At 63.7% G+C, this 54633-nt stretch carries 59 protein-coding genes and 2 tRNA genes (1 of these 61 cut by a window edge); 31 read left to right on the top strand and 30 right to left on the bottom strand.

The features are described from left to right. Nucleotides 1–759 carry the 3' portion of a threonine aldolase family protein gene (locus EP867_RS05020; protein WP_128487107.1) on the top strand. Its footprint begins 258 nt before the window's first position, so 759 of the gene's 1017 nt are visible here — the last part of the coding sequence; its start codon lies off the left edge, out of view; it ends in the stop codon at nucleotides 757–759. A 90-nt stretch (nucleotides 760–849) separates the two neighbouring features. On the opposite strand, the gene EP867_RS05015 is transcribed toward EP867_RS05020, so the two are convergent. The 6 genes from EP867_RS05015 to miaB all read right to left on the bottom strand — a co-directional run bounded on the left by EP867_RS05015 (nucleotide 850) and on the right by miaB (nucleotide 5910). Next, nucleotides 850–1716 carry a CBS domain-containing protein gene (locus tag EP867_RS05015; protein WP_128487106.1) on the bottom strand — a complete coding sequence of 289 codons (867 nt, stop codon included), beginning with the start codon at nucleotides 1714–1716 and terminating at the stop codon, nucleotides 850–852. A gap of 48 nt (nucleotides 1717–1764) precedes the next feature. After that, a complete protein-coding gene (gene ybeY / locus EP867_RS05010) occupies nucleotides 1765–2271 on the bottom strand; it encodes an rRNA maturation RNase YbeY (RefSeq protein WP_241656816.1) in 507 nt (168 codons plus the stop codon). Next, nucleotides 2252–3244 (bottom strand): PhoH family protein, encoded by a 993-nt coding sequence (locus tag EP867_RS05005; RefSeq protein ID WP_128487104.1) that lies wholly within the window; start codon nucleotides 3242–3244, stop codon nucleotides 2252–2254. The genes ybeY and EP867_RS05005 overlap by 20 nt, the downstream gene beginning before the upstream one ends. A gap of 200 nt (nucleotides 3245–3444) precedes the next feature. Further along, nucleotides 3445–3810, bottom strand: coding sequence for a hypothetical protein (locus tag EP867_RS05000; RefSeq protein WP_128487103.1), 366 nt, complete (start codon nucleotides 3808–3810; stop codon nucleotides 3445–3447). A 2-nt stretch (nucleotides 3811–3812) separates the two neighbouring features. Next, nucleotides 3813–4382: an OmpA family protein gene (locus EP867_RS04995; protein ID WP_241656815.1), complete on the bottom strand. Its 570-nt coding sequence runs from the start codon at nucleotides 4380–4382 to the stop codon at nucleotides 3813–3815. Between the two features lie 169 nt (nucleotides 4383–4551). Continuing rightward, on the bottom strand, nucleotides 4552–5910 hold the full coding sequence (gene miaB, locus EP867_RS04990) for a tRNA (N6-isopentenyl adenosine(37)-C2)-methylthiotransferase MiaB (protein ID WP_380049766.1): 1359 nt from the start codon (nucleotides 5908–5910) through the stop codon (nucleotides 4552–4554). Nucleotides 5911–6028: 118 nt separating this feature from the next. Between miaB and EP867_RS04985 the strand changes: the two genes are divergently transcribed. Then, complete coding sequence (locus EP867_RS04985) at nucleotides 6029–6898, top strand: hypothetical protein (protein ID WP_128487102.1); 870 nt, start codon at nucleotides 6029–6031, stop codon at nucleotides 6896–6898. A gap of 14 nt (nucleotides 6899–6912) precedes the next feature. Here the strand turns inward: EP867_RS04985 and EP867_RS04980 are convergent, their stop codons facing one another. The 3 genes from EP867_RS04980 to EP867_RS04970 form a co-directional block, all read right to left on the bottom strand. Continuing rightward, nucleotides 6913–7866: an MYG1 family protein gene (locus EP867_RS04980; protein WP_128487101.1), complete on the bottom strand. Its 954-nt coding sequence runs from the start codon at nucleotides 7864–7866 to the stop codon at nucleotides 6913–6915. 78 nt (nucleotides 7867–7944) lie between these two features. After that, a complete protein-coding gene (gene ybgC, locus EP867_RS04975) occupies nucleotides 7945–8340 on the bottom strand; it encodes a tol-pal system-associated acyl-CoA thioesterase (RefSeq protein ID WP_128487100.1) in 396 nt (131 codons plus the stop codon). Then, complete coding sequence (locus EP867_RS04970; protein WP_128487099.1) at nucleotides 8327–8971, bottom strand: hypothetical protein; 645 nt, start codon at nucleotides 8969–8971, stop codon at nucleotides 8327–8329. The genes ybgC and EP867_RS04970 overlap by 14 nt, the downstream gene beginning before the upstream one ends. 105 nt (nucleotides 8972–9076) lie before the next feature. Between EP867_RS04970 and EP867_RS04965 the strand changes: the two genes are divergently transcribed. Further along, a complete protein-coding gene (locus tag EP867_RS04965; RefSeq protein WP_128487098.1) occupies nucleotides 9077–9772 on the top strand; it encodes a M48 family metallopeptidase in 696 nt (231 codons plus the stop codon). Between the two features lie 3 nt (nucleotides 9773–9775). Here the strand turns inward: EP867_RS04965 and EP867_RS04960 are convergent, their stop codons facing one another. Beyond that, nucleotides 9776–10426, bottom strand: a complete 651-nt coding sequence (locus EP867_RS04960) for a GntR family transcriptional regulator (RefSeq protein ID WP_128487097.1) — start codon at nucleotides 10424–10426, stop codon at nucleotides 9776–9778. A gap of 30 nt (nucleotides 10427–10456) precedes the next feature. Then, nucleotides 10457–11152, bottom strand: coding sequence for a M48 family metallopeptidase (locus EP867_RS04955; protein ID WP_128487096.1), 696 nt, complete (start codon nucleotides 11150–11152; stop codon nucleotides 10457–10459). Between the two features lie 103 nt (nucleotides 11153–11255). Between EP867_RS04955 and EP867_RS04950 the strand changes: the two genes are divergently transcribed. Both EP867_RS04950 and EP867_RS04945 read left to right on the top strand, forming a co-directional pair. Then, complete coding sequence (locus EP867_RS04950; protein WP_128487095.1) at nucleotides 11256–11576, top strand: TIGR02300 family protein; 321 nt, start codon at nucleotides 11256–11258, stop codon at nucleotides 11574–11576. A 98-nt stretch (nucleotides 11577–11674) separates the two neighbouring features. Further along, nucleotides 11675–11750, top strand: a tRNA-Ala gene (locus tag EP867_RS04945). Nucleotides 11751–11827: 77 nt separating this feature from the next. On the opposite strand, the gene EP867_RS04940 is transcribed toward EP867_RS04945, so the two are convergent. Continuing rightward, on the bottom strand, nucleotides 11828–12091 hold the full coding sequence (locus EP867_RS04940; RefSeq protein ID WP_128487094.1) for a hypothetical protein: 264 nt from the start codon (nucleotides 12089–12091) through the stop codon (nucleotides 11828–11830). Between the two features lie 288 nt (nucleotides 12092–12379). On the opposite strand from EP867_RS04940, the gene EP867_RS04935 reads away from it, so the two are divergent. Continuing rightward, nucleotides 12380–12455: transfer RNA gene (locus tag EP867_RS04935), tRNA-Ala, on the top strand. Between the two features lie 136 nt (nucleotides 12456–12591). Here EP867_RS04935 and EP867_RS04930 read toward each other — a convergent pair. Beyond that, the gene (locus tag EP867_RS04930; RefSeq protein WP_241656814.1) at nucleotides 12592–13179 is read right to left on the bottom strand and encodes an outer membrane protein; all 588 of its coding nucleotides are present in this window, start codon (nucleotides 13177–13179) and stop codon (nucleotides 12592–12594) included. 378 nt (nucleotides 13180–13557) lie between these two features. Continuing rightward, a complete protein-coding gene (truA, locus tag EP867_RS04925) occupies nucleotides 13558–14331 on the bottom strand; it encodes a tRNA pseudouridine(38-40) synthase TruA (RefSeq protein WP_128487092.1) in 774 nt (257 codons plus the stop codon). Between the two features lie 122 nt (nucleotides 14332–14453). On the opposite strand from truA, the gene EP867_RS04920 reads away from it, so the two are divergent. The 3 genes from EP867_RS04920 to EP867_RS04910 all read left to right on the top strand — a co-directional run bounded on the left by EP867_RS04920 (nucleotide 14454) and on the right by EP867_RS04910 (nucleotide 17355). Continuing rightward, on the top strand, nucleotides 14454–15902 hold the full coding sequence (locus EP867_RS04920) for a TrkH family potassium uptake protein (RefSeq protein ID WP_128487091.1): 1449 nt from the start codon (nucleotides 14454–14456) through the stop codon (nucleotides 15900–15902). 52 nt (nucleotides 15903–15954) lie between these two features. Continuing rightward, nucleotides 15955–16395, top strand: coding sequence for an iron response transcriptional regulator IrrA (irrA, locus tag EP867_RS04915; RefSeq protein WP_128487090.1), 441 nt, complete (start codon nucleotides 15955–15957; stop codon nucleotides 16393–16395). A gap of 105 nt (nucleotides 16396–16500) precedes the next feature. Next, nucleotides 16501–17355 carry an alpha/beta fold hydrolase gene (locus EP867_RS04910; RefSeq protein WP_128487089.1) on the top strand — a complete coding sequence of 285 codons (855 nt, stop codon included), beginning with the start codon at nucleotides 16501–16503 and terminating at the stop codon, nucleotides 17353–17355. Here the strand turns inward: EP867_RS04910 and EP867_RS04905 are convergent. Then, entirely contained in the window at nucleotides 17331–17693 is a 363-nt protein-coding gene (locus EP867_RS04905) for an ArsR/SmtB family transcription factor (protein ID WP_128487088.1), read from the bottom strand. The two genes, EP867_RS04910 and EP867_RS04905, sit on opposite strands and share 25 nt — an antisense overlap. A 297-nt stretch (nucleotides 17694–17990) precedes the next feature. Here EP867_RS04905 and EP867_RS04900 point away from each other — a divergent pair, with 297 nt between their 5' ends. From EP867_RS04900 to EP867_RS04880, 5 genes are all read left to right on the top strand, one after another. Then, entirely contained in the window at nucleotides 17991–18317 is a 327-nt protein-coding gene (locus tag EP867_RS04900) for an AtpZ/AtpI family protein (protein ID WP_128487087.1), read from the top strand. 35 nt (nucleotides 18318–18352) lie between these two features. Further along, nucleotides 18353–19063 (top strand): F0F1 ATP synthase subunit A, encoded by a 711-nt coding sequence (locus EP867_RS04895; RefSeq protein WP_128487180.1) that lies wholly within the window; start codon nucleotides 18353–18355, stop codon nucleotides 19061–19063. A 61-nt stretch (nucleotides 19064–19124) separates the two neighbouring features. Next, entirely contained in the window at nucleotides 19125–19361 is a 237-nt protein-coding gene (locus tag EP867_RS04890) for a F0F1 ATP synthase subunit C (RefSeq protein WP_124965168.1), read from the top strand. 83 nt (nucleotides 19362–19444) lie between these two features. Then, on the top strand, nucleotides 19445–19987 hold the full coding sequence (locus tag EP867_RS04885) for a F0F1 ATP synthase subunit B' (RefSeq protein ID WP_128487086.1): 543 nt from the start codon (nucleotides 19445–19447) through the stop codon (nucleotides 19985–19987). A 4-nt stretch (nucleotides 19988–19991) separates the two neighbouring features. Beyond that, nucleotides 19992–20546, top strand: a complete 555-nt coding sequence (locus tag EP867_RS04880; protein ID WP_128487085.1) for a F0F1 ATP synthase subunit B family protein — start codon at nucleotides 19992–19994, stop codon at nucleotides 20544–20546. Nucleotides 20547–20675: 129 nt separating this feature from the next. On the opposite strand, the gene EP867_RS04875 is transcribed toward EP867_RS04880, so the two are convergent. Further along, entirely contained in the window at nucleotides 20676–21242 is a 567-nt protein-coding gene (locus tag EP867_RS04875; RefSeq protein WP_241656813.1) for a TlpA family protein disulfide reductase, read from the bottom strand. Between EP867_RS04875 and argH the strand changes: the two genes are divergently transcribed. The 5 genes from argH to EP867_RS04855 all read left to right on the top strand — a co-directional run bounded on the left by argH (nucleotide 21241) and on the right by EP867_RS04855 (nucleotide 26892). Next, nucleotides 21241–22647: an argininosuccinate lyase gene (argH, locus tag EP867_RS04870; RefSeq protein ID WP_128487083.1), complete on the top strand. Its 1407-nt coding sequence runs from the start codon at nucleotides 21241–21243 to the stop codon at nucleotides 22645–22647. The two genes, EP867_RS04875 and argH, sit on opposite strands and share 2 nt — an antisense overlap. Further along, the gene (locus tag EP867_RS19770) at nucleotides 22644–22811 is read left to right on the top strand and encodes a hypothetical protein (RefSeq protein WP_164888765.1); all 168 of its coding nucleotides are present in this window, start codon (nucleotides 22644–22646) and stop codon (nucleotides 22809–22811) included. The genes argH and EP867_RS19770 overlap by 4 nt, the downstream gene beginning before the upstream one ends. Before the next feature lie 15 nt (nucleotides 22812–22826). Next, the gene (locus EP867_RS04865; protein ID WP_128487082.1) at nucleotides 22827–23000 is read left to right on the top strand and encodes an argininosuccinate lyase; all 174 of its coding nucleotides are present in this window, start codon (nucleotides 22827–22829) and stop codon (nucleotides 22998–23000) included. A gap of 78 nt (nucleotides 23001–23078) precedes the next feature. Further along, complete coding sequence (lysA, locus tag EP867_RS04860) at nucleotides 23079–24344, top strand: diaminopimelate decarboxylase (RefSeq protein WP_128487081.1); 1266 nt, start codon at nucleotides 23079–23081, stop codon at nucleotides 24342–24344. A gap of 25 nt (nucleotides 24345–24369) precedes the next feature. Further along, on the top strand, nucleotides 24370–26892 hold the full coding sequence (locus tag EP867_RS04855) for a TIGR02302 family protein (protein WP_128487080.1): 2523 nt from the start codon (nucleotides 24370–24372) through the stop codon (nucleotides 26890–26892). Between the two features lie 95 nt (nucleotides 26893–26987). Here EP867_RS04855 and xseA read toward each other — a convergent pair whose 3' ends face one another. Further along, nucleotides 26988–28571 (bottom strand): exodeoxyribonuclease VII large subunit, encoded by a 1584-nt coding sequence (gene xseA / locus EP867_RS04850; RefSeq protein WP_128487079.1) that lies wholly within the window; start codon nucleotides 28569–28571, stop codon nucleotides 26988–26990. A 70-nt stretch (nucleotides 28572–28641) separates the two neighbouring features. Between xseA and purD the strand changes: the two genes are divergently transcribed. Together purD and EP867_RS04840 are read left to right on the top strand one after the other, a co-directional pair. Next, nucleotides 28642–29904 carry a phosphoribosylamine--glycine ligase gene (purD, locus tag EP867_RS04845; RefSeq protein ID WP_128487078.1) on the top strand — a complete coding sequence of 421 codons (1263 nt, stop codon included), beginning with the start codon at nucleotides 28642–28644 and terminating at the stop codon, nucleotides 29902–29904. A gap of 69 nt (nucleotides 29905–29973) precedes the next feature. Next, nucleotides 29974–31146, top strand: a complete 1173-nt coding sequence (locus tag EP867_RS04840) for an aminotransferase class V-fold PLP-dependent enzyme (RefSeq protein ID WP_128487077.1) — start codon at nucleotides 29974–29976, stop codon at nucleotides 31144–31146. A gap of 83 nt (nucleotides 31147–31229) precedes the next feature. Here the strand turns inward: EP867_RS04840 and EP867_RS04835 are convergent, their stop codons facing one another. Both EP867_RS04835 and EP867_RS04830 read right to left on the bottom strand, forming a co-directional pair. Beyond that, the gene (locus EP867_RS04835; protein ID WP_128487076.1) at nucleotides 31230–32486 is read right to left on the bottom strand and encodes a glutamate-5-semialdehyde dehydrogenase; all 1257 of its coding nucleotides are present in this window, start codon (nucleotides 32484–32486) and stop codon (nucleotides 31230–31232) included. A gap of 76 nt (nucleotides 32487–32562) precedes the next feature. After that, entirely contained in the window at nucleotides 32563–32886 is a 324-nt protein-coding gene (locus tag EP867_RS04830; RefSeq protein ID WP_128487075.1) for a 2Fe-2S iron-sulfur cluster-binding protein, read from the bottom strand. 117 nt (nucleotides 32887–33003) lie between these two features. On the opposite strand from EP867_RS04830, the gene EP867_RS04825 reads away from it, so the two are divergent. Continuing rightward, nucleotides 33004–33486 (top strand): peptidoglycan-binding domain-containing protein, encoded by a 483-nt coding sequence (locus EP867_RS04825; protein WP_164888764.1) that lies wholly within the window; start codon nucleotides 33004–33006, stop codon nucleotides 33484–33486. A gap of 46 nt (nucleotides 33487–33532) precedes the next feature. Here EP867_RS04825 and EP867_RS04820 read toward each other — a convergent pair whose 3' ends face one another. From EP867_RS04820 to EP867_RS04780, 9 genes are all read right to left on the bottom strand, one after another. Then, a complete protein-coding gene (locus EP867_RS04820) occupies nucleotides 33533–34981 on the bottom strand; it encodes a DegQ family serine endoprotease (RefSeq protein ID WP_128487073.1) in 1449 nt (482 codons plus the stop codon). Between the two features lie 231 nt (nucleotides 34982–35212). Continuing rightward, nucleotides 35213–36097 (bottom strand): protease modulator HflC, encoded by an 885-nt coding sequence (hflC, locus tag EP867_RS04815; RefSeq protein ID WP_128487072.1) that lies wholly within the window; start codon nucleotides 36095–36097, stop codon nucleotides 35213–35215. Further along, nucleotides 36094–37290 carry an FtsH protease activity modulator HflK gene (gene hflK, locus EP867_RS04810; protein ID WP_128487071.1) on the bottom strand — a complete coding sequence of 399 codons (1197 nt, stop codon included), beginning with the start codon at nucleotides 37288–37290 and terminating at the stop codon, nucleotides 36094–36096. Before hflK ends, hflC begins: the two co-directional genes overlap by 4 nt. Before the next feature lie 58 nt (nucleotides 37291–37348). Next, nucleotides 37349–38728 (bottom strand): glutathione-disulfide reductase, encoded by a 1380-nt coding sequence (gene gor, locus EP867_RS04805; protein WP_128487070.1) that lies wholly within the window; start codon nucleotides 38726–38728, stop codon nucleotides 37349–37351. Next, nucleotides 38725–39207, bottom strand: coding sequence for a PH domain-containing protein (locus tag EP867_RS04800; RefSeq protein ID WP_164888763.1), 483 nt, complete (start codon nucleotides 39205–39207; stop codon nucleotides 38725–38727). The genes gor and EP867_RS04800 overlap by 4 nt, the downstream gene beginning before the upstream one ends. A gap of 4 nt (nucleotides 39208–39211) precedes the next feature. Next, nucleotides 39212–39988, bottom strand: coding sequence for a ribose-5-phosphate isomerase RpiA (gene rpiA / locus EP867_RS04795; RefSeq protein WP_128487068.1), 777 nt, complete (start codon nucleotides 39986–39988; stop codon nucleotides 39212–39214). Between the two features lie 155 nt (nucleotides 39989–40143). Beyond that, complete coding sequence (locus EP867_RS04790; RefSeq protein WP_128487067.1) at nucleotides 40144–40416, bottom strand: hypothetical protein; 273 nt, start codon at nucleotides 40414–40416, stop codon at nucleotides 40144–40146. A gap of 204 nt (nucleotides 40417–40620) precedes the next feature. Continuing rightward, a complete protein-coding gene (locus EP867_RS04785; protein ID WP_380049769.1) occupies nucleotides 40621–41253 on the bottom strand; it encodes an MlaC/ttg2D family ABC transporter substrate-binding protein in 633 nt (210 codons plus the stop codon). Then, the gene (locus tag EP867_RS04780) at nucleotides 41213–41965 is read right to left on the bottom strand and encodes an MlaA family lipoprotein (protein ID WP_241656812.1); all 753 of its coding nucleotides are present in this window, start codon (nucleotides 41963–41965) and stop codon (nucleotides 41213–41215) included. Before EP867_RS04780 ends, EP867_RS04785 begins: the two co-directional genes overlap by 41 nt. A gap of 159 nt (nucleotides 41966–42124) precedes the next feature. Here EP867_RS04780 and EP867_RS04775 point away from each other — a divergent pair, with 159 nt between their 5' ends. Genes EP867_RS04775 through EP867_RS04760 form a run of 4 tightly spaced genes read left to right on the top strand, consistent with a single transcriptional unit; the run spans nucleotide 42125 to nucleotide 46403 of the window. Then, the gene (locus tag EP867_RS04775; RefSeq protein ID WP_128487066.1) at nucleotides 42125–43858 is read left to right on the top strand and encodes a type I secretion system permease/ATPase; all 1734 of its coding nucleotides are present in this window, start codon (nucleotides 42125–42127) and stop codon (nucleotides 43856–43858) included. After that, entirely contained in the window at nucleotides 43855–45153 is a 1299-nt protein-coding gene (locus EP867_RS04770) for an HlyD family type I secretion periplasmic adaptor subunit (RefSeq protein WP_128487065.1), read from the top strand. Before EP867_RS04775 ends, EP867_RS04770 begins: the two co-directional genes overlap by 4 nt. Before the next feature lie 23 nt (nucleotides 45154–45176). Then, the gene (locus EP867_RS04765) at nucleotides 45177–45641 is read left to right on the top strand and encodes a RidA family protein (RefSeq protein WP_128487064.1); all 465 of its coding nucleotides are present in this window, start codon (nucleotides 45177–45179) and stop codon (nucleotides 45639–45641) included. Between the two features lie 3 nt (nucleotides 45642–45644). Beyond that, a complete protein-coding gene (locus EP867_RS04760; RefSeq protein ID WP_128487063.1) occupies nucleotides 45645–46403 on the top strand; it encodes a glycerophosphodiester phosphodiesterase family protein in 759 nt (252 codons plus the stop codon). A 42-nt stretch (nucleotides 46404–46445) separates the two neighbouring features. On the opposite strand, the gene lipA is transcribed toward EP867_RS04760, so the two are convergent. After that, nucleotides 46446–47396 carry a lipoyl synthase gene (gene lipA / locus EP867_RS04755; protein ID WP_128487062.1) on the bottom strand — a complete coding sequence of 317 codons (951 nt, stop codon included), beginning with the start codon at nucleotides 47394–47396 and terminating at the stop codon, nucleotides 46446–46448. Between the two features lie 141 nt (nucleotides 47397–47537). Here lipA and aqpZ point away from each other — a divergent pair, with 141 nt between their 5' ends. After that, complete coding sequence (gene aqpZ / locus EP867_RS04750; RefSeq protein ID WP_128487061.1) at nucleotides 47538–48227, top strand: aquaporin Z; 690 nt, start codon at nucleotides 47538–47540, stop codon at nucleotides 48225–48227. 5 nt (nucleotides 48228–48232) lie between these two features. Here the strand turns inward: aqpZ and EP867_RS04745 are convergent, their stop codons facing one another. Beyond that, on the bottom strand, nucleotides 48233–50017 hold the full coding sequence (locus tag EP867_RS04745; protein ID WP_164888762.1) for a peptidoglycan-binding protein: 1785 nt from the start codon (nucleotides 50015–50017) through the stop codon (nucleotides 48233–48235). 140 nt (nucleotides 50018–50157) lie between these two features. Between EP867_RS04745 and EP867_RS04740 the strand changes: the two genes are divergently transcribed. The 4 genes from EP867_RS04740 to EP867_RS04725 all read left to right on the top strand — a co-directional run bounded on the left by EP867_RS04740 (nucleotide 50158) and on the right by EP867_RS04725 (nucleotide 54627). After that, complete coding sequence (locus EP867_RS04740) at nucleotides 50158–51090, top strand: glycine--tRNA ligase subunit alpha (protein WP_128487059.1); 933 nt, start codon at nucleotides 50158–50160, stop codon at nucleotides 51088–51090. A gap of 36 nt (nucleotides 51091–51126) precedes the next feature. After that, nucleotides 51127–51588, top strand: a complete 462-nt coding sequence (locus EP867_RS04735) for a DUF6446 family protein (protein WP_241656811.1) — start codon at nucleotides 51127–51129, stop codon at nucleotides 51586–51588. A gap of 3 nt (nucleotides 51589–51591) precedes the next feature. Then, nucleotides 51592–53874, top strand: a complete 2283-nt coding sequence (gene glyS / locus EP867_RS04730) for a glycine--tRNA ligase subunit beta (protein ID WP_128487058.1) — start codon at nucleotides 51592–51594, stop codon at nucleotides 53872–53874. A gap of 120 nt (nucleotides 53875–53994) precedes the next feature. Then, on the top strand, nucleotides 53995–54627 hold the full coding sequence (locus EP867_RS04725) for a LysE family translocator (protein WP_128487057.1): 633 nt from the start codon (nucleotides 53995–53997) through the stop codon (nucleotides 54625–54627). Nucleotides 54628–54633: the final 6 nt, after the last annotated feature.

Below are 54633 nucleotides of genomic sequence, written 5' to 3'. Positions count from 1 at the left end.
CAGGAAGACGAATGCGGCGCACCGGAGGTTTTCACCGGCGGCAAGCTGCTGCTGGTGCCCGGTGAGCATGGCCGGATGTGCCCCGAGGCGCTCGACAAAGCGATTCGCGGCCAGAAGCCCGGCGTTGTGCATTCGGTGCAGCCCGGTGCGGTGACGCTGACCAATATCACCGAAGGCGGCACCCTCTATACGGTTGAGCAAACCCGCGCCATTGCTGCGGTTGCCAAAGCCCACGGCCTGCCGCTGCATCTCGACGGTGCGCGCTTTGCCAATGCTGTGGCCGCCTCGGGGGCCACGCCGGCAGAGCTGACCTGGAAGGCAGGCGTCGATATCGTCTCCTTCGGCGGCACCAAGGGCGGGCTGATGGGGGCGGAAGCGGTGATCTTCTTTAACCCGGAGAAAGCCTTTGAGTTTGAGCTGCGCCGCAAACGCTCGGGCCATCTGTTCTCGAAAACCCGCTATCTGGCGGCACAGTTTGAAGGCTGGATTGCGCAGGGCCAGTGGCTGACCCATGCTGCCCACGCCAATGCCATGGCTGCGCGTCTGGCGGAGGGTCTGGCGAAGATCCCGGGTGTGGCGGTTGCCCCTGAGGCGGCGGCAAACATCCTCTTCGTCAAGCTGCCCGAGGAAACGGTCGAAAAGCTGCGCGAGGCGGGGGCCGTTTTCTACCTGCGCGGCGATGACTACGCCCGTCTGGTGACCAGCTGGGCCACCACTGAGGACGATTGCGACCGCTTTATCGCACTGGCCGCCGCCTGAGGCTGAGGGCTGCGGCCTCTCTTTCTGTTACGGGACTGAAAAAGCCGCAGCAAAAGCTGCGGCTTTTTGATTTCACGCCCTGAGAGGGCCTCAGGCCGGGGCCGCTTCGGGAAGTCGCAGGCGCAGGGTGTTGATCCGACGCGCTTCAGCATCGACCACTTCGATCACCGCGCCGCTTTCATGGGTGATGATCTCCCCCGAAGCCGGGACCTGACCCGCGCGCAGATAGACGAGACCCCCAAGGGTATCAATCTCTTCATCTTCGGCTTCCACACGCAGCTTCTGCCCAGTCGCGGCCTCAAGCTCCTCCAGCGCGGCCGTGGCCTCGACGAGCCAGACCCCCGGAGCTTCCTCAACCCAGGCGGGGGTCTCGACCACATCATGCTCATCCATGATGTCGCCGACCACCGTCTCCAGAAGATCCTCGATGGTCACAACGCCGTCAACGCTGCCGTATTCGTCGATCATCAGCGCCATATGGGTCCGCTCCGCCTGCATCTTATGCAAAAGATCGGCCAGCGGCATCGAGGGCGGCGTATAGATTAGCGGACGCAGCAGGGCTCTGAGGTCAAAGTCACCCGTGCGGTCCTTCAGCGCGTAATTCAGCGCGAAATCTTTCAGCGTAACCACGCCCAGCGGCTCATCGGGCGAGCCGTCATAGACCGGCAGGCGCGAAAATCCGTGTTCGCGAAACACCTCCGTCAGCTCATCCCGGCTGATCGTCAGCGGGACGGAGACGATATCGGCCTTGGGGGCGGCGACATCTTCCACACGCAGTCGGCGAAGGTTGGAGATCCCGGCCGCAGCAGCGGTCTGCGCCTCGGCATTCTGGCCATGGGCCACGGGGGTGAGGGCCTTACGGAAGAGGCGGGACAAAAGTCCGCCCTGTCGTTCCTGCTCAGGCTCAGCTTCCGGCGCGCCATGCGCTGCCATCAAGCCATCGGTGCTACTGCCCATTGGTCCTTTCCGGTGTGAAAAGCGCCCCTGAAGGGGCGCAGGTAAAAATTAATATGGGTCGGCGATACCCAGTCTTGCAAGAGCGCGCGTCTCAATTCCTTCCATGAGAGCGGCGTCCTGCTCGGTCATATGGTCATAGCCGAGAAGGTGTAAGAATCCATGAAGAACCAGGTGCGTCACATGATCCTCAAAGCTCTTGCCCTGCTCCTTCGCCTCGGCGACGCAGACGTCATAGGCAATGGCAATATCGCCCAGTTCTTCGGGATCATCCTCATCACCCGGTTCCGGGAGGTCGGGGCTGTCCCCGGGCGTCTCAACACCGCGCTCTTCTGAGGGCCAGGAGAGCACATTGGTGGGTTTGGGCTTGCCGCGGAAATCGGCGTTCAGCTCGGCGATCCGGGCATCGTCGCAGCCCATGACGCAGACCAGAAACCCCTCAGGGGTCACACCCAGTTCCTCGAGCGCGGCTTTGCAGGCGCGCTCAGAGATGGCTTCAAGCCCCGCGGTTTCCCAGCGGGGCTCTTCGATCACAATATCAACCAGCGTGTTGTTCATCGTCGCGGTCATAAGCCTCGATGATGCGGGCGACAAGCGGGTGACGAACCACATCGGAGGCGGTGAAGTAGTTAAAGGAAATCCCCTTCACCCCGTCGAGGATCCGTTCCGCATCGCGCAGACCGCTTTGCACGCCGCGCGGCAGGTCGATCTGGGTGCGGTCGCCGGTGATCACCATGCGCGACCCCTCACCCAGGCGGGTCAGAAACATCTTCATCTGCATGGTGGTGGCGTTCTGCGCCTCATCCAGCACCACAAAGGCGTTGGACAGCGTACGGCCCCGCATGAAGGCCAGCGGCGCGATCTCAATCCGCTTGTCGAGCATCAGCTTTTCCACCTGTTTCGAGGGCAGAAAATCATTCAGCGCGTCATAAAGCGGCTGCATATAGGGATCGACTTTTTCCTTCATATCGCCGGGCAGAAAGCCCAGACGCTCGCCCGCTTCCACGGCGGGGCGCGACAGGATAATCCGCTCCACCTGACCACCGATCAGCATGGTGACGCCTGCGGCCACCGCCAGATAGGTCTTGCCGGTCCCCGCAGGGCCGATACCGAAGTTCAGCTCATGGCGGAAAAGGTTGGCCACATAGGCTTTCTGGGCGGCCGTGCGGGGGGCCACCGGCTTTTTGCGGGTCCGAAGCTCAAAGCCTTCGCCCGAGAACATCTCCATCTGATCGGCAGGCGCAGTGCCGGGGCCAAGGCGCAGCATGCCGTCAAGATCACCGGCGCTGACATCGCGGCCTTCTTCGAGGCGCGCATAGGCCGCGCGCAGAATCCCCGCCGCCTGTTCACGGCCGTCGGGCTCTCCGAGCACCGTCAGCTGATTGCCGCGGCGGCGGATATTGACCCCGGTGTCCTGCTCAATCTTCACAAGGTTGCGGTCATATTCCCCGCAAAGCGTGATCAAAAGGCGGTTGTCCGGAAATTCGAGAACCGTTTCCGGCACAGGCGCGGAACGGCGGGACGGGGTCATCGGGGTGCTGCCCAAACGGATCTCCCTGGCAGTTGGATGGAACGCAGCCAGTCTGCGCCCACATTCTCACCGGAGCAAGCCGCCTCCGGCCCTGCCCTTGTGCCACTGCCTGAAGTGAGACGCCATGCGCAAAAATCAGCCGAGACCATGAGAGAAGGCCGCAATCCCGGACTGCGGCCTTTCAGGGCATCTTTGCCGGATCAGTTCCGCGCCGCGCCGCGACGGCCGGGGATCCAGTCGCGCAGACCGCTGTTGGGCGACTGATAGTTGCCAATCACCGTGCCCGGCGGGAAGTGGTTGTTGCACACATTGGCCATACCGGTCGCCGGATCAAAGCGTGGCGAGGAATAGCCCTCAACACCGTCATCGATAATCCAGTTCTGGCAGCCATCGGGGTCATAGGCGATGGCTGCACGCTGGTTGATGATGGCGGTTTTATCCGAGCCACGGTCCTGAGCCACCGCGATATAGGCATCCGGATCCCCGCTGTAGGGGCCAAGGCCGCTGCAGCCGGAGACAAGGAAGGCCATCAGAAGCGAAGCGCCTGCGAAAGGTTTCATCATCATGGTCACCACCGATAGCAGACGATTTCGACGCGGCGGTTCTGCTGCATGCCCGCTGCGGTGCTGTTGGTTGCGCGGGGCTGCCGCTCTCCATGCCACTCCACGCGCTCAACATTCGCGCCGACGGCACGGGCCACATTGGCGACCGACTGCGCACGCCGCTTAGACAGATCCATGTTATAGGCATCCGAGGCGCGGCTGTCGGTATGGCCGTAAATGGCGTAGCCAAAGGCCCCCTGGTTGCGGAACAGGTTTTCCAGCCGGGCGCGGCCGCTGGCGGTCAGGCGGGCAGAATCGGTCGCAAAGAGGGTATCCGTGCCTTCAATCGCGCAGGTGTTGCGCTTCAGACAGACGGCTTTGCCCGTTTTAGGGTCTCGGCGCGGCACCATATAGCCTTCGAGCCCGCCATCGGCCCACCAATGCATACAACCATCCGGATCAATCCACAGACCCCAGTCGATCCGGCCGGTCACCCGGGGTTTGCCGTCGGGACCGAAGGTCTCGGCGGTGGCCGGATTATAAGCAGGTGCAGACTGCGCCAGCACCGGCGCGCCGAAGCCGATAACTCCCGCCAAAAGAAATGCTCCGGTCAAAAACCGCAGCCTCTCTGAAATACCGCGTTTCACCGAACATATCTCCCCGTGGAAAAATCACAGACTATAATAATCCTGCGATTTTGCCCCCGAAGTGTGAAAAGTCCAGTAATTTATACCCCACTTTCGCGCAGGGATTGTTATTCCCGGATCAGGAAACAATCCGCTCGCCGGTCAGAGAATTCTGCAGCGCCTCGGTGATGCGCACGCGCACGAGGTCACCGGCTTTGCCTTCCGGGTCGTGGACATGGACCGCGTGCAGATAATCCGATTTGCCCGCCATCTGCCCCTCAAGACGACCGGGCTTTTCGTAAAGCACGGTGACTTCGCGGCCGACCATGCTTTGCTGCACGGCGCGCTGCTGCACGGTCAGAAGCGCCTGGAGACGCTGCAGACGCTCATCCGCGACCTCGGCGGGAACCGGGGCTTTCTCGGCGGCAGGCGTGCCGGGACGGGCCGAATATTTGAAGCTGTAGGCCATGCCGTAACCGACCGCGCGCACCAGATCCATGGTCGCCTCAAAATCCTCATCGGTCTCGCCGGGGAAGCCGACGATGAAGTCAGAGGTCAGCACCATATCGGGGCGGGCCGCGCGGATCCGCTCAATGAGCCGCAGATATTGCTCAGCGGTATGCTTGCGGTTCATCGCCTTCAGAATGCGGTCCGAGCCGGACTGCACCGGCAGGTGCAGATAGGGCATCAGTTTCGCGCAATCGCCATGGGCCGCGATCAGATCGTCATCCATGTCATTGGGGTGGCTTGTGGTATAACGCAGCCGCTCAATCCCCTCAATCTGAGCCATCTCGCGCAGCAGACGGCCAAGGCCCCAGGACTCACCGTCAAAAGTGCCGTGATAGGCGTTGACGTTCTGCCCCAGCAGCGTGAGTTCGCGCACACCACGCGCCGCCAGATCGCGGGCTTCTCGCAACAGACGCTCCACCGGGCGCGAGACTTCCGCACCGCGGGTATAGGGCACCACACAGAAGGCGCAGAATTTATCGCAGCCCTCCTGCACGGTCAGAAACGCCGCCGGCGCCGAGCGGGTGCGGATCTTCGGCAGATGCTCAAACTTGTCCTCAGTGGGGAAATCGGTATCGAGTGCGCGATGCCCGGCATCGACCTGTTTCATCATCTCGGGCAGGCGGTGATAGGCCTGCGGGCCGACCACCAGATCGACCACCGGGGCGCGGCGCTGAATCTCAGCCCCCTCCGCCTGCGCCACGCAGCCCGCGACGCCGATCTTGAGATCAGGTTTCGCATTTTTCAGCTTGGTCAGACGACCAATGTCTGAGTAAACTTTTTCCGAAGCCTTCTCGCGGATGTGGCAGGTGTTGAGCAGCACCATATCGGCATCATCTGCCTTATCGGTCAGCACATAACCCTGCGCGCCCATGGTCTCAGCCATGCGCTCACTGTCATAGACGTTCATCTGACAGCCATAGGTCTTAATAAAAAGACGCTTCGGTGCAGAGATTTCCCCGGTGACGGGATCATTTTTAACGTCAGACATGGCATACCTCAGAGTTCAGGGGGCTTTTACACCACCCCTGCCACCAGCCGCAACGCTTGCATCCCGCAGAAGGCTGAGGGAATTTGTCCCGGGTTTCGCCACCAGGATTTGAGGCCGCATGATTTTCGACGGAATGGACCATTTTCTCGCCGCCCATGCCGCAGACTTCCGGTCTCGCCCCGCAGCGCTTGTCTTTGCGGAAGACGCGGTCGAACTGGCCTCAACGCTGCAGCATCTCTCCGCTCTGGGCTTTGGGCAGATCGCCGTGCTCTGCGATGATCTTCTGGTCTGGCCGGAAGAGGCGCCGTCGCAGGTCCACCGCATCCGCGGCAATATTTTTCAGGAAGACGCACTGAGCCTTGCGGTCAACCGCATGATCGCGGCTGCGCCGGGCGCCTGGCTGCACTACTGCTACAACGGCGAATATCTGCACTATCCCTTCTGCGAGACGCGCAGCGTGCTGGATGTCTGCACCTTCCAGTCCGAGGAAAGGCGCGACACCATCGTCACCCCGGTGGTCGATCTTTACGCCGCCGATACGCGCCGCCAACCCGACGGCGTGGACCGCGCAACTGCGATGCTTGACCGCATCGGCTATTATGCGCTGCAACGCGGCGATCCGCTGAAGAACTGGGAGCCGAAACCCCGTCAGTTTGATCTCTTTGGCGGGCTGCGCTGGCGTTTCGAGGAACATGTGCCCTGGACAAAGCGCCGAATCGACCGGGTGAGCCTCTTTCGCGCGGTGCCGGGGCTGATCTTCCGCCAGGATCACAGCTTTAACATTGAGGAATATAACACCCTCAACTGCCCCTGGCACCACAACCTCTCCGGGGCGGTCTGCTCCTTCCGCACGGCCAAGGCGCTCAGGATCAACCCGGGCTCGCGCGAGGCCATTCACTCCTTCGCCTGGGCGCATTCGGTGCCCTTTGAGTGGTCTTCGCGCCAGCTGATGGAACTGGGACTGATGGAGCCCGGTCAGTGGTTCTGACCGGGCCGCAAGCCTCAGATCCCCTGGGCTTCCGCTTCTGCCACCGCAAGTTCCGCCATACGGATCGCCGCTTCGCGCGACGAGGCCACGGCAATGAAGCGGCCGTTGTGGCAGAATTTCGCGCCCGGAACGCCAGAGGCGGCTTCAAGATCCGCATCGGTCAGCCCGGCCCAGGCCAGCGGCAGATCGGCGCGTTGGGCGAAATCATCGTTGTTTTTGCGAATACCGCCGATGGTCCATTCTGCAGGACCCCGGGGGGTGACAACAAAGAGCAGATGATCAGCGCCAGCCTTCAGCACGGCCGGACGGAAGGGCATGCCGCGCGGCAGCTCCAGAACGCGGCTGGGGCCAGCGGCTTCGATCGCCGCCATAACCTGCGATTCGGCGCGGGCCTTCGCCGCTTTGCGGGCGATGGAGGCTTCGACAAAAGCGCGGGCAACTGAGAGCGCGTTTTGGAAAGCGCGGTCTTCGGCGCCTTCGGCATCGTCATCAAAGACCGGCTTCAGGCTTTCCAGAAGCAGCGGCAGCGTCAGATCGCCCAGCTGCGGGCAGGCCGCCGAAGGGCTGAGCGCGCCGTTGTCGACCAGATCGACCGGCAGCACAAATCCCGTATCAAAAGAGCGCAGGATCGAGCCCTGATGCTCTTCCGGCACGCCAAAGGCGGTCAGATAGGCCGGGCCGAAATGCTTCCAGATGAGACCGAAGGAGGAATAGGGCTGGCCATCCTCGCGCAGCGGCGCGTCTTTCTGGTGGTGGTCGAAGATGCGGGCCTCAACGTCATAGCCCCGGCCCACATCATAAATGATGCGGTCGTCCGCCGGGGTGATCGCCTGGGCATCCCGGGTGCGCAGGATCTGCGCGTCAGGGAAAATCCGCGTCAGGATCACCGAGGAGAGCAGTTCATCCGCGTGAAAGCCGCCCGAATGGGTCACGAGGAATTGGGGCGCGCGCAGCAGATCAATGCTCATCAGAGGTCCTTTGGGATCAAACGGTCAGAAGGCCCGCCTTCTAAGCGGCGGGACCGGGATTGTCACAGCAAATCTGCCTCAGACGAGCGCGGCAAAGGCGTCGCGCAGAGGCTTTGGCAGCCGCGTCGGACCCCCTGCCGCATTCAGCGCGACCAGAGTGACCTTTGCCTCAAAGAGGCGCTCCTCACCGCGCAGCACCTGCTGCGCCAGCACCAGCCGCGCGGGCGTGACCGCTTCCGCGGTTGAAAGCACCGTCAAAGCATCGTCGAATTTCGCCGGCGCGATGTAATCGGCCTCCAGGCGGCGGACGGCAAAAACCGTGTCGGTCTCTTCCTTCAGCGCGCGCTGATCAAAGCCCAGTGCGCGCAGCCATTCGCTGCGGCCACGCTCGATGAACTTCAGGTAGTTGGCGTAATAGACGATCCCGGCGAGATCGGTATCCTCATAATAGACGCGCAGATCAAAGCGGTGCATCGCCCACTCCCATGGTTTGTGCCCGCGCGAAAAGGCGCAGCGCGTGGCTGGCGTCTTTCGCCACCGCAGGCAGCACCGGATCATAGGCCGCCCGGATCACCGCCGCGAGCGAGGGATCCAGCACCGTATGCGCGCCCGCCTTCACCAGAGTGCCTTTCGGGAAAGCGTTTTCGCCCCAAAGGCAGATGATCCGCACCGCCTGATCGAGGGCCAGATCCTCTGCCGGAACCTCTGCAAGGTCTTTGTCCACGCGGATAAAGACGAATGCCGCGCGGATCGCGCCCGCGTCATCGAAGCGGAACATGCGGTATTGATTGGCATCAGCGCCCTTCAGACGCGTCACCAGATCCGGCAGCCCGTCAATCAGCCGCTCAAGGTTCGGCACGCCGATCAGATCATCCCAGTCACGGATGAAGAAAAACATCAGATTGGCGCCCAACTCAGTGTCCTGCTCGGCCATCTTATGGCCCGCAAGCGCCACCACCGCTTCAATGGCGCCCTTCAGAATGGTGAGGGTGCTTTCCTCCACCCCGAAGACCACCGGAACGATCGGGCGGCCCCAGCGGACGAAGGTATAGTCACCGGCGCGGGTGAACAGAGCGGCAATCTCATCAGGGGTGGTCAGGGTCATGGCTCTCTCCATCGTCTCGGGATCTTCAAAACAGCGACAGGCGCGGGGATGCAAGAGTGAAGCGGGCGGTTTGACATCGCGCAGGCGCACTCCCAGATTGCAGTCATGATAAAACTGATCCCCCTTCTTCTGGCCATCGGCTGGGGCCTTGCGGCCTATATGTTCTCGGCCTGGCGCACGAAACAGATGCTTGATGCGCAATCCGTGCCCCTGAAAGACCCCGAGCTTGAGCGCCTGACACGGCGGATGGCCGCGGCGCTCGATCTGCCTGAGATCAGGGTCAATCTCTTCAACATTGAGCCGGTAAACGGGCTCGCGGCCCCTGACGGGCGGATCTTTCTGACGAAGGGGTTTTATGACCGCTTCCGGTCGGGATCGGTGACGGCAGAGGAGCTGGCTTCTGTCATTGCGCATGAACTGGCGCATGTGGCGCTTGGTCACACGCGGCGCAGGATGATCGATTTCTCAGGCCAGAACGCGGTCTTCGTCTCGCTTGTGGCTCTTTTCCTGCGCGCGATTCCCGTGGTCGGCCCGCTGATCGCGATGTTCATGGCCAATATGATCACCGGGGCGCTGGCCGCGCGGATGTCGCGTCGCGATGAGTTTGAGGCCGATGCCTGGGCCTCTGCGCTGCTGATCAAATCCGGGATCGGCACCGCGCCGCAGATCTCACTTTTTGAGAAGCTGGACCGTCTGACCGGCAATCGTGCAGCCTCTGCCCCCGCCTGGGCGCTGAGCCATCCGAAATCCGCCGAGCGCATCAAAGCCATCCGCGCCAATGAAGCCCGCTGGACGGCCTGAGCTTCAGGTCGCCAGATGCCGTAACCCCTGGGTCACATCGGTCCGCACCGCAAGGCGCAGGCCCGGCTCATCCCCGGCGCGCAGGGCGGCCAGAATCGTGCGGTGGTGCTGCGGCGGCTCATTGCGGCGCACGCGGCCGTAAAGCGCGGACATCGTGGGGCCAAGCTGCAGCCAGACCGTTTCGGTCATCGCCAGCATGGCCGGGGCCTGGGCGCGCAGATAAAGCGTGCGATGAAACTCAAGGTTCGCCCGGATATAGGCGATGGGATCCTTCATCAGCACAGCCTGGGCAATGAGATCATTGATCGCTGACAGCCGGTCAATCAGCGCAAAATGCGCCCGCGGCAGCGCACGCGCGGCCAGTTCCGGCTCCAGCATGGCGCGAATGGCGGCAAGCTCCTCAATGCGCTCATTGGTCAGCTCCGGCGTCGAGACCCGCCCCGAGGACGAGAGCGTAAGCGCGCCTTCCGCCACAAGGCGCTGCAATGCCTCGCGCACCGGGGTGACGGACATCCCGAATTCCTGCGCCAGCCCGCGCAGCGTCAGGGCCTGACCGGGCGGCAATTCGCCATGCATCACCCGTGAGCGCAGCACGCGGTAAAGCCGGTCATGGGCGGAGAGAGCGGAATCGGAGGGGCGTGCACGCAGAACCATAGCCTATTGTCGCCCCCTCTGATGCGGGCTTCAATCCTCAAAGCGCAAAGACTGCAGCCGGTTGCCATGCGCCTTCAGCCAGGACCGCTGCACCTGCCAGCCGGGATAAAGCCGCTCAACCACCGCCCAGAAGCGGGGGGAGTGATTCATCTCGGCCAGATGCGCCACCTCATGGGCTGCGACATAGGCAAGCACCTCCGGCGGGGCCATGGCCAGACGCCAGGAATAATTCAGCGCGCCCGTGGCCGTGCAGGAGCCCCAGCGGGAGCGCGTATCGCGCAGCGTGATCGAGGTATAGCCCCGCCCCAGAAGCGCCGCATAACGGTCGGTCGCCGCTATCAGCCGCTGCCGCGCGAGATGTTTCAGAAAGGCCTGAACCCGCACTGCCGGGGAAGAACCGGGCACAATCAGGCAGTCCCCCTCAACCCGCACGGCGCCGCGCATGCCGTCGGTGACAAGGGTTAACTCCCTGCCCTCAACGGGAATAACCGCACCTTCAGCCACCCGTTCGGCGGGGGCCACCTTCGCCATGGCGCTGACGATCCAATCTGCCCGCTCCCGCGCGAAGGCCAGCCCCTCGCCCGCAGGAACCCTGGGCGGCAGTGTCAGCGTCACCGCGCCATCGCGCCCCGAAACCCTGAGCGAGATCCGCTTTGCCCGTGCCGAGCGGCGCAAAGTAATCTCCAGTTCGTCGGGTCCGCCTGGCGGACCTTTGATGCGCGCCATTGACAGGTCTCCGCTGCTTACCCACTTAGGGATTTGACAGGAGCCGGAGCTTGTGACAAGGGACGTCGATCCGGCCCATCCAACACTTGCAGGGGAACACAAAATGCCCAAGGCAGAATGGGGCACGAAACGCATTTGCCCGACCACGGGTAAGCGTTTCTACGACCTGAACCGTAACCCGATCGTCAGCCCCTATACCGGCGAGATCGTTGACATTGAGACCGTGCGCCGCAAGGCCGCCGGTGCGATCATCGCACAGGAAGCGAAATCCTCGAACCTGCTCGATGATGAGCTGGACGCAGATGATCTGATCGAAGCCGATGCCGATGATGCGGACATCGATGAAGAACTGCTGGAAGATGATGATGAGACCGTCTCGCTCGACGATCTCGCGGATGTCGCCGGCGGCGAAGACGAAAACTGAGAATTTGCGCGAGGGGTGCACTTTTGCTCTTGCACCCCTCCGCGCCCTCAGGCAAATAGCCCGCACGAGGCCGGAACGCTTCGGCACCGTATAAAGGTGGGGCCATAGCTCAGCTGGGAGAGCGCTTGCATGGCATGCAAGAGGTCAGGAGTTCGATCCTCCTTGGCTCCACCAAACTTCCTCTTACAGACGATCCGACAGCCCTGCGTCACGCGGGGCTTTTTGCATTTTGCCACTGCGCTGCCTGCCCCTCAGCGGCGGTTCGGACCTTTTATCCAGCGCTTCAGCCCTGAAACCGCCAGAACACCGCTGGTCCTCAGGACCTGCACCAGGGCCATCAGCGGCACGACAGCGCCCGGCAGCATAAGTGCCCGGCCGGGAACCGCAGGCCATCCCAAAATCTCAGTGCCCCCTGCAGGCGTCAGCCGCCAGACCGGCAGCAGGGGAATGGCCGTGCGCAAAAGCAAAGCCGCCCCCCAGAGGAAGGCCGCGCCCCACCAGGCTGACCCCGCCACGACCGCCAGCGCGCCGGGGGTCAGAACGCGCAGAAACAGAAGCCAGAGCAGCAGAAACGGCAGGATCTGAAATACAGTCCAAAACGCGCGCGGTGATGACCCGTCCAGCCCGTCCGGCGCTCCATGCCCCCTCCGCCCGCCTGCCTTACAACCACCCCAGGCAACCGTCAGACGGTCCGCCCCAGGGCGCTGAAAGAAAATGATCTTTTCGCATAAATTCCCTCTTGCACCTGCGGCGGAGCGCCCGTAAATACTGCCTCACGAAGCGGGAAGCTGCTTCAAAAAGGTGGGGCCATAGCTCAGCTGGGAGAGCGCTTGCATGGCATGCAAGAGGTCAGGAGTTCGATCCTCCTTGGCTCCACCAAACTTCCTCTTACTGACGATCCGACAGCCCTGCATAAGCGGGGCTTTTTGCTGTTCCGCACCGCGCGTATTGTGGCGCAGGGATATGAAAAAAGGGCACCGCAAGCGGTGCCCTTTCTGATCCGAAGATCATAAACTCAGAAGCGGTAGTTCACGCCGAGTTTGATTTTCTGCATGTCGGCGTCAACGCCGAGCGCGTCGATGTTGCCAAAGTCAGTGTGCGAGATTTCGGCATAGCCAGCCCAGTTCGGGGTGAACTTACGCTCAACACCCAGACCGATGGTGTAGCCATCGACGTTCTCGTTAACGACAGGGCCTTCCATTTTCGCCCAGGTGTAGCCAAGCGATGCATAGGGCAGCCAGCCATTCGCGTCATAACCCAGGCGGGCAAAGACGGTACCGGCATTTTTCAGAGCCTGCTCACCACCAACGAAATCGGCTTTCTGCTTACCGAAGTCGTAGTCAGCGCCCAGACCGAAGACGGTGTTGCCGTTCTGCCAGTCATAACCACCACGCAGCGCAATACCGGCACCGTCAAGGTCGTCATAGCCGTCAATTCCGACTTTACCCCAAGAGAGGTTCGCACCGGCATAGCCGCCCTGCCATGCGCCAACCGGCGCCGCAGCGACGACGACGGGAGCAATCACGGGCTCCATGACCGGAGCAGCAACACCACCTGCCAGAGCGGCACCAGCGGTTGCGACGACAGCTGCAGTCGAAAGCAAAATCTTTTTCATTGCATCACCTATATGCTCAGGAGGGGTCAACCTCAGGGCATCCTCACTATCCAACATGCCCCTTCGCGCCTTTGCGACGACGAAAGGTTTTCGCGCTAGCCCTCCGGCCGGCTGCGATGACAACGATGTAGGCACCCGATCTGTTCCAGGGAAGATGCAGCACTGTCACTAAAATGTGTTCTTCATGTCACAGCTGTTTTTCGCCGTATTTGCGAAACTTTGTCGGCAAAAATTCGTTACTCTCCGCCATTTCCCGGAAACGTGATTATCTTTCACGAAATGGTGAGTTACTCTGCGTAATGCTCAGTTGCCGATTTGACACGGCAAATCAGGCACACCCGGACAGGGACCTGAGGGCGGCCCTGCTCAGCCTCCGAAGGGGTCTGACGGATAAACCGCCCGTGTCAGATAAAGCCCCTCCGGCGGGCAGACCGGCCCGCAGGCCGAGCGGTCGCGGGCTTCAAGCGCCGTTTTTACCTGATCGGGGGACCAGGCCCCCGCGCCCACCCGCTCAAGGGTACCGACGATCGAGCGGACCTGATTGTGCAGGAAGGACCGCGCGCGCAGGCGAAACTGCACTTCCATCCCCGCCGGCACGGGATGAGAGGTGACGCTGATGCTGTCGATCGACTTCACCGGCGACTTCGCCTGACACTGGGTGGCGCGGAAGGTGGTGAAATCATGCAGCCCGATCAGATGCTGCGCGCCCTCAGCCATGGCCGCGACGTCGAGTTGATGCGGCACCTGCCAGACCAGACCGCGATCATGGGTGGCGGGGGCACGGCGGCAAAGGAGCCGGAACAGATATTGCCGCTCAACGGCCGAGAAGCGGGCGTGAAAGTCCTCCTCCACCCGCGCAGCCGCCAGGATCGAAACCGGATGGGGGCGCAGGTGAAAATTCAACGCCCCGGCCAGCTTAAAGGGATCCCAGTCACGGCTCAAATCCGCATGGGCCACCTGGCCTGCGGCATGGACGCCCGCATCCGTCCGCCCCGCAGCAGCAATCGTCGGCGCATCGGGCCCGATTTTGGTAAAAGCGGCCTCGATCACGCCCTGAACCGAAAGCTGCCCACCGGCCTGACGCTGCCAGCCACTGAAAGGGCCGCCATGATATTCGATGAGCAGCGCATAACGCGGCATGTCAGGGCCTCAGATCCGTTGGGAGCGTGTTCAGCCGCGGCCATAGCCCGATCTTTCCGCCCCGCGCAAGTCGCTGCAAAGCCGCGCTTGACACTCCACACCATCACAGGACAGTCAGGGCCATGCTGGACCTGCGCCCCGTCGGATATGTGATCGGCCTTTTGACTGCCACGCTCGGCGCGCTGATGCTGCTGCCGCTGGCGGTGGATCTGCTTGCGGGATCTGCAAACTGGCGCGCCTTTGCCGGGGCGGCGGCGATCACCTTCTGCTGCGGGCTCTTTACCGCGATTGCCTGTCGCAATGCGATCAGCGGGGGGCTGGATCTCAGGCAGAGCTTCGTACTGACCACCGGGGTCTGGGTCGTGCTGCCGCTCTTTGCGGCGCTGCCTTTCGTCACCGGAGCGCCGGGTCTCAGCGGGACTGATGCGGTCTTTGAGGCGATGTCGGGCCTCACAACCACCGGGACCACCGTGATCACGGGCCTTGATGCGCTGCCAATGGGGATCAACCTGTGGCGCGCCATGCTCAACTGGCTCGGCGGGCTGGGGATTGTCATCGTCGCGCTGATCTTTCTGCCGGTCATGAAGGTCGGCGGGATGCAGTTCTTTCGCACCGAGGGCTTTGACACCCTTGGCAAAGTTCTGCCCCGCGCCCTCGATATCTCAAAAGCACTGCTGAGCATCTATCTGGTGATGACCCTGGGCTGCGCCCTGGCCTACCGCGCCTTCGGGATGGAGACCTTTGAGGCGGTCATTCATGCGCTGAGCGCCCTTTCGACCGGGGGCTTTTCGAACCGCGACACCTCTTTCACGGAATTCGCGGTGCCTTTGCACTATATCACCGTGGTGGCAATGATCCTCTCCACCCTGCCCTTCATCCGCTTCATTCAGCTCTTTCGTGGAGAGGTGAAGCCGCTCTGGCAGGATCTGCAGGTGCGGGCCTATCTGCGCTGGACCCTCTATGCGATCATCATGGTGCTGGCCTGGCGGGTGATCCGCGATGCACAGCCCTTCTGGCCCGCGCTGCACCAGAGTGTGTTTAATGTCGTCTCGATTTTCTCAGGCACGGGACTGCTGAGCGGGGATCCGGGGCAATGGGGCCCGCTGCCCTTCATGGTCCTGCTGATCGTGGGGTTCATCGGGGGCTGCACCTCCTCCACCGGCTGTTCGGTCAAGGTCTTTCGCTATCTGATAATGTTCCGCGCGATCACCACCCAGATCCGCCGCCTGCTGCAACCCGCCGCCGTCCATCCGCTGCGATTGCAGGGACGGCGGGTTGAGCAGGAGGTCATCAGCTCAGTCATCGTTTTCTTCACCCTTTTCATTGCGACCTTCGCCGTGCTGGCGATCGCCCTGTCAATGACCGGGCTTCAGCCCCGCACAGCCCTGACCGCCGCCTGGACCGCCATTGCCGATATCGGCCCCGTCTGGGGACCCGAGGTCGGCCCGACCGGAGCGGTCGGCGGCTTCCCTGATCCGGCCAAATGGATCATGACAATCGGCATGCTTCTGGGGCGACTTGAGCTGGTCTCAGTCTATGTCCTCTTTACCATACGCTTCTGGGCGCGCTGAAAGAGCGGGATTTCGCATTGAACCCCGGGCAGAGGGGGCCTATCTCTCAGCTATGTACGATGCTCTCTCGACCCTCACCCCGGCCACCCTCGACCGCGCCACGCTTTGGCTTGGCCGTGGCGGTCTGCGCCCGACGCGCCAGCGCCAGACCCTTGCGGCGCTGCTGATCGGCGATGGCGGTCACCGCCATGTCACCGCAGAGAGCCTCTTTGCCGCCACCCGTGAGGCGGGCGAGAAAGTGTCGCTTGCGACTGTCTACAATACGCTGAAGGCCTTTTGTGACGCGGGCCTTCTTCATGAAGTCTCCGTCGATGGTGCGCGCAGCTATTTCGACACCCGGATGGACGATCACCCGCATTTCTTCTGGGAAGACAGCGCAGAGCTGACCGATGCCCCCTCTGAGGGTCTGCAGATCACCGGCCTGCCCCGCGCCCCTGAGGGCACTGAGGTCAGCCGCGTGGATGTGGTCATCCGCATCCGGCGCAAGTCGTAAGCCCCCGGCTTTCCGGCCCCCGCCCGCTGCGGGGGCTTTTCGCGGCGCAGTCCCCGTGTCAGTCTCACCCCACGTGACGTGAGAGCTTTGGGGAGAGACGCTGCCATGACCGCAAAATCCTTTTTCACCGCCTCGGATGGCGCAAAGATCGCCTATCTCGATGAGGGCGAGGGTCCGGCGCTGCTCTGCCTGTCGGGCCTGACGCGCAACACTTCGGATTTTGACTATATGCTGCCGCATCTGCCCCAGGGCTGGCGGGTGGTGCGTATGGACTACCGGGGCCGGGGCGAATCTGACTGGAGCGGCGCTGAGACCTATACGGTGCCGCGCGAAGGCCGCGACGCGCTGGAGCTTCTTGATCATCTCGGCATTGCTTCCGCGGCGCTTCTTGGCACCTCACGCGGGGGGATGATCTCGCTGTTTCTCGGCGCGACGGCCCGCGACCGGGTGGCGGGGGTCTGCCTCAATGACGTCGGGCCGGAACTTCTGGAAGAGGGGCTGGCCCGGATCAACGACTACCTCGGCGTCAATCCCACAGCCGGAACCCCGGAAGATTATGCCCGCGCCCTGGAGGCGGGAAACCCCGGCATGGACAATGTTCCCGCCAGCCGCTGGGCAGAAGAGGCCGCACGGCATGCCCGCCCCGACGGCAAGGGCGGCCTGATGATCAATTACGACCCGGCGCTGCGCGAGGCCTTTCTGGCGGCCTTCGCCAATGGCTCGCCGAACCTCTGGCCGCTTTTCGACAAATGCGCGCCGATCCCCATGGCGCTCCTTCGCGGGGCCAACAGCGACCTTCTGGGCCTTGCCGCGACGGAAGAGATGCTGAAGCGCCGCCCCGATATGATCTTCGCCGAAGTTCCGGACCGCGCCCATATTCCTTTCCTCGATGAGCCGGAGTCGGTCGATGTGCTGACCCGCTGGCTGGCGCTCGTTCACTCCTCAGGCAGGCTGGGCTGATCCTCCGTCATCTCCGCAAGCTCGCTTTGCAAAAACCGCTCAAAGCCGTCGAGATCGACCGGATCGAACTGCCCGAAGCCCTGCATGAACACCGAAGCCGCGCGCAGCCCGTCCGGCTCGAGCTTGCACCACTTTACGCGACCGCGCTTCTCCTGGCTGATGAGCCCCGCTTCAGCCAGGACCTGAAGATGCTTTGAGATCGCCGCAAGCGACATGGAAAAGGGCTCTGCCACATCGGTGACGGCCATATCGTCTTCGAGTAAAAGCCCGAGGATCGCCCGCCGGGTCGGATCGGCCAGAGCCGCAAAGGTCGCAGAAAGAGGATCGTCGGGCGTCATAAGCGGCGGCTCCGTCAGCGGGACCCCGCCGCGCCACCGCCTCCTCCACCGAAGAGAAGACGGCCACAATCAGCCGGGTCAAAGCTGAGAGCTAGGCGGTGAATTGCCGAAGGTCAACCGCGAGGTTGAATTTGCGCGCCGGCCCGGGACGCGCCGCGCCTGTGGAAAAAGATTCACCTGAACTCAAAATTTCTTTTAATATCAAGCACTTGAGATCAGATATTTTCCCGCCGCTTTACTTGACTCATAAGCCCCCCCTCACTAGGTTGCCCCCAACTGCACCGGAGGGCCTTTGCGATGTCGCATGATCCCGATCCTGAGCGGCTGAAAGCGCTGGAAGAGCGTCTGGATGCCCTGAAGGGACGCGAGAAGAAGGTATCCGGTGGCATGGGCGGCGTCGGCGGCGGAGAGCTTGCCTGGCGCATGGTTCTGGAACTGGTGACGGGCATGGGGCTCGGGCTGGGACTGGGATACGGGCTGGACAGTCTCTTCGGGACGAAGCCCGTTCTGATGATTATTTTTGTCCTGCTTGGCTTTGCAGCCGGGATCCGGACGATGCTCCGCACCGCGTCGGAGCTTGGCAAAAAAGCCGGGGGCGACCCCGACAATGAGATGAGGGATTAAACGTGGCGGCTGAAGGCGGTCTTCCGATCCATCCGATGGACCAGTTCATCGTGAAGCCTCTGTTCGGGGATGGCCCCGTGCATTGGTACACGCCGACCAACGCAACGCTCTGGCTGATGCTGGCCGTCGCCGCAGTGGGTCTTGTGATGGTCATCGGCACCAGCCGCCGCGCGGTTGTTCCGGGCCGCAGCCAGTCGATCGCTGAAGTCCTTTACGGCTTCGTGCATGACATGGTTGAGGATGTCACCGGCCATGCGGGGATCAAATATTTCCCCTATGTGCTGACCCTCTTCATGTTTGTCTTCTTCGCGAACGTTCTCGGCCTCATCCCGATGAGCTTCTCGCCCACCAGCCAGATCGCCACCACCGTGACGCTCGCTCTGCTGGTCTTCTTCGGCGTGACCCTGATCGGTCTGGCCCGCAAAGGCGTCGGCTTCCTGTCGATGTTCTGGGTCTCCTCGGCGCCCCTGGCGCTGCGCCCGATCCTGGCGATCATTGAAGTGATCTCGTACTTCATCCGCCCGGTCTCGCATTCGGTTCGTCTTGCAGGCGCCATGCTCGCAGGCCACGCCGTTCTCAAAGTTTTCGCAGGCTTCGCTGCCGCCACCGTGGTCGCTCCGCTCGCATTTGCCGGTATGGTCGGCATCTATGCGCTGGAACTGCTGGTTGCTGCCGTCCAGGCCTACGTTTTCACCATTCTGACCTGCGTCTACCTGAAAGACGCTGTGGGTGACGCGCACCACTAAGGTGCGCCCATCCCGGGTAAGAACATCCTATCTCAGCCATTCCAACCAAGGAGACACGATCATGGAAGGCGAACTCGCTCTTATGGGCAAATACATCGGCGCAGGTCTCGCGGCTTTCGGTCTCGCAGGTGCTGGCCTCGGCGTTGGTAACATCGCTGGCAAATACCTCGAAGGCGCGCTGCGTAACCCGGCTGCTGCCTCGAGCCAGACCGCGACCCTGTTCGTCGGCATCGCATTCGCTGAAGCTCTCGGGATCTTCTCGTTCCTGATCGCTCTGCTGCTGATGTTCGCAGTCTGATCCAGGACACCATCCGAACGGAAGCGGCGCTGGTTTGAGCCAGCGCCCTTTCCGATCAAGAATGGTTCCGATGGAGGACTGACATGGCAAACCAAACTACTCAAGTGGCGGGTGCCTGTGTCGATCAGAATGGTGGCGCCCTTGGCCTGCCGCAACTCTGCGTAGACTGGCTCCCGAACCAGATCTTCTGGGCACTTGTCGCCCTGGTCCTGATTTTCGTTCTGCTGAAAGTCTTCGCGATGCCCCGCATCGGTTCGGTTCTCGCCGAACGCAAAGGCCTGATCACCAATGATCTGGCGGCTGCTGAAGAACTGAAACAGAAAGCCCGTGACGCCGAAGCCGCCTATCTCAAGGCTCTGGCAGATGCACGCGCCGAATCGGCACGTTTCATCGCACAGGCGAAAGCTGAAATTCAGGCACAACTCGATGCAGCCACCGTCAAGGCGGATGCAGAGATCGCCGCACGTGCCGCTGAGTCGGAACGCCGGATTGGTGAAATCCGCGCCTCCGCCCTGGCCAACGTGACTGAAGTGGCAAAAGACACCGCCAAAGAGCTGGTTCTGGCTCTGGGTGGGACCGATGCGACTTCCGTAGATGCGGCCGTGGCCGCGCGTCTGAAAGGCTGAGGCAATGCGTTACACCATTCCCGCCCTGCTTCTCGGTGCGCTCCCGGCTCACGCAGCCTCGGGTCCGTTCTTTACGCTGCAAAACACCGACTTCTCGGTTCTGATTGCCTTCCTGATTTTCGTGGGCATTCTGCTGTACTTCAAAGTGCCGGCTCTCGTTATGGGCCTGCTCGACAGCCGTGCAGCCAAAATCCGCGAAGATCTGGAGACGGCCCGCCGTCTCCATGACGAAGCCAAAGCTCTGGTCGCCTCTTACGACCGGAAGCTGAAGGACGCCCGTGAACAGGCAGAGCGCATCGTCGCAAACGCCCGTTCCGACGCCCAGGCCGCCGCCGCTTCTGCCCAGGCAGAGCTGCAGGCCACCATCGCCCGCAAACTGCAGGCGGCGGAAGAGCAGATCACCGCGGCAGAATCCGCAGCGATCCGCGAAGTGCGTGAAACCGCCGTTGCCGTGGCTGTTGCCGCTGCCGGCGACGTCCTGGCCGGTCAGATGTCGGCAGCAAGCGCCGGCGCCCTGATCGACGCTTCGATCGCCGAAGTGGGTCAGCGCCTGAACTGAGGTTCAGAATAATCTGAAAAGCCCGGCTCCGGCCGGGCTTTTTTATGTCCGCCCGCCCGGCACCGGCAGGCGCGCTTTGGCTTTTTCAAAATACTCCGGGGTCCGGGGCAGCGCCCCGGCGCGCGCCCCTCAACGCAAGGCAAGCTCGCGCAAAACCGCCCGCGCCTCTTCTGAGGCCCAATCAGCCTCACCGATCATACGCGCGGCCTCACGCCCCTCTTTGTCCAGAACAACCGTCACCGGCAGCCCGGCAACCCCCATGCCGCGCGCGACCGCCGATTTCGGATCTAGCAGCAGCGGCAGATCGGTGATCCCCGTCTCGGCATAAAACTTATCCAAAGCCGGGCGCAGGTTTCGCCCCGTTGCAATGGTCAGAACTGAAACCTCGGGCATCTCCCGCGCCAGACGGTCAAGCCCCGGCATCTCCGCACGGCAGGGCGCACACCAGGTGGCCCAGAAGTTCACCACCCGGACCCGGCCCTGCCAGTCCGCAAAGCTTTTCACAGCCCCCCCGCCATCGGCAAAGGCAATCTCCGGAACCGTCTCAGCCACCTCATGCACAATCAGCTTTCGCATCTCGCCCACCCGCAACGCCGAGAGCGCGGGATCTGCCAGAGCAGGATTTGATAAAGGCACCAGCGCGGTGTAAAACCCCGCCAATGCCATCATAATCCGCAATCCAGACAGGCCTGCCATGACCTCTGCTCCTTCCGATACCAAAGCCTCGAATGCCATGTGGGGCGGGCGCTTCACCGCCGGTGTCGACGCGATCATGGAGGCGATCAATGCCTCGATCGGCTTCGACAAACGCCTCGCACATCAGGACATCACCGGCTCGCGCGCCCATGCCGCCATGCTGGCCGCTCAGGGTATCATTACCGATAAAGATGCCGAGGCGATCCGGGAAGGCCTTCTCACCGTTTTGTCAGAGATTGAAGCCGGGAAGTTCACCTTCCGCAAAGACCTCGAAGACATCCACATGAATGTGGAATCGCGTCTTAAAGAGATCATCGGCGAGCCGGCCGGCCGTCTGCATACTGCGCGCTCGCGCAATGACCAGGTCGCCGTCGATTTCCGCCTCTGGGTCCGCGATCAATGCGACGCTACCATTGACGGCATCGAAGCTCTGCTGCGTGCCTTCCTCGCCCAGGCCGAGGCCGGCGCGGATTGGGTCATGCCGGGCTTCACCCACCTGCAGACCGCACAGCCGGTGACCTGGGGCCACCATATGATGGCCTATGTGGAAATGCTGGCCCGCGATCTCTCGCGTTTCAAAGATGCCCGCAAGCGCATGAACGAATGCCCGCTCGGCGCGGCAGCGCTCGCCGGGACCTCTTTCCCGATCGACCGCTTTGCCACCGCTGCGGCACTCGGCTTTGACCGCCCCACCGCCAACAGCCTCGATTCGGTCTCGGATCGCGACTTCGCGCTGGAATATCTCTCGGCCGCGTCGATCTGCGCGATGCACCTGTCGCGCTTTGCCGAAGAGCTGGTGATCTGGTCCTCGGCGCAGTTCCGCTTTGTGCGCCTCTCGGATCGCTGGACCACCGGCTCCTCGATCATGCCGCAGAAGAAAAACCCCGATGCGGCCGAACTCATCCGCGCCAAAATCGGCCGGATCATGGGCTCGACGGTTGCGCTCTTCACCATCATGAAGGGCCTGCCGCTGACCTATTCCAAGGATATGCAGGAAGACAAAGAGCAGGTCTTTGACGCCGCCGATTCGCTCCTGCTGGCGCTGGCAGCGATGACGGGCATGGTCACTGATATGGCCGCCAACCGCGAAAGCCTGGAAAAAGCCGCCGCCTCGGGCTTCTCCACTGCCACGGATCTCGCGGACTGGCTGGTGCGCTCGCTGAACCTGCCGTTCCGCGACGCTCACCATGTCACCGGAAGCCTCGTCAAACTGGCCGAAGACAAAGGCGTCGATCTGCCCGATCTCTCGCTTGAAGAGATGCAGTCGCAACACCCGGGCATCACCGAGGATGTCTTCACCGTGCTCGGCGTGGAGAATTCGGTCCGCTCGCGCCAGTCCTATGGCGGCACCGCGCCGGATCAGGTCCGGGCCCAGGTTGCCCGGTGGAAAGAACTGCTGGCATGACCCTGCGCGCTCTCCCCCTGGTGTTGCTGATGCTCCTGCCGCTTGCGGGCTGCGTGACGCAGCCCCGGCTGAACGCCGGGATCTCAATCGGCACCGGGGGGCTGGCGGTCTATCCTTCTCTCTCAGGGCGCGTCGGCGGTGCACGCATCGCCGTCAGCCCGTGACAACCGGAGACACAGATGCCTTACTTTCCCGCCCTGCTGATCGCGGGCAGCCTGCTGCTCAGCGCCTGCGGCGCCGATGGCCCGCCCGTCCCCCCGAGAGAAGCGCCGCGTCAGACTGATGGTGTCAGCTTTTCAGGCGATGCGCGGATGGGTGTGACCTATAACAGCCAGCCGGGCATCCGCGGCTGATCTCATACTCGCGCAGCCGTTGAAGGGGCGGGGGCTTCTGCTATACCGGGCCGGAACCATCTGATCCGGCGAGGCACCATGGACCACTTCCTCTATCGCAACGGCGAACTCCACGCAGAGGATGTCGCGATCCGAGAGATCGCGGCAGAGGTGGGCACCCCCTTCTACGTCTATTCTGCGGCCACGCTTGAGCGCCATTTCCGCGTCTTCGACGAGGCGCTCTCGCCCAATCCGCATCTGGTCTGCTTTGCGGTGAAGTCGAACTCAAACGTCGCCGTTCTGCGGGTGCTGGCAAAGCTTGGCGCGGGGATGGATGTGGTCTCGGGCGGCGAATACCGCCGCGCTCTGGCCGCCGGTGTGCCGGGCGAAAAGATCGTTTTCTCTGGTGTCGGCAAAACCCGCGAAGAAATGGCCTTTGTGCTGGAGCACGGCGTACGCCAGTTCAACGTGGAATCAGAGCCTGAACTGCTCGTCCTCTCGGAGGTTGCGGCCTCTATGGGCAAAGTCGCTCCGATCACCCTGCGGGTGAACCCGGATGTGGACGCCAAAACCCATGAGAAGATCTCGACCGGCAAGTCGGAAAACAAATTCGGCATCCCGATCGCCAAAGCGCGTGAGATCTATAAAATGGCCGCCGGCCTGCCGGGGATCGATGTCGTGGGCGTCGATATGCATATCGGCAGCCAGCTGACCGATCTCGCCCCTTTTGAAGAAGCCTATACCAAGATGCGCGCGCTGGCTCTGGCTTTGCGTGAGGATGGTCACAACATCCGCCGTCTCGATCTCGGCGGCGGTCTGGGGATCCCCTATACCCGCTCGAATGAAGCCCCGCCGCTTCCGGCGGAATATGGCGCGATGGTCAAACGCGTGCTCGGCGATCTCGGCTGTGAGCTGGAGATTGAACCGGGCCGTCTGATCTCGGGCAATGCCGGGCTTCTGGTCTCCTCGGTGATCTATGTCAAAGAGGGCGAAGGCCGGGACTTCCTGATTCTCGATGCGGCGATGAATGATCTGGTGAGGCCTTCGATGTATGGCGCGCATCACGACATCATCCCGGTTATCGAGGCAGAGGCAGGAACCGAGCCGCAACCCTTCGACGTCGTGGGCCCCGTCTGTGAGACCGGCGACACCTTCGCCAAGGCCCGCGCCCTGCCCGCACTGCAGCCCGAAGACCTCGTGGCCTTCCGCTCAGCCGGGGCTTATGGCGCGGTCATGGCCTCGGAATACAACACCCGCCCGCTGATTCCCGAAGTTATGGTCTCGGGCGATCAATTTGCGGTCATCCGGGCGCGTCCGACATTTGACGAAATCCTCGCGCGCGATACGATCCCGCAATGGCTGTGACTCTCACCGCCTTCGGGACGGGTGAATGACGAAAAACCAAAGCGCTGATCTTCTGAATTCCCCGCGTCTGCGCCGCATCCTGGCGCTGACGCGGATCGGCCTTTGGGTTGAGCGCGGGGCGCGCGCCTTCTGGCCTGTGGCGGCGCTTGCGCTCGCGGGGCCGGGGTTAGCCGCCTTAGGTCTTTTGCGCGGGCTGCCTCCGGCCGCGCTCTGGACGCTCCCTGGCCTTTGGGCCGTGCTGGTCCTGAGCTTCTTTGTCCTCGGACTGCGGCGCTTTCAGCGGCCCACGGCAGCAGAGGCCCTGACCCGGGTTGATGCCCGCCTGCCCGGCCGCCCGCTTGCGGCGCTTGGCGATGCTCAGGCGGTGGGCGCGGGTGATCCGGCCTCCGCCGCGCTCTGGGCCGCGCATCAGGCACGCATGGTGGCGGCGACAGCCGGGGCAAAGCCGGTCGCTCCCTCCCCGGATCTGGCGCCCCGCGATCCTTATGCGCTGCGCCTTACTGCACTGCTGCTGGCAGCGGTAGGGGCACTCTTTGGCTCATTTTCCTCGATTACCGATCTGCGTCCCGCAGGGGGGACAGCGCCTCAACCGGCCTCCGGCCCGGTCTGGGAGGGCTGGATCCGCCCGCCCGCCTATACCGGACGTCCCGCGATCTATCTGAACGCCCTCGAAGACGAGGGCTTTGAGGCCCCCCATGGGTCTGAAGCCCTGCTGCGCTTCTACGGCGAGGCCGGTGCCCTGGGGCTGGAAGAGACCGTCTCGGGAACGGAGACCCCCTCCGGGCCTGAAGGGGCTGAGTTCACCATCCGACAGCACGGCAGCCTCACGATCACCGGCGAGGGCGGAAAAAACTGGGAGATCGGCGTGCTGCCCGATCTGCCCCCGCAGGTTACGCAACCGGCGGTGCCGGAGCGGCAGGCCGATGGCACCTTTAAGCTGCCCTTTGAGGCCAGGGATGATTACGGCATCACCGCCGGTCAGCTGACCATTACCCTTGATCTCGCAGCCATTGACCGCAGCTATGCCCTCGCCGCTGATCCTGAACCGCGCGAGGCGCTGGTCCTTGATCTGCCGCTGCCCTTCCGCGGGCGGCGCAGCGAGGTGAAAGGCGTTCTGACCGATGATCTTGCGGCCCATCCCTTCGCCAATCTGCCGGTCATTCTGACCCTTCAGGTCACCGATGCAGCAGGACAGACCGGGGAAAGCGAGCCGCTGCACAGCCTTCTGCCGGGGCGGCGCTTCTTTGACCCGCTGGCGGCGGTGGTGGCTGAGGTGCGGCGCGATCTTTTGTGGAACCGCAGCACCGCCGCGCGGGGCGCGCAGATCCTGCGCGCCGTCACCTGGGCGCCGGAGAACTTCATCCGCAACGATCGCGCCTTTTTGCGCATCCGCACGGCCATCCGCCAGATGGAGGCGGGCGCCCTCTCTGATGAGGCCCGCGACGCGCTGTCGGAGGAGCTTTTCTCAATCGCGGCTCTGCTCGAAGAGGGCGATCTGAACTCCGCGCTCGAGCGGCTGCGCCGCGCTCAGGACCGCCTTGATGAGGCGATGAAGAACGGCGCCAGCCCCTCAGAAATCCGCGAGTTGATGGATGAGCTGCGCGAGGCGATGGACGACTATATGGAGCAGCTCGCCAAAGAGCAGGAGCGCGCGCCGTCAGAGCAGAGCGCTGATACCGAAAGCCTTGAGATGTCGGCCGATCAGCTGCAGCAGATGCTCGATAAGCTTGAACAGCTGATGGCCGAGGGCAAAATGGCCGAGGCGCAGGAACTGATGGAGATGCTGCGTCAGCTGATGGAGAATATGCAGGTCACCCAGGGCGAGGGCGGTCAGGGGCGCGGCCAGGGTCAGGGTCAGGGCCGGATGCGCGATCTGGCCGACAGCCTGCGCGAGCAGCAGAACCTCTCGGATGAGGCCTTCCGAAATCTGCAGCGCCGCTTTGACGGTGGCGGTCAGGGGGAAGCCCCGGGTGCAGGCCAGGGCCAGGGGCAGAGCGGTGAGCCGGGTGAGGGGACGGAGCCGCCCTCGCTTGCCGATCGCCAGCGCGACCTGAGAAACCGTCTGCGCGCCCTTGGTCAGACCGAAATGCCGGGCGACGGGGGGCCGGAGGCCGATGAAGGGCGTCGCGCGCTCGACCGCTCCCGCGAGGCGATGGAGGGGGCTGAGGAGGCTTTGCGCAACGACAATCTTCCCGGCGCGCTCGACCGTCAGGCCGAGGCCATGGAGGCCCTGCGCGAAGGCATGCGCCGGTTTGAAGAGGCCGAGGCCCGCGAACGCGGTGACACCCGCCAGGGCGAGGCCGGGACCGAAGGCCCCGATGGCCAGCGCCCGGGCGAGGGCCGGGGTCGCGGCGGACAGGCCCGTGACCCTCTGGGCCGGCAGGCGGGGTCTTCCGGGGGGATCGGCAGCGAAGAGGCGCTTGGCGAGGGGATGGATGCGAACCGCCGCGCCATGGATCTGCTGGAAGAGCTGCGCCGCCGCTCCGGCGAGCAGCACCGCCCCGAAGAAGAGCGCGATTATCTGCGCAGGCTTCTTGAGCAGTTCTGAGGCCGGTGACACGCAAATAAAAAAGGGGGCCAGGCCCCCTTTTTTTGTTCTGACGTTCCATCGTGACGAGGCCCCCTGTGAAAGGAAAGGCCGTCTCAGAAAAGGCTGCCCTGCCCTGAGGGGGAAGTTTTCGGGCCACGTTTTGGCGCTGAGGGTTTGGACGCCGCACCCGCACCGGTGGCGATATGGCCGTCCGCAAACTCAAGATCCAGCGCCCCCGCCTTCTCTGCCTGGGCGCGGGAGGTGACGACATGGCCGTCCTCACCGCGCACCACGGCATAGCCGCGCAGCAGCGTCTCACGATGCCCGAGGGTCTGGCGCAGCCGGTCGCGGGCCTCAAGCTGTTCACTCAGCCGGGCGATCAGGCGCAGGGGGGCCGCATCAAGCCGCGCCGTCAGTGCCTTCAGACGCGCCTGACCCTCAGCGCTGCGCCGGGCCTCCTCTGCTACCAGACGATCAAGCGCCGGGGTGAGCCGCTCTGAGAGGGTATTCAGCCGCTGGCGGGCGTCGCCTGCGCGGCGTGTCAGACCGGCGGAAAGGCGATGGTCCCGCTCGGCCAGACGCTCGCGGGCCGTTGTGGTCAGCCGCGACAGCGCCATCGGACGCACGGAAGCGGCAAGCTCTGCCAGGCGGCTGCGCCGCCGCGCGACGCCGATGCTGAGGGCCTGCGGCAGACGGTCCGCCCACAGATCAAGACGCTGACGCGCCGGCTGCACCAGACCTTCCGGACGCGGCAAAGCCCGGGCCAGATCAAGCGCACGCTGGCGGCGCAGCGTCAGGGCCTGAGTGATCCCCCGCGACAGCCGCGCGCCCTGACCATCGAGCAGCGACATCAGTTCAAACCGCACCGGGACCGCCATTTCCGCAGCCGCAGTCGGCGTGGGCGCACGGCGGTCGGCGGCGTAATCGATCAGCGTGGTGTCGGTTTCATGGCCCACCGCCGAGATCAGCGGGATCTCCGAGGCGGCTGCCGCACGAACCACGATTTCCTCGTTAAACCCCCAGAGATCCTCAAGCGAGCCGCCGCCACGGGCCACGATGATCAGATCGGGGCGCGGGATCGGACCGCCCGGCTGCAGCGCATTGAAGCCACGGATCGCCGCCGCCACTTCCGGGGCGCAGCGCTCGCCCTGCACCACCACCGGCCAGAGCAGCACATGACGCGGAAAGCGGTCGCGCAGCCGGTGCAGAATATCGCGGATCACCGCCCCTGAGGGTGAAGTCACCACTCCGATCACCGCGGGCAGCGCCGGGATCGGCTTTTTGCGGGCGGGATCAAAAAGCCCCTCCGCCGCCAGCGCCTTTTTGCGCTTCTCCAGCATCAGCATCAGCGCGCCGAGCCCTGCCGGGGCCACGTCATCGACGATCAGCTGATATTTCGACTGCCCCGGAAAGGTGGTCAGACGCCCGGTGGCGATGATCTCCATCCCCTCTTCGGGGCGCATCTGCATCTTTGCCACCTGCCCCTTCCAGGAGACGGCGGCGAGAACGGCATTGGCATCTTTCAGATCAAAATAGAGATGCCCCGATGAGGGGCGCGAGACCCGACCGACTTCGCCCCGCACCCGCACCCGCGAAAACTCACCTTCCAGCACGCGCTTCACCGCGCCGGAGATCTCCGAGACGGTTAACTCAGGGGCATTGCCGCGCTGCGGCTCCTCTTCGAAGAGATCAATCATCAGGCTTCACTTGTTCTCATGTCGGCCAGACCTTAGAACGCGCGCAGCAAAAGGCCAAGCGGAGGCGGCGATGAACATTCTGGTGCTGGGCAGTGGCGGGCGCGAACATGCCCTCGTCTGGGCAATTCGTCAGAACCCGAAATGCGACCGGCTTTTCGTGGCTCCCGGAAATGCGGGCATGGGCTCGCTGGCGCGGCAGGTGGATATCGACATCCTGAGCGCCGATGCGGTGCTGGAATTTGTCGCGGCAGAGGCGATTGATTTCGTGGTGATCGGCCCGGAAGCGCCGCTGGCGGCGGGCGTGGGCGACGCGCTGGCGGCAGCGGGTATCCTGCATTTCGGTCCTTCGGCGGCGGCGGCAAAGCTGGAATCGTCGAAAAGCTTTACCAAAGAGATCTGCGACGCCTGCAATGCGCCGACCGCAGGCTATGGCCATTTCACCGATGCTGAGGCCGCAAAGGCCCATATCCGTGCCAATGGTGCGCCGATCGTGGTGAAGGCCGATGGCCTGGCCGCCGGTAAAGGCGTGGTCGTCGCCATGACCGAGGAAGAGGCTCTCTCGGCGATCGACGATATGTTCGGCGGCGCTTTCGGGGCGGCCGGTGCGGAAGTGGTGATAGAAGAGTTCATGGCCGGAGAAGAGGCCAGCTTCTTCATCCTGTCGGACGGCAAATCGATCCTGCCGGTCGGCACCGCCCAGGACCACAAGCGCGTGGGCGATGGTGATACCGGCCCGAACACCGGCGGCATGGGGGCTTACAGCCCTGCCCCGGTTCTGACGACGGCGATCCAGGAGCAGGTGCTGCGCGAGATCGTGCAGCCGACGGTCGATGAAATGGCCCGCCGTGGCACCCCGTTTAAGGGCGTGCTTTACGCCGGTCTGATGATCGAAAACGGCTATGCCCGTCTGGTGGAATATAACGTCCGCTTTGGCGACCCGGAGTGCCAGGTTCTGATGATGCGCCTGGGCGCACAGATCCTCGATCTGCTGCTGGCCTGCGCGGAAGAGCGTCTGCATGAGATCACCGTCAACTGGGCTGATGACCACGCGCTCACTGTTGTCATGGCGGCAGAGGGCTATCCGGGGGATTACAAAAAAGGCACCGAGATCCGGGGTCTTTCCGCCCTGCCCGAGACCTCCTCGCAGATGGCCTTCCACGCCGGAACCATTGAGCGTGAACGCAAAATTCTGGCCAATGGCGGTCGGGTTCTGAACATCACCGCCCGGGCTGACAGCCTGGCTGAGGCCCGTGTGCTGGCCTATGACATGGTCGATCAGATCGACTGGCCGGAGGGCTTCTGCCGCAAAGACATCGGCTGGCGCGCGCTTTAAGCGCCTTTGCCCTTGCGGCGGACGGCGGAACATCAGAGCCTTCGGGAGGTCACTCCCGGAGGTTTTTTCATGCTCGATATCGCCCGCATCCGCTCTGAGACCCATGGCGTCGAAAAGGTGCTGCATTTCAACAATGCAGGCTCATCGCTGATGCCGCGCCCGGTTTATGAGGCGGTCAAGCGGGTGCTTGATCTGGAGAATGAACTGGGCGGCTATGAGGTTGAGCGGCGCATGGCCCCGGAGCTGGACGCCTTTTACACCGAATTTGCGGGGCTTCTGAACGCAAAACCCCATGAGGTGGCCTGGGTTGAGAACGCGACCCGCGCCTGGGATATGGCTTTTTACGGCCTGCCGTTGCAGCCTGGTGACCGGATCATCACCCATGCCTCGGAATATGTTTCAAACTACATCGCGCTTTTGCAGCAGGCGAAGCGGCGCGGGCTGGAGATCGATCTTTGCCCCTCGGATGAAAGCGGGCAGATCGATGTCGCCGCGCTCGAGCGGCTGATCGGGCCGAGAACCCGGCTGATTGCCCTGAGCCATGTGCCGACCCAGGGCGGGCTGGTGAACCCGGCAGAGGCCGTGGGGCGGGTGGCGAAGGCACATGGGCTTTTCTATCTGCTCGATGCCTGTCAGTCGGTGGGGCAGATTGATCTCGATGTGCAAAAGATCGGCTGTGATATCCTCTCGGGCACGGGGCGGAAGTTTCTGCGCGGGCCGCGGGGGACAGGGTTTTTGTGGGTCTCAGACCGGGTGATCGATCAGATTGAGCCGCCCTTTGCCGATATGCGCGCGGCCGACTGGACTGCAGACCAGGGCTATACCCTGGCAAAGGGCGCGCGGCGGTTTGAGACCTGGGAGACCTATGTCGGCGGCCGCGTCGGTTTGATGGAGGCGGTGCGCTATGCCCGGGGCCTTGGCCTTCCGGCGATTGAGGCGCGGGTGAGCGGGCTTGCGGCAGAGTTGCGCGAGGGGCTTTCGGGGCTTCACGCTGTGAGGGTGCGCGATCTGGGTGTGACGCGCTGCGGGATTGTGACCTTTGAGAAGGCCGGCCTGGAGGCCCGTGAGATTTATGAGGCGCTGCGGGTGCAGGGGATCAATGTCTCGGTCTCAAACCACAGCTCTGCCCGGCTTGATTTCGGGGCGCGCGGGCTGTCGAGCCTGGTCCGGGCCTCGGTGCATTATTTCAATGATGAGGCCGAGATTTCGCGGTTTCTGGGCGCGGTCGAGGCGCTGAAATGAAAATCGGGGAGGGCTGCCTGCCCTCCCCGAACCCCTCCCGGGAGTATTTTTAAAAAGCCAAAGCCCGAAGAAGCCTCGCCTGATCAGGCGCGGATCGTGCCGTCACCGCGGACGAGATATTTAAAGCTCGTCAGCTGATCGGCACCCACCGGGCCGCGGGCATGCATTTTGCCCGTGGCTATGCCGATTTCGCCGCCCATGCCGAATTCCCCACCGTCTGCGAATTGCGTCGAGGCGTTGCGCATCAGGATCGCGCTGTCGAGGCGCTGGAAGAAGCGATCGGCCGCGGCGTCATCTTCCGTCAGGATCGATTCGGTGTGGTTCGATCCATAGTGGCGGATATGGGCGATGGCGCCGTCGACATCGTCCACCACGGCTGCCGCGATGATCATATCGAGATATTCGCGGCCAAAGTCATCGGCGGCGGCTCTGGTCACGCCGGGCAGATGGTGAAGGCCCTCGCCTGCGCGCACTTCGACGCCGGCGGCGATGAGATCGGCGATGATCTGCGCGCCGAGGGTATCGACAAGGTCGCGGTGGATCAGCAGGCATTCCGCAGAACCGCAGATGCCGGTGCGGCGGGTTTTGGCGTTCAGCACCACACGGCGGGCTTTTTCCGCATCAGCCGCTTTGTCGAGATAGATGTGGCAGATGCCTTCCAGGTGCGCAAAGACCGGGACGCGGGCTTCACGCTGCACGAGGCCTACGAGGCCTTTCCCGCCGCGGGGCACGATGACATCGATGTAATCGGTCATGCGCAGCATTTCAGCAACGGCCTCGCGGTCGCGGACGGGCACGAGTTGGATTGCGGTTTCCGGCAGGCCTGCGGCTTTCAGGCCTTCCACCATGGAGTGGTGGATCGCGGCGCTGGAGTGGAAGCTTTCCGAGCCGCCGCGCAGGATCACGGCATTGCCTGCCTTGAGGCAGAGCGCACCGGCATCGGCGGTGACATTGGGGCGCGATTCATAGATCACACCAATCACGCCGAGCGGGGTCGAGACGCGCTGAATGTGGAGCCCCGTGGGGCGGTCCCATTCCGAGAGCACGCGGCCCACCGGATCGGGCTGGCCTGCAACATCACGCAGCCCCTGCGCGATGGCTGCGATGCGCGCCGGGGTCAGCTCCAGCCGGTCGAGCATGGCGGGGGTGAGGCCTTTGTCGCGGCCATATTGCATATCGAGCGCATTGGCTGCGAGCAGATCCTCCTGATGGGCCATCAGGTAGTCTGCGGCCGTCTCAAGCGCCTTTGTCTTCTGCTCTGGCGGGGCATAACCGAGCCCGGTTGCAGCGGCGCGGGCATTCGCGCCAATGGTCTGCATCAGTGCTGCGAGTTCGGTCATGATAAGCCCCTCAGGTCTGAAATCCGGCCGGGGAGGTCACCCCTGATCCGGCCGGAGGACGGGGGCGTGAGCGCGCTTAAATCTGGCGCTCAGGAAGATGAACCACCAGCCCGTCGATCTCATCAGAGACGCGGATCTGGCAGGTGAGACGCGATCTCACCGGATCGGGTGCCCAGGCGAAATCAAGCATATCGGCCTCCATCGGGTCTTTCGGCGGCAGCCGGTCCACCCAGGCAGCATCGACGTAGCAGTGGCAGGTCGAGCAGGCGCAGGCGCCGCCGCAATCGGCCTCAATGCCCGGCACGCCATTGTCGCGTGCGCCTTCCATCACCGTCAGACCGGTGGCCACCTCGAGAACATGCTCGGTGCCATTGTGCTCGATATAGGTGATGCGGGCCATGACCGGGGCTCCTGATGCTGCTGTCTGCGTGTTGCCAATGAGATAATGCAGCGCGAGAGGTTTGACCAGTGCCACAGGCTGTCGTTAGACTGCGCCTCACACAGCAGGCAGGGCGGAATGCGCAGGTTGATTTTTTGCGGAGCCATAGCGGTCTCGCTCAGTGGTTGCGCAACCGGCCCGCAGGTCGCCCCACCCCGCGCGCTGCCGGATCTGAGCGCAGAGCTGCACTTCACGCCGCCGCCGCCTGATGCGGGCCGGTGCTGGCACACTGAAGAGCGCCCGGCCCTTTTTGAGACCGTTACCGAGCAGCGGCTCGACCCTTTGCGGGGGATCGTGAGCGAAAGCCGCCAGCGGGAGCTGCGCCCGCGCAGCCGGATCTGGTTTCGCATTCCCTGCCCGCCGGAAGTGGGGGGCGCGGATCTGTTCTACGCCTCATTGCAGCGGGCGCTGAAGGCGCGGGGACTTTATGACGGCCCGGTCACGGGCCTGGCCAACGCGGCCACGGGTGCGGCCTTGCAACGCTATCAGGCGGCGGCGGGGCTGAACTCACCGGTCCTGTCGCGGGCGGCGGCTTTGTCGCTGGGTCTGATTGCGCATTAAAAAAGGCGGCCCCGCAGAGCCGCCTTCCAGAGTTGTCCAGCGCTGATCACTCAACGGCGAGGGCGACAAAACGCGAATCGGTTCCGCGGCGCACCAGCAGCAGCAGCGATTTGCGACCGGCGTCTTTGGCCTCCTCAATCCGCTTTTGCAGATCCTCAACCGAGCTGAGCGGCTGCTGGCCTGCTTCGGTCAGCAGATCCCCCGCGCGCAGGCCTTTGGTGCCTGCTTCAGCACCCGGCTCAACCGCCTCAATAAAGAGGCCCTGAGCGACGCCTGCGGCTTTGCCTTCGGCTTCGGTCACCGGGCGCAGACGCATGCCCATCAGGTCTTGCTGCTGCGGTTTCACCTGAGCGCCCGGACGGCTGGCGCTGCCTTCCCCTTCCGCGGTTTCCCGGCGGCCCAGGGTGACCTCGATGGTCATTTCCTTACCGCCGCGCAGCACCACGACCGGAACGGCTTTACCGACATCGGTGTCGCCAACCTGACGCACGAGCGCTCGGGTATCGGCAACGTCAGCGCCATCGAATTTCAGGATCACGTCATTGGCGAGGATCCCGGCCTCTTTGCCCGGACCATCCGGCACATCGGTGACCAGCGCACCGGCGGCTTTCGGCAGGCCCATGGCCTCAGCGATGTCGGGGCTGACGTCCTGGATCCGCACACCCAGCCAGCCGCGGCGGGTTTCGCCGAACTCACGCAGCTGCTGCACAACGCGCGAAGCCACATTCGAGCTCATGGCGAAGCCGATGCCGATCGAGCCCCCGTTGGGCGAGAGAATCGCAGTGTTCACGCCGATGACTTCGCCGTCCATATTGAACAGCGGGCCGCCCGAGTTGCCGCGGTTGATGGCAGCATCGGTCTGAATATAGTCGTCATAAGCGCCCTGGAGCGAGCGCTTGCGCGCCGAGACGATCCCTGCCGAGACCGAAAAACCCTGGCCGAGCGGGTTGCCCATCGCCATGACCCAGTCGCCCACGCGCGAGGCGTCGGCATCGCCGAAGGTAACGAAGGGCAGCGCCTCGGTGGCTTCGACTTTCAGCACCGCAATATCGGTCTGAGGGTCTGTGCCGATCAGCGTGGCCTTCATGCGGTTGCCCGAGAAAAACTCAATCTCAATGTCATCGGCACCCTCGATGACGTGGTTGTTCGTCACGATCAGGCCGTCTTCTGAGATGACGAAGCCCGAACCGAGTGCCTGACCGCGCTGCGGCGCCTGCTGGCCGGGATCGCGCTCCAGAAATTCACGGAAGAATTCATTGAAGGGCGACCCTTCGGGGAAGCGCGGGCCACCCTGCCCCGTAGGCTGCTCAACCACGGTCGAGGTGGTGATATTGACGACTGCCGGGCTGACCTTTTCCGCCAGATCCGCAAAGGTGTCCGGGGCGCCGCGGGCTTCTACAGCCACCGTCTGCGACAGGGCAAAAGCCACCGCAACGACACCCAGCCAGAGCGCACGCAGCGGGCGCTGCGGCAGAGTCATGGGACTGGAATTCATCTCTAAGACATCCTCCGTCTTGGTCATGGGGCGCGGAGTGCCCCCATTCCCGTCGAACATGGGCAATGCAACCGGGAAAGCAAAGAGTGTTGCAACATTCTCCCCCGCTTGTGAAACGCGGCGATCAAAGCGACAGCGCAACAGCCGCCCCGCCCCCGCTGCCCGCTCTGGCAAAAGAAAAGGCCGGCCCCAGCTGGACCGGCCCTTCTGAAAAGCTGTGTGGCAGCGTGATTACTGCGCGGCCGGGGCCGGCGGCTGATCGCTGCGCAGATACTCGAAGAAGGTGCTGTCGGGCTGCATCACGATCGAGGAATTCCCCGCCTTCAGCGCGCGCTGATAAGAGGTCAGCGAACGGGTGAAAGCGAAAAACTCCGGATCGCGGCCAAAGGCTTCGGCGTAAACGCGGTTCCGTTCGGCATCGGCTTCACCGCGGATCACTTCGGCCTGACGGCGCGCGTCAGAGGTCAGCTCGACCACGGTGCGGTCTGCCGCGGCGCGAACGCGCTGCGCGGCTTCTTCACCACGGGCGCGCTCATCTGCAGCCTCACGCTCACGCTCTGCCCGCATACGGGCATAGGTGGCGGCAAGGTTCTGCTCGGGCAGATCGGTTCGGGTCAGACGCACGTCAACGATATCGACGCCCAGCGACGCGGCCTGACGACGCGCGTTGTCACGGATGGTGTTCATCAGCGCGGTCCGGTCCTCTGAGAGCACACGGTTCGAGGGCACGCCACCGAGGACCTCACGGATCGCTGCGGTCACGATCCGCTCCAGACGCACCTGGGCCGCCTCTTCGCCACCTGCGCCCACGGCCTCACGGAAATCCACGAGGTTGGTGATGCGCCAGCGGGCGAAAGCATCGACGACCAGACGACGGTCATCAAGCGGCGTCACTTCCAGCGGCTGGGTCTGCAGGCCGAGGATACGGTCCTCATAGGTGACCACTTCCTGGATCAGCGGGATCTTGAAGCCCAGACCCGGCTCTTCCTTGACCTGTTTCACCTGACCGAACTGCAGGACCATGGCCTTTTCACGTTCGTCGACGATGAAGACCGACGACAGAACACCCACGGCAACCAGCACCAGGACGGGGATTGCGAGATTCAGTTTGTTCATTGGCTTACCCCCGTCTGCGCAGCACCGGCCGCCGGAGCGGTCAGACCACGGTTCAGCTCATTGAGCGGCAGGAAGGGCACCACGCCCTGGCCGTTCTCACCGCCGTTCACGCCGTCAAGAATGACTTTGTTCACGCCGCCAAGCACTTCTTCCATGGTCTCAAGATACATCCGGCGACGGGTCACTTCCGGCGCCTTCACATATTCCTCATAGACCGCAAGGAAGCGGCTGGCCTCACCCTGGGCGGCGTTCACCACTTGGGCGCGATAGGCCTCTGACTGCTCCATCAGACGTGCGGCTTCACCACGGGCACCGGCGGTGACGCGGTTGGCATAGGCGTCGGCCTCTTTTTCAAGGCGGTCACGCTCCTGCTGAGCGGCCTGGACTTCGCGGAAGCTGTCGATCACCTCACGCGGCGGATCGGCGCGGTCGAAGTTCACCCGCACCACGTTGATCCCGGCCTGATAGCTGTCGAGCGTGGCCTGAACGGCTGCGCGCAGATCCGAGGCAATGGCACCACGGTCACGGTTCAGAATCGGCGAGAGTTCCGAGCGCGCAATGATGTCACGCATCGCGGATTCCGAGACCGCGCGAATGGTATCCGAGGGCTCACGCAGGTTGAACAGGAACTGCGAGGGGTCCGAGACGTTCCAGACCACCTGGAATTCGATATCCACGATATTCTGATCGCGGGTCAGCATCAGGCCGGTGTCGAGAACGCCGCCACGGCCGGTGCCGACATCGGTCACACGCTCGCCGGTCACCTGAACGATCTCAGCCTTGACCAGGGGCCAGGGCGCGAAGTTCAGACCCGGGTTGCCGATGCCGCGATATTCGCCAAGGAACAGCTCAACCGAGCGCTCTTCAGGCTTTACGGTGTAGAAAGAGGCCATGCCCCAGACAACCGCAGCGCCCACGACCGCCAGCAGCGCCGTGCCTTTGGAAAAGAGCGGGCTGCCCGAAGAGGGCCCCTGCGGGCCGCGTCCGCCGCCCTGACCATTGCCGCCGCGACCGCCCATAAGGACGCGCAGCTGCTCCTGGCCCTTCTTCATCAGCTCGTCGATTTCGGGGATCTGAGGACCCTCGGGTCCGGGCTTGCGCCCGCCGCCACCGCCGTTGCCGCCCTGCTGGCCGCGCTTATCGCCGTCGTTGCCACCCGAGCCGCCGCCCCATGGTCCTCCGCTGCCTGCCATTCCCTGTTCCTTCTCACACAATCCGGTTCGCTCTAAACTGGGTATTGATCCGCTGAAATCAAGCGGTTCCCACGGTTCTGACCGGATTTCTCATGGTCACGAGTTCCTCAGCGATGGTCGGATGCACCGCCATCGTCCGGTCGAAATCTTCTTTTGTTGCGCCCATACGGATCGCAATCGCCACCAGCTGGATCAGCTCACCCGCGGAAGGCGCGACAATATGACACCCGAGCACTTTGCGCGTGGAGGCACAGACCACCAGCTTAAAGAAAGCCCGGTCGTCGCGCCCGGCAAAGAGCGTCTGCATCGGCCGGAAAGAGGTCGAATAGATCTCGATCGCCCCCCGGGCCGCGGCTTCTTCCTCCGACAGACCCACCGTCCCGAGCTCCGGCTGCGCGAAGACTGCGGCCGGGATCAGGCTGTGATCCGCGGTGCGCGGATGGCCTTTGAAGACGGTGTCAGCGAAGGCATGGCCCTCACGGATCGCCACCGGGGTCAGGTTCACGCGGTCGGTGACATCGCCCACCGCAAAGATCGAAGGCACTGAGGTCTGGCTGTAGTCATCAACGATGATCTCGCCTTTCACCCCAAGCTTCACGCCCAGCTCTTCAAGCCCCAGCCCCTGAGAATTCGGCACCCGGCCTGTGGCGAAAAGAACCGCCCCATAGGTGGCCGTTCCGCCGTTGGTGTCGGTGACACGGATGCCGCCTTCCGCCTTCTCCAGCTTCGCCAGATCACTCTCAAGGCGCAGATCAATGCCGCGTTCAACCATGGCGCGCTGCACATAGCCGGTGGTTTCCAGATCAAAGCCGCGCAGAATCTGCCGGCCGCGATACGCCTGGGTCACCTTCACGCCGAGGCCATGCAGAATGCAGGCGAATTCGCAGGCGATATAGCCCCCGCCCACGACCAGAATGCTCTCGGGCAGCTGATCGAGAAGGAACATCTCATTCGAGGTCAGGCCCAGCTCTGCCCCCGGCAGATCAGGAACCATCGGCCTGCCGCCCACTGCGATCAGGATGTGCTTGGCGGTAAACTCTTCCCCCGTGCTCAGCCGCACCGAATGCGGGCCGGTCAGGGTTGCACGGGCCGCATAAAGCGTCACCCCCGCCACGGTCTGACCTGAGCGGTAGGCCGCCTCAAGACGGTCAAGCTCCGCATCAAGTTTCCCGCGAAAAGCGGTCCAGTCAAAGCTTCCGACCGAGGCCTGCCAGCCATAGGCCGCAGCATCCTCTATCTGGCCCGGGAAGGCGCTGGCGAACACCATCAGCTTCTTGGGAACGCAGCCGCGGATGACACAGGTGCCGCCCAGACGGTATTCCTCGGCCAGAGCGACCTTTGCCTTGCCCTCGCCGGCCGCGATCCGCGCAGCGCGCACGCCGCCTGATCCGCCGCCGATGACAAAAAGGTCGTAGTCAAAAGCCTGTGCGTCGCTCATGTCGCGCTCTCCTCCGTCTGCGCGAGGGAGGCCCCCGGCGGTCCCATAGTCTTCGGCAGATCCGGGCGGTGACGCGCAAAAAGCGCCGCCATGTCACCGAGATCCGCAGCATTGGCCGGGCGCTTTGCGATGGCCGCATAGCGCATATTGCCATTGATAAATCCGCCCAGGATCACCGCGCGATCCGAGCCGTCAAAATTCGCAAACGTCAGGTCCTTCCAGGCGAAGGCATGATGCCCGATCAGCCGCCGGACCCGAACGCCGCTGTCATCACCGGACATCAGCACCGGACGACGCAGCCCGTTGGCAATCACCCCCGCCCAGAGCAGCAGCAGCACAGCCACGACCGCCATCAGCACCGAGGGCCGCGTGGCCATATATTCCCGGCTGAGCAGCATGGCCCCCGCCCCGAGGAAAAGCCCGAGGCTGAGCAGAGAGGAAAGCGTGCCGCGGGCTGAGCGGCGGACATCCACCGTCATAGGCTCAGAGGTCCCCGTCCGTGAAAACATTGCCCGGAACCGGCTCTGTGCCCGGCGTGCGGGTCGCCATGTCATGCAGCTCGACCCGGCCATCGCCATAGCCTACGATCACCGTATCGCAGATATCGAGGAAAAGACCGTTCTCGACCACACCGGCAATCTGGTTCAGCAGGAGTGACAGTTCACGCGGGTTGCCGATCCGGCCGAGGTGCAGATCCAGGATGTAGTTGTTCTCATCCGTGCGGAACGGCTGATCGCCGTTCATCCGCAGCGTGATCTCATGGCCGTCCACATCCGAGCCGCCGATCAGTTCGGCAATCAGCGTCCGCGTCGCCTGCCAGCCGAAGGGGATCACTTCCACCGGCAGCGGGAAAGCGCCGAGGGTCTTCACCTCTTTGGCGGCATCGGTGATCACAATCATCCGGTCCGAAGCGGTCGCCACGATTTTTTCCTGCAGCAGCGCACCGCCGCCCCCTTTGACCAGCGACAGTTCGGGATCAAATTCATCCGCTCCGTCGATGGTCAGATCCAGCCAGCCCGCCTCTTCGAGGGTGACGATATTGAGGCCGAGTTCGCGCCCCAGCTCTGCCGTGCGGGTCGAGGTCGGCACACATTGCAGGGTCAGACCTTCCGCCTTCACACGTTCCGCAAGGCAGCGCACCATCCAGGCGGCGGTCGAACCGGTCCCAAGACCGACCCGCATTCCGTCCTCAACAAAATCCACCGCCCGGCGGGAGGCAGCATATTTGGCGCGGTCAATGGGGGAAAGGTCTGCAGGCATTAGAACACTCCGTCTGGCATGCCTGCTTATAGGCAAACCGGCCTGCCGGGGCGAGAGGGTAATTCCCCTCAGCGCGGGTCCGAAGGCAGCTCTGCCCATGAAAAACCCCGCCTGAGCAGCGCTCAGACGGGTCAGGCGGAGCAAAGAGAGTTTGGTCAGAAGCGCCGCGCCATCGCGTCACCAGCGGCATTCACACCGAGGTCACGCTCAGCCAGCGCCTCAAGATCCGCCGCAAGCTCCATCTGGAACCGCGCTGCGGCCCCGTTGCCGGAGCCTACGGCACGCCGGAGCGTCGCCCCGAAGACCAGGATCAGGCAGAGCCAGATCCCCAGCACCGACCACAGCCCGACACCACTGAGGCTCACAACCGCAACAACCGACATGAGCCAGCCCAGCGAAGAGAGAATAATCAGAACAATCACAGGCATAAACACGACCTCATGTCAGAGACAGGCTGCAACCAGCAGAAGAACTTTACGATGATTACCCGGACTCAGTCCACACCAAAGTATGTAATACATACAATGTGATATAAATTCCCATCGAGAGCCGTTTGCGCCCGGGGTCTGAAACGACAAATGGGGACCCTGCGGCCCCCATCTGGTGATTCTCACGAAAATTTCAGATCAGCTTCAGATCGACTTCAGATCCTGGATCAGCAGGTTCAGATCCCCGCGACGCCGATCCAGCATTGCGCCGATCTCCGCGCGCTCGGTGGCAAGCATATTGATGCCTTCAATGATGATATTGAAGAACAACGGCTTGCCCGAGCGGTCCGAGACCTGCCAGCGCACATCAAAAGGAGCCTGACCACGCAGACGCGCAATCGAGCTGACCTCAAAGTAGCTTTTGATCGGCTGTGCGCCGGTCACCTCGATCTGCCCGCCGATAAACTCGCGGAAGCGGCGGCCGTATTTGCGCGCGATATAGACCCGGAACGCCTCGGTGAAAGCCGCAAGCTGCTGGCCTGAGAGCGAACGCGCCGTCGGCCCGAGAGCCGAGCGCGCGATGGCGTTCACATCGGCGTAACGGGCGAAGATGCCCTCAAAATCGCGCAGCATGGCGGCTTCGCTTTTGCCCGATGCGATGGTCGCATTCACATCGGCGATCGCGCGGTCGATCAGACTGCGCGCCGTATTGACGTCAAATGCCATAACCGGCGCGCCTGCCAGCATCAGCCCGGCATAGACCGCGCCTCCTGCCAGCAAGGCCCGACGGCGCGGGTCAGTTGCTGTCAGCGTCTTCATACGGATCGATGAACGCATCGTCTCCGGCCTCCTGACCAAGTTCAAAGCGGCGGTTCTGTTGATACATCAACCGCGTCTGAGCGTAACTATCGGCACTTCCGTAAAGGATCGAGTCCACAGTTTCGAAATAGCGGGCGCGATCACCGACTTTTGACAGAACGAAGGCCCCGGTGGCCACTTCCTGCTGCCCGTCGCTGAGCACATTGTCGAGCGGATCGGTCAACAGATCGACGACCTCTCCCACCGCATCGCGCGCATTCGAGGGCCCGCGGATCGGCAGCATCACAAACGGCCCCTCTCCGGCGCCCCAGGCATTCAGCGTCGCGCCGAAATCGGTATCACGTTCTTCCAGCCCCATGGCGGTGGCCGGATCAAAGAGACCTGCCAGACCGATGGTGCTGTTGACCGCAAAGCGCCAGGCGCTGTGGGTTGCATCTGCAAAACGCGCCTGCAGCAGGTGGTTGGCCACGGCCTGCGGCGTGCCAAGATTGTCCGAGAAATTGCTGATCGCCGTCCCGACCGGGCTGCGCAGCACCGGGCCGGTCACCACCGCAGCCGGGCGCAGCACAAAACGGTCTGCCGCCAGGTTAAAGCCATGCACCGCCCGGTTCACCGGCTCCAGCGGATCCTCAGGGTTGCGGGTCGCCGGCGCACAGGCCGACAACAGAGCCGCAGCCGCAAGTGACGCCAGAGTGATGCGGGATGATTTGGCAGATGTCAGGACGGTCACGTGATACCTCACCAGGAGCCGGGTCTTGGGCAGAGAAACTTCCGGCTGCCCTCATATAGGTAACGCTCCCGGCGTCAACCGCAATGGACGCACAGGTTTAGTGCAAAATATTAACAGTTTTCTGGCTCAGTACTGCGCAATGGCAGCGGGGAACAGTCGATGAAAATGGCACAGACAGGCATGGGGCCGGCGGAGTTGCGCGCTGCGCTGCGCGACCGGCGCGGGCTGTTTGTGACGGTCTTTTTCTTTACCGCCATGGTCAATCTGCTGATGCTGGCTGCACCGGTTTACATGCTTCAGGTCTATGACCGGGTGCTGGGCTCGCAGTCCGAAGCCACGCTTATCGCGTTGAGCGGGCTGATGACTTTTCTTTTCATGGCCATGGGGCTGCTCGATCACCTTCGGGGACGCATTGCCGCCAGGATCGGCGCGGTGTTTCAGGACCGCCTCGACGGGCGCGTCTTTCTCGCCGCCGCCCGCCTCTCGGTGCAGTTCCCGGACGACCCGCTTGCCCAAAGCGCCCGGCGCGATCTTGAGGCCGTGCAGCGGTTGCTGATCTCACCGGGTTTTATGGCGCTCTTCGATCTCCCCTGGGCGGCTGTGTTCCTCACGCTTTTGTTCATCTTTCATCCGCTTTGCGGCGCCTTCGCCCTGGCAGGCGGCGGGGCCCTGATCCTGATCACCCTGCTTAATGAACGGATGAGCCGCGGGCCCCTGCGTCTGCTCACCGAGACCGCCCGCCAGGAGGAAGATCTGGCCGCTCAGTACCACCGCGAAGCCGCCACGCTGCGCGCCCTCGGCATGCAGGGCAACGCCCTCCGAAGGTGGGGTGCGGCGCGGCGCGCACGCACGGCTGCAGCCCTGCAGGCCTCTGATACCGGTGGCGGCTTTGGCGCATTAAGCCGGACCCTCCGGCTGCTGCTGCAATCGCTGATGCTGGGCCTTGGCGCCTTTCTGGTTCTGCGCGGGGAGCTGACGGCCGGGGCAATGATTGCCGCATCCATTCTGCTCGGCCGCGCCCTCGCCCCGGTAGAGGCGGTGATTGCGCAATGGGGCCTGATCACTCATGCCCGCGAAGGCTATGCCAGGCTTGCGCAACTTTTGACGCGCGTGCCCGCAGCCCCTCCCCGGATGGATCTGCCCCGCCCCAGGGCGCATCTGACTGTGGAAAACCTGACGCTCGCCCCCCCGGGCAGCCCGGCAAATGTGCTGCGCGGCCTCAGTTTTGATCTGCGTCCCGGGCAGGCCCTTGGCGTTATCGGTCCCTCCGGTGCGGGACAATCCAGCCTCGCCCGGGCGCTGAGCGGTCACTGGCGGGCGGGCGCGGGGCGGGTCTGCCTGGACGCGGTGCCGCTTGAACAGTTTGACAGCGAAAACCTTGGGCGGCTGATCGGCTGCCTGCCCCAGCGCGTAGCCCTCTTTGAGGGGACGATCGCCGACAACATTGCCCGCCTCGATCCCACAGCTGAACCCGCAGCCATTCTGCGCGCGGCGCGCCGCGCCGGGGCCCATGAGATGATCCTGCAACTCCCCGACGGCTATGAGACCCGCCTTTCCGCATCGGGCGCACCGCTGTCCGGCGGTCAGATCCAGCGCATCGGCCTTGCTCGCGCGCTCTACGGCGATCCGGTGCTTCTGGTTCTGGATGAGCCGAACTCTAACCTTGATGCAGAGGGGTCGGGCGCCTTGAATCAGGCCGTGCGCAGCGTGAAAGCCGCAGGCGGCGCCGTGCTGATCATGGCGCATCGTCCCGCCGCCATCCAGGAATGCGATCTTCTTCTGGTACTTGAGGGCGGTCTTTCCACGGCCTTTGGCCCGCGCGATCAGGTGCTGCGGGCGCAGGTGCGCAACCACAGCGAAATCCGCGCCGCCGCATCGGGGGCTGCATCATGAGCAAGCCGCAATGGTCTGCGCGCGGTCATGTTCTGCTGGGCCTGCTGACCGTGGCGCTGCTCCTGGCAGGCAGCCTCACCTGGGGTCTTAGGACGACGATCGCGGGCGCCATCATGACCGCCGGGCGCATTGAGGTTGCTGAGAACCGGCAGGTTCTTCAGCACCCTGAGGGTGGCACCGTGGCGCAGATCCTGGTGCGCGAGGGCGACCGCGTGACGGAGGGTCAGGTGCTGTTGCGTCTTGATGGCGGACTGCTGCGCTCTGAACTGGCGATCCTTGAGGCGCAGTATTTCGGGCTTCTCGCCCGGCGCGGACGACTGGAAGCGGAAGAGGAAGGGCTGAGCCTGCCGCAGATGCCGCAGGAACTGCGCGACCAGGCGGCGCGCTCGCCGGAAACGGCCTCTGTGCTCGCGGCGCAGACTGCCCTCTTTGAGACCCGCCTCGCCAGCCTCAACCAGCAGCGCGCCCAACTTGAACTGCGGGCCGCCCAGACGCGCATCCTGCGCGAGGGCCTGATCGCGCAGACCTCAGCTCTGGATGAGCAGGCCAGTCTGATCGCGCAGGAATTAACCGCACAGCAGGATCTTTTCGACAAAGGTCTCGCCCAGATCAGCCGCCCTCTCGCCCTGCGCCGGGAGGCGGCACGGCTGGCGGGCGCGCGCGCAGAACTGCTGGCCGCCCGGGCTCAGGCCGGAGAGCGGATCGCGGAAACCGCCCTTGAGATCCTGCGCCTTGAGGCCACGCGCCGCACCGAGGCCGGGATGGAGCTGCGAGAGACCGCGCTCCATCTCAATGAGCTGTCAGAGCGTCGCCGGACGCTCCTCGAGCGCATCGACCGCCTGGAGCTGCGCGCCCCGGCAGAGGGGATCGTGCTCAACCTTGCGATCACCACCCCCCGCGCGGTTCTGCGCCCGGCTGAGCCTGCACTGTATATCGTCCCGCAGGACCGCCCTCTCCTCATCAGCGCCCGGATTCCGGATCGCCATATCGATCAGGTCCACAAAGGCCAGGAGGTGCGCATCACCTTTCCCGCCTTCTCGCTGCGAAAACTGCCCGAACTGACCGGCAGGGTCACAAAACTGTCCGCCGATGCCCACAGTGAGGCACAATCCCCCCTGCCTTATTACCGCGCCGAGATCTCTCTGCCCGCAGAGCTTACCGCAGGTCTGCCCGGCGTGACCCTGCGCCCGGGCATGCCGGTTGAAGCCTGGATCCGCACGGAGGAGCGAACTCCTTTGCAGTTCCTGATGCGTCCCTTTACGGATTACTTCACCCGGGCCTTCCGGGAGAGTTGAGCTGATGCGACAGGAGATTGCAGATGACCGGTAAAATCGACGCCCGCCTTGCGGAACTTGGCCTCACCCTGCCCGACGCACCCGCCCCGGCGGCGAACTACGTCCCCGCCGTCCAAAGCGGCAATGTGCTTTACGTCTCGGGCCAGATCAGCGCGGGACCTGAGGGGCTGATCACCGGCAAACTCGGCGCCGGCCTGAGCACGGAAGACGGCGCGGCCGCCGCAAAGCGCTGTGCACTGGCGCTGATCGCCCAGGCACGCGCGGCCTGCGGTGGCGATCTCGACCGCATTGCGCGTGTCGTCAAGCTGGTGGGCTTTGTTAATTCCACGGCAGAGTTCACCGAGCAGCCCAAGGTCATCAACGGCGCCTCGGATCTGATGGTCCAGGTCTTTGGCGATGCCGGCCGTCATGCCCGTTCGGCCGTTTCCGCCGCCTCGCTGCCCTTTGGCGTGGCTGTGGAAGTCGAAGCCATCTTCGAACTGGTCTGAGCCATGACCGCGCCACGGCTGCCGGAGCGGTTAAAACGCCTGCCCGTGGCGCATCGGGCCCTGCACAATGCGGATACCACCTGCCCGGAGAACAGCCTTGCGGCGATCCGGGCAGCGATGACGGCGGGCTATGCCATTGAGCTGGACCTGCAACTCAGCGCGGATGGGGATGTCTTTGTCTTTCACGACGAAGAGCTCACCCGGCTGACGGGCGCCTCAGGGCGTGTGGATGAAACGCCGTCTGACCGCCTTAAGGCCCTGACGCTCCTCGGGGGCCGTGAGGCTCCGCCACCGCTTGCAGAGGTTCTGGCGCTTGTATCCGGCGCAGTCCCGCTGCTCCTCGAGTTCAAAGCCCAGCGCGACGGGGGGGAACGGCTTGTCGCCGCCGCAGCAGCGCTTCTGCGCGGCTATCGTGGCGATCTGGCGGTGATGTCTTTTGATCCAGGCATCGTCACCCTGCTTGCGCGGTATCTGCCAGATGTGGCGCGGGGGCTGACCACCATGACCTGGCGCGGCGCAGAGGCTGAAGGGCTGTCGAAAGCAACCCTCGCCCGGCTGAATGCCATCGCGGATTATGAGGCCACCGGCGCCACCTTTATCTCACATCACCACCGCGATCTCGACAGCGCACCGGTTACCCGGCTGCGCGAACAGGGCGCGGATGTTTTGTGCTGGACCATCCGCTCCGCGGCTGAGGAAGCCCGCGCCCGGCAGATCGCCTGCAATGTGACCTTTGAGGGCTACCGCGCAGCACTGCCATGAAAAAACCGCCCCCGAGGGCGGTTTTCATCAAACAGAGATCGCTCAGCCGCGCCCGAGGCGCGCTTCACGCGCGGCGCGCAGACGCTGGAAGTCATCGCCCGCATGATAGCTCGAACGGGTCAGCGGCGTGGCCGAGACCATCAGGAAGCCTTTGTTCAGCGCCGCTTTCTCATAGGCTGCAAATTCCTCCGGCGTCACGAATTTCGCAATCCCGTGGTGCTTGGGGGTCGGCTGCAGATACTGGCCGACGGTCAGAAAATCGATATCCGCCGAGCGCATGTCGTCCATGACCTGCAGCACCTGATGACGCTCCTCGCCAAGGCCGATCATGATGCCGGATTTGGTGAACATCGAGGGGTCAAGCTCTTTGACCCGCTGCAAAAGACGCAGCGAATGGAAATAGCGCGCGCCGGGACGGACTTCGTGATAAAGGCCGGGCACGGTTTCGAGGTTGTGGTTGAAGACATCCGGGCGTGCCTCAACCACCTTCTCCAGCGCTGAGGGGGGGCATTTCAGAAAGTCCGGCGTCAGCACCTCGATCGTCGTATCGGGCGAGCGGTGGCGGATCGCCCGGATCGTCTGGGCGAAATGCTCTGCCCCGCCGTCTTCCAGGTCATCGCGGTCCACCGAGGTCACGACCACATGGTTCAGCCCGAGCTTTTGCACCGCATGGGCGACGCGGCCCGGCTCAAAGGCGTCCAGTGCCTGCGGCCTGCCGGTCGCCACATTGCAGAAGGTGCAGCCGCGGGTGCAGATCTCGCCCATGATCATCATGGTGGCGTGACCCTGGCTCCAGCATTCACCCACGTTGGGGCACCCTGCTTCTTCGCAGACGGTGACCAGCTTGTTCGACTTCAGAATATCGCGGGTCTGTTTATAGCCCTCAGAGGTCGGGGCTTTGACCCGGATCCAGGAGGGTTTCTTCGGCTGGGCATTGTCCGGACGGTGGGCTTTTTCCGGGTGGCGCTGTTCGGGCAGCTTGAGATCGCGCAAAGGAATTCCCCCCCTGACGGCGTGGCTGCCCCTGAGATAAGCTCAAAACGCCCGTAACGCAACGCCACCTGCCCTGCGCAGGGCCATGCTTTTTCAGCGGGCTGGACCAGTAACCCTGCGTTGCGGGGAGGGAGTATTGTCATGTCGCGTAAACTCTTTGCAGAGGCGCTCGGCACTTTTGTTCTTGTGATATTCGGCTGTGGTGCTGCCGTTCTGATGGGCGATAAAATCGGGATGCATGGCATCGCGATGGCCTTCGGGATCGGTGTGATTGCCGCCGCCTACGGCCTTGGCGCGATTTCCGGCGCCCATCTTAACCCCGCTGTGACCATCGGCATGGTCAGCTCAGGCCGCATGCCCATGGCCGAAGCCGTGGGCTATATGCTGGCACAGATCATCGGCGCCATCATCGCTGCCGGTGCGCTCTGGGTCATTGCCAGCGGAACGGCGGGTTACGACATCGCCGTCAACGGCCTCGGGCAGAACGGCTATGGTCCGGGTTACCTGGGCGAATACAGCCTTGGCGCCGCACTGATTTTTGAATTCGTGATGACCTTTGTCTTTGTCACCGTGATCCTTGGCGCCACCTCTTCGGCGGCCCCTGCGGGTTTTGCGGGGCTCGCCATCGGCCTGACGCTTGCGGGCATTCACCTTGTTGGCATCAATGTCACCGGGGTCTCGGTGAACCCGGCCCGCTCGATGGGGCCTGCGCTCTTTGTGGGCGGCAGGGCGCTGGCGGATCTTTGGGTCTTCATCGTCGCCCCCCTGGCGGGAGGCGTCCTCGCCGGAGTGGTTTACGCATCGGGCCTGACGCGGCCCGACGCTGATTGAGGCTTTCAGCTTCGGCAGATCACCTGAACGGCAAGATCTGATCCCATGCGGGTCAGATCTTCGGGGGCCTTCACACCCGCCGTCACCGGAGCGGCCTGCAGACGCGGGCCCCCGGTTGAGACGCGCTGCAGGATCTGCGGCGCAGGCGCGATGAGGGCGACCCCCTCGGGCAGCGCGGTTCCTGCGACCTCCGTCTCGGGCAAAAGCACACCGATCACCAGGCCATCCGGCCCCAGCACCACCCCACCGGCATCTGCCTCGGTCGCCGTCATGCGCAGCGTGGCGCGGCCCGGCGTTCCATCCGGCGCGGTCCCGGTTTCAAACCGGCCAAAGCTGACCGATGGCAGCGACAGCCCCGCCCCGAAGGAAAAGCCGCTCAGCACCGCCTCAGCGCCTTTCGCAGGCAGCGCCGCGGCAAAGCCTGCGACCACGGCGGGCGCAAGCGGGCTTTCCGGGCGCAGCACGGCCAGCCCCAGATCCGCATCCTGCCAGCTGATCCCGGCACGGGTCACATTGTCGAGATAGACCTCGCGGCAGCCCTGAAGCGGAGCCAGGGCGGTCATCACCTGACCCGAGGCATCGATATAAAACCCGCTCAGCGCCGCGCGCGGAGGGGCCGGTTCCAGCCCGTTTTGCAGCCGCGCACGCAGACCTTCATCAATCGGCACGAGACCGGGGTCCAGCACCTGACGCCCGAGGCCTTTAAAGCCCGCTGACAGGCTCTGCATCACCCGCAGGCTGCGCTCTGCCTCAGCGGCGGGGGCGCGCAACAGCCAGCCGCGGATGGCAGATCCGTCAAGCTCGGCCCGGGCATGGACTTCCACCGCGCCGTCCCGACCGGACAGACTAAAGCCCCCCCGGCGCAATTCGCGCGGGCCTTCTGCCGGCACAAGGCCACTGGCGGCGAGATCATGATAAAGCGCCTCGAGCAGGGCCTGATCGCCGGGCTGGCTGATCAGACGCAACTCCATCCCGCTGCTGGCTTTGGGACGATAGAGCACGAAGGGCGGGGCGTAGCGGTCAAATTCCACCAGACCCAGCGGCAGCACCGCCTGGATCCCGGCCTCTTCGTCCTTCACCGTCTCCAGCCCCAGCGCCTTAACCTCGGCCTGCCAGGCCCCGACAAGCTCGGCCCGTTGTGCGGTGCTCAGCACCCCGGTCGGATCGTAATCCATCCGGCCCTGCCATTCGCTGATCGCAGCACGGGTTCCGGGCCCGAAGGCCCCGTCGATCCCGGAGGTATAGGTGCCGGCCCAGGCCAGGGCCTCCTGAATATCGCGGCGGTCCTGACGGGTCAGACGCGCTTCCGCCGCACGGGACTCGGCAAGGGTTTCGGCCAGGGTTTCCGCCGGGGCTTCGGTGGCGACCACGCCCGTCTCTCCTGCCCTCGGCGCGGCCAGCGGCGCCTCTGTCACCGGTGCAATCGGCGCACCAAGGGGCGGAGCCGCATAGGCAGAGCCACCGTCCGACCAGATCTGCTCACGTAAAAGACGATTGTCGGGAATATAGCTGTCAGCGGGAATCATCCCTGCCGCACGCAGCTCGCTCAGCCGCGCGCGGGCTTCATCGGGAGAGAAAGGGCCGATCGCCACCGCAATCCAGCCCGAGGAGAGCCGAAAGCCCGTCACTCCGGGCAATTGCGCCGACCAGCGCTGCAGACGCTCTTCTGCGGCGGGGAGTGAATTTCGCGCCTCGATCTGGATCCAGACCTGTCCGGCCCCCTCCTGCGCCCGCACCGCTCCGGTCCATCCTGCCAGAGCCACAAGGGCCGTTGCCGTTCCAAGTCTCAACCGCCGCACCATCCGCACCCGTTCCTTCAAAATCCGACCTACCCGGAAGATTTGTTAACAAAAACTGCGCTGAATCGAGCCCTTTATTGACCCTCCCCCGCCTCTTGCCTATGAGACAAGGGCTTTTCAAGAGGTCAACCATGGCTGTCAGCCCCGAGAAACCCCGTTGTTTCCAGGATGTGATCCTGCGTCTTCAGAATTACTGGGCGGCCCAGGGCTGCGCGGTTCTTCAGCCCTATGATATGGAAGTGGGCGCCGGCACCTTCCATCCCGCCACGATCCTGCGTGCGCTCGGCTCGCGCCCCTGGGCTGCGGCCTATGTGCAGCCCTCGCGCCGTCCGACCGACGGGCGCTATGGCGAAAACCCGAACCGGATGCAGCATTACTATCAGTATCAGGTGATCCTGAAGCCTTCGCCGCCGAACCTGCAGGAGCTGTATCTCGGCTCGCTGAAAGAGATCGGCCTCGACAGCGCGCTGCATGACATCCGCTTTGTCGAAGACGATTGGGAAAGCCCGACGCTGGGCGCCTGGGGTCTGGGCTGGGAAGTCTGGTGCGACGGGATGGAAGTCTCGCAGTTCACCTATTTCCAGCAGGTCGGCGGACATGACTGCCGCCCCGTTCCGGGCGAGCTGACCTATGGGATTGAGCGTCTGGCGATGTATGTCCTTGGCGTGAACCACGTCATGGAGATGCCTTTCAACGATCCTGACAGCCCGGTTCCGCTGACCTATGGCGATGTCTTCCGCCAGACCGAGCAGGAATACAGCCGCCACAACTTCGACGGCGCAACGCCTGAGATGCTGCTGCGCCACTTTGAGGATGCAGAGGCCGAATGCGCGCGCCTGCTGGCCTTTGACGCTGCGGATCCGAAATTCCATGGCCGCGCCAATATCATGGTGCATCCGGCCTATGACCAGTGCATCAAGGCCTCGCATCTCTTCAACCTGCTCGATGCCCGCGGCGTGATCTCCGTGACCGAGCGTCAGGCCTATATCGGCCGTGTCCGGGCGCTGGCGAAGAAATGCGCCGATGCCTTCGTGCTGACCGAAGCCGCAGGGGCCACCGCATGATGCGCGCGCCCGAGCGCCGGAACGGGAAGGTCTGAGATGGCCTTCACCGGACGCACCGCAGCCATTGCCATCCTCGCCTCTGCCACTGTGGCGGGGGCGGCGATGTACTGGCTGCAGGTCTATGCCTATTACGACACGCTGCCCGAGACCACGGTGCTGCGCGCCACCACCGAAACCGGGGTTGAGCCGCTGTCGCTGTCAGAGTTTGAAGGCATCGACGCCACCTCTTCGCCGCTGCGGTTCCGCGCCTGCGCCCTCCTCGCCGATCCGGGTGAGCTGAGCCATGCCCTGCCCGCCGCGAAACCTGAGCCGCTGACGGGGCCGTCCTGGTTCTCCTGCTTTGACGCCGCCGCCATTGGCGCGGATCTGCAAAGCGGAGCCGCCAAAGCCCTGCTCTCAGAGCGCGAAATTCACCTCGGTGTTGACCGAATTCTTGCAGTTTACCCTGACGGCCGGGTCTTTGCCTGGCACCAGCTGAACGGCACATTGGAGAACTGAGCCATGCCGGACCTTCTGATTGAGCTTTTCTCGGAAGAGATCCCTGCCCGCATGCAGGCGCGTGCCCGCGAGGACCTGAAGAAACTGGTCACCGACGGTCTGGTTGAGGCAGGTCTGACCTATGCCTCCGCCGGAGCCTTCTCGACCCCGCGCCGTCTGTGCCTGACCATTGAGGGTCTGTCGGCCGAAAGCCCGGCTCTGCGCGAAGAGCGCAAGGGCCCGCGCACCGATGCCCCCGCCCCTGCGATTGAGGGCTTTCTGCGCTCGACCGGGCTGACGCTGGAGCAACTGGCCGTTCGCGACGACAAAAAGGCCCAGGTCTATTTTGCCGTCATCGAAAAGCCCGGTCGCAAAGCGCCCGAGATCATCGCGGAAGTGCTGGAAAAAACCATCCGCACCTTCCCCTGGCCGAAGTCGATGCGCTGGGGCTCGGGCAATCTGCGCTGGGTGCGCCCGCTGCATTCGATCCTGTGCATCCTCACGACGGAGGCCGGAGCCGAAGTGGTCGATCTCAACGTCGAGGGCATTGTCGCGGGCAATACCACCCAAGGCCACCGCTTCCTCGCACCGGGCCGCTTTGGCGTGCAGAGCTTTGACGATTATGTCGCCAAACTCCGCGCTGCAAAAGTGATCCTCGATCAGGCGGAACGCGCCGAAATCATCCGCAACTACGCCAGCCAGACCGCTTTTGCCCAAGGGCTGGAGGTCGTGGAAGATGCAGGCCTTCTGACCGAGATCGCAGGTCTCGTGGAATGGCCTGTGCCGCTGATGGGCCCGATTGCAGAAGAATTCCTCGGCCTGCCGCCCGAGGTGCTGCAGACCTCGATGAAAGAGCATCAGAAGTTCTTCTCGATCCGCAACCCCGCCACGGGCCGCATTGAGAAGTTCCTGACGGTCGCCAATACCGAGACCGCCGACAATGGCGCGACCATCCTTGCGGGCAACGGCAAGGTTCTGGCTGCACGTCTGTCCGATGCGCGCTTCTTCTGGGACAACGACCTGCGCGTGGCCAAAGAAGGCATGACCCTCTGGGCTGAGGGCCTGAAGGCGGTGACCTTCCACAACAAACTCGGCAGCCAGTCGGCCCGCATCGCGCGGATCGCAGCACTTGCCGCCGAACTCGCCCCCGTCACCGGCGCCGATGTGACTGAAGCCACCCGCGCGGCTGAGCTTGCAAAGCTCGACCTGCGCTCGGCCATGGTCGGCGAATTCCCTGAGCTTCAGGGCCTGATGGGCCGCTACTACGCGCTTGCCGCAGGCGAGAGCGCTGCCGTGGCCGATGCCGCCCGCGATCACTACTCGCCGCTCGGGCCGACCGATACGGTGCCGACCGCACCGGTTTCGGTGGCCGTCGCGCTGGCTGATAAGCTCGACACCCTCACCGGCTTCTGGGCGATTGACGAAAAGCCCACCGGCTCGAAAGACCCCTTCGCGCTGCGCCGTGCGGCTTTGGGTGTGATCCGTCTGATCCTGACCAATGATCTGCGCCTGAACCTACAAGAAAAGCTTCAGAAAATAATCTCTTCTGAGTATAAGCTTGTCGCTGAACAAATTGGCGCTGTTGAACAAGAGCGCATCTCAAAAGCTGAAGCGGATATGGCAGATCCTCAGTACCGCCCTACTATAGTCGGCGGTGCACTTATGGCGATTGGAGCAACTACTCGTGAAGAGTATGCCCTTGCCATAGCTGAGGAAAAGGCAAGCCTGGGAGAAAAACTCGCATACAGAGCATCAGTTATTGCTAGACTCGATAATGCTGCCACCGATCTGCTGGGATTCATCCACGACCGCCTGAAGGTCTTCCTGAAGGACGAAGGCATCCGCCACGACGTCATCGACGCCTGCCTTGCCATGCCGGGCAATGACGATCTGACGCTTCTGGTCAAACGCGCCCGCGCGCTTTCGGCCATGCTGGCCACCGAAGACGGCACCAACCTGATCCAGGGCTTCAAGCGTGCCAATAACATCCTCACCCAGGCTGAGGCGAAAGACGGCGTCGAATACAGCTTCGGCCCTGACATCAAATTCGCCGAAGGCGATGAGGAAAAGGCCCTCTTCGCGGCCCTCGATCAGGCCGAAGCCGCGATCACCCCGGCCATGGCAAGCGAAGATTTCGCGAGCGCAATGGCAGCCATGGCGGCCCTGCGTGCCCCCATCGATGCCTTCTTCACCGCCGTTCAGGTCAACAGCGACAATCAGCTTGTGCGCCGCAACCGCCTGAACCTGCTGCACCGCATCCGCGCGATCTGCGGCCAGGTGGCGGATCTCGCCCGCATCGACGGCTGAACAGACTGACCCAGCCAAAGGGCCGTGACGCAACCGCGTCACGGCCCTTTGCTTTGCCCTTGCAGCTCCCGCATCCCCGGTCCACCCTCTGCCCCGAAGCGGCCCGAGCCTGAGGGGACCATGCCCGATATCCTGACCTTCCTGACGCTGCCGCAGCTGATGACCTTTGTCCCCGCGGGCCTGGTGCTGAACCTGATCCCCGGCTCAGACGTGCTCACCGCCACCGCTTTCGGCATCAAAGGCGGCCCCCGCGCCGGCATGGCCTCAGGACTTGGCACCGGCCTTGGCAGCCTCTTTCACGTGATCCTCGCAGCCCTCGGTGTCGCCGCCCTGATCGCCGCGCATCCCGTTGCACTCGACGCCATCCGCTGGCTCGGTGCGGCCTATCTCGCCTGGCTCGCCTTTAAAAGTTTCACCGCAAAATCCGGCACGACAGAGGCAGAGGTCGGCCGCGCCGACCGGCTCTGGCCCATCATCGCAAGGGGCGCGCTGACCAATATTCTCAACCCCAAACCAATCCTCTTCATCCTCGCCTTCCTGCCACAGTTCATCACCTCTGACGGCCCGTCCGCCGCGCAACAGATCCTCGCTCTCGGGCTTCTCTTCTGTACCACCGGCACCCTTGTCACCATGGGCTATGGCCTGCTCGCAGGCCTCGCCGGACGCAGCATCGGCAACCGCATGAGTCTTCTGAACCGCCTTGCCGGCCTGATGTTCGGCGCGCTGGCCCTGCGGCTTGCGACCTCAGGCTGAGGCGCT

Origin of the sequence: Falsigemmobacter intermedius (genome assembly GCF_004054105.1) — a bacterium.
Classification (GTDB): domain Bacteria; phylum Pseudomonadota; class Alphaproteobacteria; order Rhodobacterales; family Rhodobacteraceae; genus Wagnerdoeblera; species Wagnerdoeblera intermedia.
The sequence above is the reverse complement of the archived record's forward strand: the minus strand, read 5'-3'. Positions and strand labels throughout refer to the sequence as shown.

Coding starts and splice junctions, on each gene's coding strand:
- glyS (WP_128487058.1), top strand. CDS start 51,592: ATGCCGGACCTTCTGATTGAGCTTTTCTCGGAAGAGATCCCTGCCCGC.
- xseA (WP_128487079.1), bottom strand. CDS start 28,571: ATGATTGATCTCTTCGAAGAGGAGCCGCAGCGCGGCAATGCCCCTGAG.
- EP867_RS04835 (WP_128487076.1), bottom strand. CDS start 32,486: ATGACCGAACTCGCAGCACTGATGCAGACCATTGGCGCGAATGCCCGC.
- EP867_RS04970 (WP_128487099.1), bottom strand. CDS start 8,971: ATGACCCTGACCACCCCTGATGAGATTGCCGCTCTGTTCACCCGCGCC.
- argH (WP_128487083.1), top strand. CDS start 21,241: ATGACCTCTGCTCCTTCCGATACCAAAGCCTCGAATGCCATGTGGGGC.
- EP867_RS04820 (WP_128487073.1), bottom strand. CDS start 34,981: ATGAATTCCAGTCCCATGACTCTGCCGCAGCGCCCGCTGCGTGCGCTC.
- EP867_RS04910 (WP_128487089.1), top strand. CDS start 16,501: ATGACCGCAAAATCCTTTTTCACCGCCTCGGATGGCGCAAAGATCGCC.
- hflC (WP_128487072.1), bottom strand. CDS start 36,097: ATGAACAAACTGAATCTCGCAATCCCCGTCCTGGTGCTGGTTGCCGTG.
- EP867_RS04880 (WP_128487085.1), top strand. CDS start 19,992: ATGCGTTACACCATTCCCGCCCTGCTTCTCGGTGCGCTCCCGGCTCAC.
- EP867_RS04920 (WP_128487091.1), top strand. CDS start 14,454: ATGCTGGACCTGCGCCCCGTCGGATATGTGATCGGCCTTTTGACTGCC.
- EP867_RS04760 (WP_128487063.1), top strand. CDS start 45,645: ATGACCGCGCCACGGCTGCCGGAGCGGTTAAAACGCCTGCCCGTGGCG.
- EP867_RS04980 (WP_128487101.1), bottom strand. CDS start 7,866: ATGAGCATTGATCTGCTGCGCGCGCCCCAATTCCTCGTGACCCATTCG.
- EP867_RS05005 (WP_128487104.1), bottom strand. CDS start 3,244: ATGACCCCGTCCCGCCGTTCCGCGCCTGTGCCGGAAACGGTTCTCGAA.
- EP867_RS05015 (WP_128487106.1), bottom strand. CDS start 1,716: ATGGGCAGTAGCACCGATGGCTTGATGGCAGCGCATGGCGCGCCGGAA.
- EP867_RS04770 (WP_128487065.1), top strand. CDS start 43,855: ATGAGCAAGCCGCAATGGTCTGCGCGCGGTCATGTTCTGCTGGGCCTG.
- EP867_RS04765 (WP_128487064.1), top strand. CDS start 45,177: ATGACCGGTAAAATCGACGCCCGCCTTGCGGAACTTGGCCTCACCCTG.
- EP867_RS04775 (WP_128487066.1), top strand. CDS start 42,125: ATGAAAATGGCACAGACAGGCATGGGGCCGGCGGAGTTGCGCGCTGCG.
- EP867_RS04735 (WP_241656811.1), top strand. CDS start 51,127: ATGGCCTTCACCGGACGCACCGCAGCCATTGCCATCCTCGCCTCTGCC.
- miaB (WP_380049766.1), bottom strand. CDS start 5,910: ATGTCTGACGTTAAAAATGATCCCGTCACCGGGGAAATCTCTGCACCG.
- EP867_RS04950 (WP_128487095.1), top strand. CDS start 11,256: ATGCCCAAGGCAGAATGGGGCACGAAACGCATTTGCCCGACCACGGGT.
- EP867_RS04825 (WP_164888764.1), top strand. CDS start 33,004: ATGCGCAGGTTGATTTTTTGCGGAGCCATAGCGGTCTCGCTCAGTGGT.
- EP867_RS04790 (WP_128487067.1), bottom strand. CDS start 40,416: ATGCCTGTGATTGTTCTGATTATTCTCTCTTCGCTGGGCTGGCTCATG.
- rpiA (WP_128487068.1), bottom strand. CDS start 39,988: ATGCCTGCAGACCTTTCCCCCATTGACCGCGCCAAATATGCTGCCTCC.
- EP867_RS04865 (WP_128487082.1), top strand. CDS start 22,827: ATGCCTTACTTTCCCGCCCTGCTGATCGCGGGCAGCCTGCTGCTCAGC.
- purD (WP_128487078.1), top strand. CDS start 28,642: ATGAACATTCTGGTGCTGGGCAGTGGCGGGCGCGAACATGCCCTCGTC.
- irrA (WP_128487090.1), top strand. CDS start 15,955: ATGTACGATGCTCTCTCGACCCTCACCCCGGCCACCCTCGACCGCGCC.
- EP867_RS04895 (WP_128487180.1), top strand. CDS start 18,353: ATGGACCAGTTCATCGTGAAGCCTCTGTTCGGGGATGGCCCCGTGCAT.
- EP867_RS04840 (WP_128487077.1), top strand. CDS start 29,974: ATGCTCGATATCGCCCGCATCCGCTCTGAGACCCATGGCGTCGAAAAG.
- ybgC (WP_128487100.1), bottom strand. CDS start 8,340: ATGCACCGCTTTGATCTGCGCGTCTATTATGAGGATACCGATCTCGCC.
- lysA (WP_128487081.1), top strand. CDS start 23,079: ATGGACCACTTCCTCTATCGCAACGGCGAACTCCACGCAGAGGATGTC.
- EP867_RS04985 (WP_128487102.1), top strand. CDS start 6,029: ATGATTTTCGACGGAATGGACCATTTTCTCGCCGCCCATGCCGCAGAC.
- EP867_RS04885 (WP_128487086.1), top strand. CDS start 19,445: ATGGCAAACCAAACTACTCAAGTGGCGGGTGCCTGTGTCGATCAGAAT.
- EP867_RS04905 (WP_128487088.1), bottom strand. CDS start 17,693: ATGACGCCCGACGATCCTCTTTCTGCGACCTTTGCGGCTCTGGCCGAT.
- EP867_RS04725 (WP_128487057.1), top strand. CDS start 53,995: ATGCCCGATATCCTGACCTTCCTGACGCTGCCGCAGCTGATGACCTTT.
- ybeY (WP_241656816.1), bottom strand. CDS start 2,271: ATGAACAACACGCTGGTTGATATTGTGATCGAAGAGCCCCGCTGGGAA.
- EP867_RS04900 (WP_128487087.1), top strand. CDS start 17,991: ATGTCGCATGATCCCGATCCTGAGCGGCTGAAAGCGCTGGAAGAGCGT.
- EP867_RS04830 (WP_128487075.1), bottom strand. CDS start 32,886: ATGGCCCGCATCACCTATATCGAGCACAATGGCACCGAGCATGTTCTC.
- hflK (WP_128487071.1), bottom strand. CDS start 37,290: ATGGCAGGCAGCGGAGGACCATGGGGCGGCGGCTCGGGTGGCAACGAC.
- EP867_RS04785 (WP_380049769.1), bottom strand. CDS start 41,253: ATGCGTTCATCGATCCGTATGAAGACGCTGACAGCAACTGACCCGCGC.
- EP867_RS04965 (WP_128487098.1), top strand. CDS start 9,077: ATGATAAAACTGATCCCCCTTCTTCTGGCCATCGGCTGGGGCCTTGCG.
- EP867_RS04855 (WP_128487080.1), top strand. CDS start 24,370: ATGACGAAAAACCAAAGCGCTGATCTTCTGAATTCCCCGCGTCTGCGC.
- EP867_RS04800 (WP_164888763.1), bottom strand. CDS start 39,207: ATGACGGTGGATGTCCGCCGCTCAGCCCGCGGCACGCTTTCCTCTCTG.
- aqpZ (WP_128487061.1), top strand. CDS start 47,538: ATGTCGCGTAAACTCTTTGCAGAGGCGCTCGGCACTTTTGTTCTTGTG.
- EP867_RS04890 (WP_124965168.1), top strand. CDS start 19,125: ATGGAAGGCGAACTCGCTCTTATGGGCAAATACATCGGCGCAGGTCTC.
- EP867_RS05000 (WP_128487103.1), bottom strand. CDS start 3,810: ATGATGATGAAACCTTTCGCAGGCGCTTCGCTTCTGATGGCCTTCCTT.
- gor (WP_128487070.1), bottom strand. CDS start 38,728: ATGAGCGACGCACAGGCTTTTGACTACGACCTTTTTGTCATCGGCGGC.
- EP867_RS04875 (WP_241656813.1), bottom strand. CDS start 21,242: ATGGCAGGCCTGTCTGGATTGCGGATTATGATGGCATTGGCGGGGTTT.
- EP867_RS04960 (WP_128487097.1), bottom strand. CDS start 10,426: ATGGTTCTGCGTGCACGCCCCTCCGATTCCGCTCTCTCCGCCCATGAC.
- EP867_RS04955 (WP_128487096.1), bottom strand. CDS start 11,152: ATGGCGCGCATCAAAGGTCCGCCAGGCGGACCCGACGAACTGGAGATT.
- EP867_RS19770 (WP_164888765.1), top strand. CDS start 22,644: ATGACCCTGCGCGCTCTCCCCCTGGTGTTGCTGATGCTCCTGCCGCTT.
- EP867_RS04740 (WP_128487059.1), top strand. CDS start 50,158: ATGGCTGTCAGCCCCGAGAAACCCCGTTGTTTCCAGGATGTGATCCTG.
- truA (WP_128487092.1), bottom strand. CDS start 14,331: ATGCCGCGTTATGCGCTGCTCATCGAATATCATGGCGGCCCTTTCAGT.